This window comes from Cognataquiflexum nitidum (genome assembly GCF_022538055.1).
GTDB lineage: Bacteria > Bacteroidota > Bacteroidia > Cytophagales > Cyclobacteriaceae > Cognataquiflexum > Cognataquiflexum nitidum.
The window spans coordinates 115,344-173,014 of sequence record NZ_JAKZAM010000005.1 but is presented as its reverse complement, the minus strand read 5'-3'; the positions used below and the strand labels follow the sequence as shown (position 1 = coordinate 173,014).

34 protein-coding genes and 2 tRNA genes (2 of these 36 cut by a window edge) are annotated in these 57,671 nt (G+C 41.4%); 13 read left to right on the top strand and 23 right to left on the bottom strand.

All coding sequences use genetic code 11. From position 1 onward, the window contains the following. Positions 1 to 362 carry the 3' portion of a 3'-5' exonuclease gene (locus tag MMU07_RS05135; RefSeq protein ID WP_241124765.1) on the top strand. It extends 445 nt beyond the left edge of the window, so 362 of the gene's 807 nt are visible here — the last part of the coding sequence; its start codon lies off the left edge, out of view; its stop codon occupies positions 360 to 362. Positions 363 to 440: 78 nt separating this feature from the next. On the opposite strand, the gene MMU07_RS05130 is transcribed toward MMU07_RS05135, so the two are convergent. Beyond that, on the bottom strand, positions 441 to 1,244 hold the full coding sequence (locus MMU07_RS05130) for a M48 family metallopeptidase (protein ID WP_241124764.1): 804 nt from the start codon (positions 1,242 to 1,244) through the stop codon (positions 441 to 443). 98 nt (positions 1,245 to 1,342) lie between these two features. Between MMU07_RS05130 and MMU07_RS05125 the strand changes: the two genes are divergently transcribed. Then, positions 1,343 to 1,822: a DUF4442 domain-containing protein gene (locus tag MMU07_RS05125; RefSeq protein WP_241124763.1), complete on the top strand. Its 480-nt coding sequence runs from the start codon at positions 1,343 to 1,345 to the stop codon at positions 1,820 to 1,822. A 290-nt stretch (positions 1,823 to 2,112) separates the two neighbouring features. Here MMU07_RS05125 and MMU07_RS05120 read toward each other — a convergent pair whose 3' ends face one another. Together MMU07_RS05120 and MMU07_RS05115 are read right to left on the bottom strand one after the other, a co-directional pair. After that, a complete protein-coding gene (locus MMU07_RS05120; protein ID WP_241124762.1) occupies positions 2,113 to 2,859 on the bottom strand; it encodes a hypothetical protein in 747 nt (248 codons plus the stop codon). A gap of 55 nt (positions 2,860 to 2,914) precedes the next feature. After that, positions 2,915 to 3,610 (bottom strand): DUF6503 family protein, encoded by a 696-nt coding sequence (locus MMU07_RS05115; protein ID WP_241124761.1) that lies wholly within the window; start codon positions 3,608 to 3,610, stop codon positions 2,915 to 2,917. Between the two features lie 79 nt (positions 3,611 to 3,689). On the opposite strand from MMU07_RS05115, the gene MMU07_RS05110 reads away from it, so the two are divergent. Beyond that, on the top strand, positions 3,690 to 4,595 hold the full coding sequence (locus MMU07_RS05110) for a glutamate--tRNA ligase family protein (protein ID WP_241124760.1): 906 nt from the start codon (positions 3,690 to 3,692) through the stop codon (positions 4,593 to 4,595). A gap of 722 nt (positions 4,596 to 5,317) precedes the next feature. On the opposite strand, the gene MMU07_RS05105 is transcribed toward MMU07_RS05110, so the two are convergent. Continuing rightward, positions 5,318 to 20,506 (bottom strand): YDG domain-containing protein, encoded by a 15,189-nt coding sequence (locus MMU07_RS05105; protein ID WP_241124759.1) that lies wholly within the window; start codon positions 20,504 to 20,506, stop codon positions 5,318 to 5,320. A 21-nt stretch (positions 20,507 to 20,527) separates the two neighbouring features. After that, positions 20,528 to 20,707, bottom strand: a complete 180-nt coding sequence (locus MMU07_RS05100) for a hypothetical protein (RefSeq protein WP_241124758.1) — start codon at positions 20,705 to 20,707, stop codon at positions 20,528 to 20,530. A gap of 943 nt (positions 20,708 to 21,650) precedes the next feature. Between MMU07_RS05100 and MMU07_RS05095 the strand changes: the two genes are divergently transcribed. Continuing rightward, the gene (locus tag MMU07_RS05095) at positions 21,651 to 23,384 is read left to right on the top strand and encodes a helix-turn-helix domain-containing protein (RefSeq protein WP_241124757.1); all 1,734 of its coding nucleotides are present in this window, start codon (positions 21,651 to 21,653) and stop codon (positions 23,382 to 23,384) included. Between the two features lie 318 nt (positions 23,385 to 23,702). Here MMU07_RS05095 and MMU07_RS05090 read toward each other — a convergent pair whose 3' ends face one another. Beyond that, a complete protein-coding gene (locus MMU07_RS05090) occupies positions 23,703 to 25,184 on the bottom strand; it encodes a S10 family peptidase (RefSeq protein ID WP_241124756.1) in 1,482 nt (493 codons plus the stop codon). A 163-nt stretch (positions 25,185 to 25,347) separates the two neighbouring features. Here MMU07_RS05090 and MMU07_RS05085 point away from each other — a divergent pair, with 163 nt between their 5' ends. Beyond that, a complete protein-coding gene (locus MMU07_RS05085; RefSeq protein WP_241124755.1) occupies positions 25,348 to 26,076 on the top strand; it encodes a pseudouridine synthase in 729 nt (242 codons plus the stop codon). Positions 26,077 to 26,092: 16 nt separating this feature from the next. Here MMU07_RS05085 and MMU07_RS05080 read toward each other — a convergent pair whose 3' ends face one another. Continuing rightward, positions 26,093 to 26,950: a bile acid:sodium symporter family protein gene (locus MMU07_RS05080; protein WP_241124754.1), complete on the bottom strand. Its 858-nt coding sequence runs from the start codon at positions 26,948 to 26,950 to the stop codon at positions 26,093 to 26,095. 530 nt (positions 26,951 to 27,480) lie between these two features. Between MMU07_RS05080 and MMU07_RS05075 the strand changes: the two genes are divergently transcribed. Further along, positions 27,481 to 28,068 carry a hypothetical protein gene (locus tag MMU07_RS05075; protein ID WP_241124753.1) on the top strand — a complete coding sequence of 196 codons (588 nt, stop codon included), beginning with the start codon at positions 27,481 to 27,483 and terminating at the stop codon, positions 28,066 to 28,068. On the opposite strand, the gene MMU07_RS05070 is transcribed toward MMU07_RS05075, so the two are convergent. From MMU07_RS05070 to MMU07_RS05055, 4 genes are all read right to left on the bottom strand, one after another. Continuing rightward, positions 28,069 to 28,629, bottom strand: coding sequence for a 1-acyl-sn-glycerol-3-phosphate acyltransferase (locus MMU07_RS05070; RefSeq protein ID WP_241124752.1), 561 nt, complete (start codon positions 28,627 to 28,629; stop codon positions 28,069 to 28,071). Beyond that, positions 28,626 to 29,429, bottom strand: coding sequence for a patatin-like phospholipase family protein (locus MMU07_RS05065; protein ID WP_241124751.1), 804 nt, complete (start codon positions 29,427 to 29,429; stop codon positions 28,626 to 28,628). Before MMU07_RS05065 ends, MMU07_RS05070 begins: the two co-directional genes overlap by 4 nt. Further along, on the bottom strand, positions 29,419 to 30,264 hold the full coding sequence (locus tag MMU07_RS05060) for an MBL fold metallo-hydrolase (protein WP_241124750.1): 846 nt from the start codon (positions 30,262 to 30,264) through the stop codon (positions 29,419 to 29,421). The genes MMU07_RS05065 and MMU07_RS05060 overlap by 11 nt, the downstream gene beginning before the upstream one ends. A 92-nt stretch (positions 30,265 to 30,356) precedes the next feature. Beyond that, a complete protein-coding gene (locus MMU07_RS05055) occupies positions 30,357 to 31,304 on the bottom strand; it encodes an acetyl-CoA carboxylase carboxyltransferase subunit alpha (RefSeq protein WP_241124749.1) in 948 nt (315 codons plus the stop codon). Between the two features lie 251 nt (positions 31,305 to 31,555). Here MMU07_RS05055 and MMU07_RS05050 point away from each other — a divergent pair. Both MMU07_RS05050 and MMU07_RS05045 read left to right on the top strand, forming a co-directional pair. Beyond that, a tRNA-Asp gene (locus tag MMU07_RS05050) sits at positions 31,556 to 31,629 on the top strand. 303 nt (positions 31,630 to 31,932) lie between these two features. Further along, a tRNA-Asp gene (locus tag MMU07_RS05045) sits at positions 31,933 to 32,006 on the top strand. A gap of 73 nt (positions 32,007 to 32,079) precedes the next feature. Here the strand turns inward: MMU07_RS05045 and MMU07_RS05040 are convergent. The 4 genes from MMU07_RS05040 to MMU07_RS05025 all read right to left on the bottom strand — a co-directional run bounded on the left by MMU07_RS05040 (position 32,080) and on the right by MMU07_RS05025 (position 40,311). Further along, positions 32,080 to 32,607, bottom strand: coding sequence for a hypothetical protein (locus MMU07_RS05040; RefSeq protein WP_241124748.1), 528 nt, complete (start codon positions 32,605 to 32,607; stop codon positions 32,080 to 32,082). 51 nt (positions 32,608 to 32,658) lie between these two features. Further along, positions 32,659 to 33,675, bottom strand: coding sequence for a UDP-glucose 4-epimerase GalE (gene galE / locus MMU07_RS05035; RefSeq protein ID WP_241124747.1), 1,017 nt, complete (start codon positions 33,673 to 33,675; stop codon positions 32,659 to 32,661). A 96-nt stretch (positions 33,676 to 33,771) separates the two neighbouring features. Next, positions 33,772 to 36,909, bottom strand: coding sequence for a PKD domain-containing protein (locus tag MMU07_RS05030; RefSeq protein WP_241124746.1), 3,138 nt, complete (start codon positions 36,907 to 36,909; stop codon positions 33,772 to 33,774). A 273-nt stretch (positions 36,910 to 37,182) separates the two neighbouring features. Next, entirely contained in the window at positions 37,183 to 40,311 is a 3,129-nt protein-coding gene (locus MMU07_RS05025) for a PKD domain-containing protein (protein WP_241124745.1), read from the bottom strand. A 323-nt stretch (positions 40,312 to 40,634) separates the two neighbouring features. On the opposite strand from MMU07_RS05025, the gene MMU07_RS05020 reads away from it, so the two are divergent. From MMU07_RS05020 to dprA, 5 genes are all read left to right on the top strand, one after another. Continuing rightward, the gene (locus MMU07_RS05020; protein ID WP_241124744.1) at positions 40,635 to 41,201 is read left to right on the top strand and encodes a serine protease; all 567 of its coding nucleotides are present in this window, start codon (positions 40,635 to 40,637) and stop codon (positions 41,199 to 41,201) included. Between the two features lie 14 nt (positions 41,202 to 41,215). Next, complete coding sequence (locus MMU07_RS05015; protein WP_241124743.1) at positions 41,216 to 42,715, top strand: flotillin family protein; 1,500 nt, start codon at positions 41,216 to 41,218, stop codon at positions 42,713 to 42,715. A gap of 65 nt (positions 42,716 to 42,780) precedes the next feature. Continuing rightward, positions 42,781 to 43,113 carry an L-rhamnose mutarotase gene (locus MMU07_RS05010; RefSeq protein WP_241124742.1) on the top strand — a complete coding sequence of 111 codons (333 nt, stop codon included), beginning with the start codon at positions 42,781 to 42,783 and terminating at the stop codon, positions 43,111 to 43,113. Positions 43,114 to 43,160: 47 nt separating this feature from the next. Continuing rightward, positions 43,161 to 43,511, top strand: a complete 351-nt coding sequence (locus MMU07_RS05005; protein WP_241124741.1) for a MerR family transcriptional regulator — start codon at positions 43,161 to 43,163, stop codon at positions 43,509 to 43,511. Next, on the top strand, positions 43,495 to 44,622 hold the full coding sequence (dprA, locus tag MMU07_RS05000; RefSeq protein ID WP_241124740.1) for a DNA-processing protein DprA: 1,128 nt from the start codon (positions 43,495 to 43,497) through the stop codon (positions 44,620 to 44,622). The genes MMU07_RS05005 and dprA overlap by 17 nt, the downstream gene beginning before the upstream one ends. Before the next feature lie 35 nt (positions 44,623 to 44,657). Here dprA and MMU07_RS04995 read toward each other — a convergent pair whose 3' ends face one another. From MMU07_RS04995 to MMU07_RS04960, 8 genes are all read right to left on the bottom strand, one after another. Beyond that, a complete protein-coding gene (locus tag MMU07_RS04995; RefSeq protein ID WP_241124739.1) occupies positions 44,658 to 46,022 on the bottom strand; it encodes a glycoside hydrolase family 88/105 protein in 1,365 nt (454 codons plus the stop codon). Positions 46,023 to 46,240: 218 nt separating this feature from the next. Then, positions 46,241 to 47,512, bottom strand: a complete 1,272-nt coding sequence (locus tag MMU07_RS04990) for a DUF4861 domain-containing protein (RefSeq protein WP_241124738.1) — start codon at positions 47,510 to 47,512, stop codon at positions 46,241 to 46,243. Positions 47,513 to 47,555: 43 nt separating this feature from the next. Beyond that, positions 47,556 to 49,340 carry a hypothetical protein gene (locus tag MMU07_RS04985; RefSeq protein ID WP_241124737.1) on the bottom strand — a complete coding sequence of 595 codons (1,785 nt, stop codon included), beginning with the start codon at positions 49,338 to 49,340 and terminating at the stop codon, positions 47,556 to 47,558. Continuing rightward, positions 49,337 to 50,308, bottom strand: a complete 972-nt coding sequence (locus tag MMU07_RS04980) for a metallophosphoesterase (protein ID WP_241124736.1) — start codon at positions 50,306 to 50,308, stop codon at positions 49,337 to 49,339. The genes MMU07_RS04985 and MMU07_RS04980 overlap by 4 nt, the downstream gene beginning before the upstream one ends. A gap of 281 nt (positions 50,309 to 50,589) precedes the next feature. After that, a complete protein-coding gene (locus tag MMU07_RS04975; RefSeq protein ID WP_241124735.1) occupies positions 50,590 to 52,200 on the bottom strand; it encodes a RagB/SusD family nutrient uptake outer membrane protein in 1,611 nt (536 codons plus the stop codon). A 12-nt stretch (positions 52,201 to 52,212) separates the two neighbouring features. Continuing rightward, positions 52,213 to 55,335: a SusC/RagA family TonB-linked outer membrane protein gene (locus MMU07_RS04970; protein WP_241124734.1), complete on the bottom strand. Its 3,123-nt coding sequence runs from the start codon at positions 55,333 to 55,335 to the stop codon at positions 52,213 to 52,215. A 455-nt stretch (positions 55,336 to 55,790) separates the two neighbouring features. Beyond that, entirely contained in the window at positions 55,791 to 56,798 is a 1,008-nt protein-coding gene (gene iolG / locus MMU07_RS04965; protein ID WP_241124733.1) for an inositol 2-dehydrogenase, read from the bottom strand. A gap of 69 nt (positions 56,799 to 56,867) precedes the next feature. Continuing rightward, positions 56,868 to 57,671, bottom strand: the 3' portion of a protein-coding gene (locus MMU07_RS04960) for a sugar phosphate isomerase/epimerase family protein (protein WP_241124732.1). The gene runs 102 nt beyond the window's last position; the window shows 804 of its 906 coding nt (coding positions 103-906); its start codon lies beyond the right edge, outside the window — the gene reads right to left on this strand; its stop codon occupies positions 56,868 to 56,870.

Here is a 57,671-nt window from a genome sequence, read left to right as displayed (position 1 = left end):
AAAATGCCCATAGTGCTGAGGCTGACACAATTGCTTCCTACGAAGTTTTCAAAGCCCAAATGGAAAAATATGAAGGGGACGAAGCCGAAGATTTGCAAGGCAATAAATTGGGGGTCTTCCAAAACGACATGAGGAAAATCCATAACCTGCTCAACGAAAAAATGGTTGACCTTGCAGGCAGATTTATTTTCAATGAAAACGGAGAGGAATGTTTCAATTTTGGTAAACACAAAGGGAAAACCATAGAAAATGTTCTCAAAGAAGAACCTTCCTATTATGATTGGATGATGAAAGGCGATTTTCCTTTGGATACAAAAAGAAAATTTACCCAAGTCAAATTGAGAAGTTTCAATCAGAGGTAATTATTGGTTAATTGGTTAACAAAAAATGCAGCCTGAAATTCATCAGGCTGCATTTTTTGTTTTATAGGAAAGTACCAATTATTTTTTACTTTTTTCATAATATTCCAAAGCAATTGGCATCTGTTTATTCAACTCATCAATTCTTCTCTTCGGTCCCGGGTGTGTGGAAAGAAACTCGGGAGGAGCTTCACCTGAACCTGCTTTCTCCATTCTTTCCCAAAATGCCGGAGCCACCCTTGGGTCATATCCTGCCAAAGCCATGAAATTCAAGCCCAATTGGTCGGCTTCTAATTCATGTTTTCTACTGAAACTTAGCATTTTCAATTCGCCACCTACACCAAACGCCTGAAGCATGAGGTTCTGGGTCAATGTTGGATTTTGTCCCATAGCAGCCTGTGCTGTCCCAAGAAGTCCATTCATCAGCATTCCATTTGACATCCTTTCCCTTCCGTGGCTTGCAATGGCATGGGCAACCTCATGGCCCATTACAACGGCAATTCCTGCTTCATCTTGGCAGACCGGAATGATTCCTGTATAAAAAGCTACTTTTCCTCCGGGCATACACCAAGCATTGACGATTGCCTCTTGGATTAAGTTAAATTCCCATTGGAATCCCTGAAGTTCTTTTTCAAAACCATTGGCCTTCATATATACCTCTACGGCAGAAGCGATACGCTTACCTACTTTAACTACCATTTGACCATCTGCGGTGTTGGTAATTACCTTTGCCTCTTTCAAAACTTTATCGTATTCTACGAAAGCCATTGGAAGTAATTCAGCATTGTCAACCAAGACAAGCTGACTCCTTCCACTCATCGGAACCTGGGCACAGGAATAAACAAATATCCCTAACACAATAAAAAACGCTATCTTCTTAAACATACATTCTGATTTTAATTCAAAATTGACCAAAAAAGATGCCACATCAAAAACGGTATCTCAATTTTTTGCTTAATTTGAATCTAATTAATTCTAAAACCATGACCCCTGAAGCAAAAAAACATATTGACAGAATGAGCAATCCATTTATTTTCTGGTGGGCAATGTTGTTCAAATTACCTTCAGCGGTCTTTTGGAGATTAAAAATCAAGGATTTGTCCCTGGAAAAATGTACAGTAACCATCCCCTATTTTTGGAGAAGCCAAAACCCATTTAAATCTATTTATTTTGCAGCAATGGCCGGTGCTGCAGAATTGAGTACAGGCGCACTGTGTCAGGTGGGTATGGCCGGCAAAGGTAGCTTCAGCATGCTAGTAGTGGATTTTAGAGCAGAATACCACAAAAAGGCAAACCAAAAAGTGTCTTTTACCTGTAATCAAGGTCGTGAATTGGAAAGTTTGGTAGATGCTTTGAAAACCGGGGAAAGCAATACAATAACCATGATATCAACGGGAACCAATCCCCATGGAGAAATGGTGGCCAGATTTTATGTCAAATGGTCTATTAAAAAGAGATTATAAAAAAAACTTTGGCCAAGTATTAAGAAATTCAATATTTCAAAATATTGAAGGATGCAACTGATTTTTTATATTTATAGTATAAATGATTAAAAAAGCCTATCGATTCAACTTTTACAAATAAGTCCTGGTTCAGAGAAAACAAATATCTTTCATAAGCTAAAATTCTTGTTTTGTTATCGGGAATCCAGGCACCAATTGAAAAGTCGGTTTATTTCCAAATAGGAAGATAAGATAATTGCCTAAATGCTAGTTTAAGTTCATAAAGACCGCTTCCATCGGGAGTGGTTTTTTTATTCTTCTTTTCTTTTGTGCAGGGCACGGCTATCCAAAAATTCAATCAGTAATTTTTCCACTCTTTCCCATTCCATCCCCACAAATTGATGGTCGATGTTTTGAAGGTTAAACTCAATAATCAAGCCATCAAGGTCTTTGTCCGTCAGGTTATATTCGTATTTCAAGGCTGCCATTACGGAATCAGACTGTATGAGTTTTAGGTAATCCTCCTGACTTGCCAAAAATGCCAACTTTCTGGCATATTGCCTTTTTTGTCTTTCACTTTTCATAAAATAAGATATAGGACCATCCAAAGTCAGTCCTGGTTGAAGTGAAGGATTATTAGCCAATCCGGCATAAATCTTTCCGGGTCCTGCAGGCCTGTCTGAGAGGCCTCTCATTGTGGATTGATTGCCAGCTTTAAATGGGATAATATAGCTATCCCCATACAAGTCAAATCTTGGTAAAGTCCTGGCATCCAAATAAATGTCTGTCAGAATGTGTTTCTCTTTCCCTGCGATCAGAATTTTGGGAATATAGTATGCTTTTGGAATTAAAATGGTGTCTCCTTCTTTGGCTTTTACCCTAAAATATCCCCTTTCATTGGTCAGGCTACTGTCCTTGTTATGAAGGTTAATGACCCATACTTTATCCAAAAAACCTTTGTCCAATCCATCAAGCACATTCCCTGTAAGAACTTGGGAAAAAACTTTGATCTGGGCAGAGGCAATGAAAATAAAGAGAGCGAGCAGGTATTTTTTCACAGTCCGAATTTAATTCCAGACTGGCAGTTTGAAAAATCCAAATGGTTAAAAGATATTAATCCTGCATATTTCTTAATGGGTCCTCTGTTTTTAAAAGAAAATCCGTTCCTAAAAACTCATTATTTTCTGTTCTGAACCAAGAACGTTCTGAAGGAATATTCATTTCCCCCACAATAACTTGCTCTTTGAGGTAAATGATTTCTCCTATCTTTTTTTCTTCGTCTTTATAAAATTTGTAAGCCATTAGCGCGTAAGTATTGGGATGAAAGTAAAAATACCAAACGTCCTTTTCATAGGGTACACGGACCACAAAGAATTCTATTCCATTCAAATCTTCCACTTTGTATTCGTTGTCAATCTCTGTTCCTTTGTCTTTTAATTTCATTGGCAATCCCCAAAGGTACCCATAATAATTGCGGAGCATCAAGGCCCTTTCACAGTCTTTACTTCCCTGTTCCGAGCCGATGCAGTTCTCACCATCTACCTCAAAAACAAGGTTTTCGTTGCTGTTGATATACTTAAAATAATTCGCCGGAAGATCTATCTTTACGGTATACTGTCTTGATGGCTTACCGGGACGGGAATCTGCAAAATAAAAAACCCTGTTCAATTCTTGCCATTGTCCCTTTGGATCATGGTATTCGATGGATTTTTGAATTAACTTAATTCCCGTTAGCTTTGAGTCACAAGATCCAAAGCAAAATACGAGGATAAATACTAATGATAAGGAGAGATGGTGAAAGTTCTTCATTTTCTTTTAGGCTGTCAGCAAAATCCCAAACTAGTTACAAAAAAGATTTCAAAGTACCTTATTTCATCAATACCAACCCATGCTTGAATTCAAATTGACAAGATTTGCTCCCACACCAAGTGGGTTTCTCCATATCGGAAATATCTATTCATTTATCATCACCCATCATTTGGCTAAAAAACACGGAGCGAAGGTTTTACTGAGAATTGATGACCTTGACCGTGAAAGGTATAAGCCCAGGTTTGTTCAGGATATTTTTGATTCACTTGATTTTTTGGAAATCCCATACGACCTAGGCCCGAGAGATCTGACGGATTTTGAACAGCACCATGCCCAAATCCACCGCTTGCCTTTGTACAACCAAGCACTTGAGGAATTGAGGAATAAAAAGGTCCTGTTTGCCTGTGACTGCAGCCGCAAGAAAATCGAAAAAATGAACCCAAAGGGATATTATACAGGGTTTTGCTTGAGAAGAAACCTGCCTTTTGATCAAACTGAGATCACTTGGAGAATCAAAGCAAAAATGCACATGGATGTCCCATTCAAAGAGCTTAATCTTGGAATCGTAAATGGAAAACTTCCCGGCATCCTGACGGATTTTGTTGTCAGAAAGAAAGATACCATGCCTTCCTATCAATTGACATCTCTCGTAGATGACATCCATTATGGCGTGGATCTCATCGTCCGGGGCAAGGACCTGTGGGGTTCCACGATTGCACAAGTATATCTGTCCAAATTTCTACCAGAGAATAACTTTGCCGGAAACACCTTTTATCATCACCCCCTTATCCAAGGTCCAAACAGCCAAAAGCTTTCAAAATCTTCAGATGTGACTTCCATCCAATTGCTTAGAAAAACAGGCAAGAAAAAAGAAGAAATTTTCGGGATGATAGCTGAAGCTATCGGGCTAGAACAAAGACCAAAAAATCTGGAGGAATTTGGTGGTTTGCTTATTCCAAGTCCGTCAATAGATAAACTCTTTTAGGACGGTCATCAGAAATTCTTCTTCACTACGACCTGGATATCTGTGATTTGGTGTGGTTTTTTTTGAATTTCTTGAAACTAAAATAATCGAAAATCTTAATAAAAGGAATCATCTTTCACCGCTATTTGTTATTGAAAGATGATTCTTGACTACTTTATAAGCGAGAAAATCAAATTCATCGATACTGTCATTCATTGGTAGCAGCTGATATTCCGATTTTGCCGATTAGGCTTAAAATCTACCAGAATTAGAAATCTAAGGTTTCCATATTGTCTTTTCCCAAGGCACAGGAAATGACAAATGCCAAATTAGGTTCCAAGGGTCAGGTTTCAGATTTCGAAGCCAGTTTAATCATAAATAATGTTATTGTATAGGCTTAATCTTCATTGGCTAAAAATCTAAGTTTAAAAAAGCCAGCTTATTTAATTATTTAAAGCAGATTTTTAGTATATGAATTTGAACTTATTGAAAGAGAGAATATCAATATTTACAATCTTTTTCCAAAATTGAACATAAGTTAATTCTTAGGAATTAACTGCCTCTATCCAATAAAGATGTGAAAATCATCTCACAATAATTCGCATTTGATTTTTAATACCAATGCATTCAAATTATCCAAAAAAAACCTGAGCAAACCTGACCACCAATTTGGAGGCCGGGTTTACCCAGGTTTTTGTTTAACCTATTTTCCCAATGTTCGGGTTTTTACCGAGTGTTAACCATCATTCAAAGATCAGGTGAACACGCTGTGGAGCAAGGTATTTATCATAGTCCAAAATCAGGATGTACATCCCGGCCTGGGTCACAGGTCCGGAGAAATCCAGAAGGATGGTTTTACCTTCACCGATCTCAGCCTGCCCATCGGTAAGTTTCACTCCATTGATGCTGTATAGGACATACTTCACCATTCCCTCATTAAACCTACTATCTACAATGCTCACTCTGCCATCCTGAATAGGATTAGGGAAGGCTTTCAGTGTATGGGGAGCTTGAACTTCTTTTGTATTCGGGCTTTCTTTCTCCATCACCTCACCTGCAGGTTCATCTGTGTTGCCTTCTTCATTTGCTGTCCTAAATGCATTTTTAACAATAGAGAAGGTAATCGTACTGAGCGGTCCTGCTGTCCCTCTCCTCTTGGATCTAGAATAGGCCATTGCTGTCAGGGTATAATTACCGGCAGGGAGTGTACGGCCATTGTAATTGCCGTTATTGTCTCCGAATAGCGCATACGGTACGACATTTTCAGTTACAGTACGGTTTACAGGACCCGAGATCGTGAAGTAAACACTTCCGACAACCGATGGATTGGTGTTTGCCCTGATATTGAGGAGCAGCCCCTGTACCTGATCTTGGCTGATCTGAAGACCATTTGTCAGTGTTAGGATATCCTTATTCGTCCTTGCATTGACCAAAGTAAAGCTTTCGATGCTTAAAGATGGGTTACTTTGGGAGACTGTCACCAAAGTTGTGGAAGAGAAATTACCATCCAGTGTCGTGGCAGTGACCGTGGTAACTCCCGGACTGAGAGCTGTCACTAAACCCCTTTCACTTACTGAAGCCACAGCCGGGTCGGAAGTAGCCCATACCACAGCCTTGTTGGTCGCATTTGAAGGCAAGACCGTTGCTGTCACCTGCAGGGTTTTTCCTACAATAAGTGAAGAGGTCGAAGGTGTAGTGGTTATACCCGTCACTGAAACAGGTGTAGGTACAATGGAGAACTGTATAGAAGAAACCTTACCCGCTGTCCCTCTCCTCCTGGATATCGAATAAGCCATTGCTGTCAGGGTATAATTACCGACAGGGAGTGTACGGCCATTGTAATTGCCGTTGTTGTCTCCGAATAGTGCATACGGTACGACATTTTCAGTTACAGTACGGTTTACAGGACCCGAGATCGTGAAGTAAACACTTCCGACTACCGATGGATTGGTGTTTGCCCTGATATTGAGGAGCAGTCCCTGTACCTGATCTTGGCTGATCTGAAGACCGTTTGTCAGTGTTAGAATATCCTTATTCGTCCTTGCATTGACCAAAGTAAAACTTGTGATGGCCAACGTAGCTTCACTTTGAATCACAGTTAGCGTTCCGTTAACTAGCTCGATATCGTAATTGTCGTCTGAGCCGCCGGTTAGCGTGATTGGATAAGTACCCACATTCGAAGTCTGAGTCGCAGTCGTGTTGATGCTTGGTTCAGTAGCCACTTTCGTATCGCCGTTTAGCAAACCTGCATAGCTGAAGGTCAGCGTTGGATTGGCTTCTCCGAATGCCCTCTGCTTGTCATCGGCGGTAATGGTCACCTTCGCTTTGCCTACGGTCAGTGTACCGGCTTTCAGCTCGATGTCATAATTGTCGTCTGATCCGCCGGTTAGCGTGATTGGATAAGTACCCACATTCGAAGTCTGAGTCGCAGTCGTATTGATGCTTGGTTCAGTAGCCACTTTCGTATCGCCGTTTACCAAACCTGCATAGCTGAAGGTCAGCGTTGGATTGGCTTCTCCGAATGCCCTCTGCTTGTCATCGGCGGTAATGGTCACCTTCGCTTTGCCTACGGTCAGTGTACCGGCTTTCAGCTCGATGTCATAATTGTCGTCTGATCCGCCGGTTAGCGTGATTGGATAAGTACCCACATTCGAAGTCTGAGTCGCAGTCGTATTGATGCTTGGTTCAGTAGCCACTTTCGTATCGCCGTTTACCAAACCTGCATAGCTGAAGGTCAGCGTTGGATTCTCCTCACCATAGATCTTCTGCTTGTCATCGGCAGTAATGGTAAGGGCTTTGGCTGTAATAATACCAGTAAACTGATCGTCTGTCGGAGCCAAATACTTTTCTGCATCCCTGCCAGATAGCGTATAAGTAACTGTGATGGTTTTATCCGTTCCCGCATTTGCATCTGCATAGGTCGCAGTGGCAGTTACGGTTACCTCATCACCAGGAATCAGTCCCGAAAGCAAACCTGCTGTTGACAGGGCGGTATTGGTTCGGTCGTATTCCTTGCTCAGCGTCACCTCCGGTGCACTGATGCTCAACTGAATCTTTCCTTTCGGAATTACCGGCCCTACTTTCTCACTGTAACTCCATTCTCCAAAGGCTTTGCCATCATTTGGCCTTACTCCAAATCGGATGTATTGATTCACCTCTGACAGTGTCAACGTAAATTCTGTGCCGATTGCGCCTGAAATCTGAGTCCAACTATCCTCCAATCCGGTAGCGGACTGGAACCAAGCCAACTCGGTACCCGATTCGGAATCTCCGTCCACATCCTGATAAGTATAAGTTCCCGTCAGCTTTTCTTCAACAATCGCTGTTCCTGTGGTCGCCACCTCTTTCGCCTCGGGCAGATCTTCTGTGCCCTCCACAATTATATTGACCTCAATGGCATTAACGCCGACAGAAGAGTTGATAGCATCCTCGTTGAGATCGGTATAATACTTCTTCTCAGTGTCGAAGGTCCAAGCTGTGCCTCCGGCTGAATTGATCTCCGGAGCTACTGTGGCTCCCGACCCGTCCACCGGATGGACTTTCAGGCCTATTGGACTGCCAAAGTAGTTAGGTACAGGAACAAACCTGATAAAGGCCTCCAAATCCAACAGCAATGCATTATCCCTTGACACCGCTCCGATCGGATACCAAACTTGTGCATCCAGATCCGTGGAGTACTCCCAAACCCCTTCCGTATCGGCATCAGCGATGTTTTCACTGATGGCAATTCCGGTCATGGAGTTTCCTCCAACCTGATCCTGGTCTTCAAACAGGCTCAACAAATCAAGGGTATTTTCACCGTTGAACCCTACTCCAAGCATGTCATCTCCCGGATTCTCATCCGTGGACGAAGCAGATGCTTCATCCTCAAATTCTACCAATCCCCTCAGATAGGCTATCCCTCCCTCAGGAGATATGAATGAAGGGGAATCATTGTCATCTTCAACTGTGATAAATAACTGCTGTCTATCGATGGTGCCATTGCTGGCAAAGGCATTCACAATGAGTTCATACACATTGTCCTGATCTGCATCCGAAGGATTCTCAAAATCAGGGGCAGTTTTGAACCTTAGCTCACCTGTGTTCTCATCGATTTCAAAAAGCAACTCATCTGCGCCCATTTCAATCCCAAAGGTGAAGGTGCTAGACTCCTCGTCGGAAGCTTCTACGGTAGTAACGACAAGCTGATTTTCTTTGATAGAAATTTCCGCTTCTTCTTCTCCACCGTTACTCGAAATCATCGGATAAGTGGTGATCAGACCCGGGTCTTTCAACACACCATTGGAGGGATCCAGATCATATATCCCATTGTCAGAGATGCTGAATGATAAGGACCTCTTGTTGGCCAAAGTGGAAATACCTCCACTCATTAAGTTGGTCCAGACTGTCTGTCCGGTCGCTTGCTTGAAATATCCCGTCAAAGCAGAAGTTTTATCCACAAAGACAGACAGCGTGATAGCTTGCCCGGATTGCAAACCGCTTAGGGTAAATTTGGTCACCCCAAAAGGCAATCGGGAAGATACACTTCGTGCCAAGCCCGCAGGTCTCTTTTCAGAGGTTACTTCACTGAAGATATAGGGTCCAACAGGTGTAGCCAAGGTCACAAACTGTTCTGTATTGCGAATGCCCAGCTCGGCACTCTTGAAAGAGACCACATGGGCCTGCAGGTAATCCGGAATTCCGTCACCATTTCCATCACCCAATCCGGTACCTGTCGCACTGGGCACCTGTTGCTCGGTGATATTGTCTATCCCGTCTCCATCTGTATCCGGATCATCTTCATCAGGAATGCCATCACCGTCAAGGTCGTTAATTGCTTCCTTGATTTCTCCTGTAGTGATGATATCGGATTCTGGAGCCAAATAATTGGCTATAGCTGCTCCATCAAGAGTATAGCTCACCGTGATCGTCTTGTCCATACCTACCTGACTGTCTTCATAGGCAGCATTGCCCTTGACGGTCACATCTTCCCCTACAAGTACTCCTGTCACCGTACCCAAGGATACGATCGCGGCGGTGGTATTTCCATCAAACACCTTGCTCGTAATCACGGTCGGTTCCGTGATAGTAAGCTGAATCTTCTTTATTTCTCCGTTTGTAACTACATAGACAGGAGGAGCGATATAGTCTGCCGCGTCCGTACCGGTCAGTTCGTAGCTTACCGTGATCTTTTTACCTGTGCCGGACTGTGCATTTTCATATACTGCCGCAGCTGTCACTTTCACGTCTGCACCATCAGCCAACCCAATTAGGTTTCCGGCCTGAACTGCGGCACTTGCTGTACCGTCATAGTCCTTAGACAAGGTCAGTTGTGGTTCAGTGATCAGCAACTGTATAGGACCTGTAGCAAAGATCTCCCCTTGATTGGTCACAAATTCCTGTAGCGTAGTCTGATAATTCAGCGTATCCGAACCGGAAAGCGAGTAATTCACCGTAATCGTCTTGCCCGTGCCTACTGAAGCATTGTCATAAAGGGCACTTGCTGTAACTGTTACATTGTCTCCTTCAACCAAACCGAGCAAGCTTCCTGCTTCGACAGCTGCATTTCGGGTTCCGTCATAGGCCTTTCTCAAGACTAGGGTAGGATCGGTTACGGTTAAAGCCTTCCGGGTAATTTCCCCGTCAGTAAAGGTCTCTCCATCAGGAGCCGAATAATTGCCTGAAGCAGGGCCTTCCAGTGCATAGCTCAGGTTGATAGTTTTGTTCTTTCCGGCAAACTTGTCTACGTATTGCGCACTTGGTTTCACATTCACCACATCCTGATTCGCTATGCCCGATACCCAACCCACGCTGACTGCTGCTGCTGTGGTACCATCGTAAGCCTTTACCTTTGTCACCGTAGTACCATTAAATGTCAGTGCTTTGGCAGAAATCTGACCCTGTCCGGTAAGCTGGGCATCAATCGTATAGTTGGCTGCATCCGCTCCGCTCAGCGTGATTCCATCCACCCTATAATTCTGTGATCCTGCGGAAGCACCAGAATAAAGCGCTGATCCGAAGGAAAGTGTCACCACATCATCGGTGAGTACTCCAGATGGCTCGACTCTTACACCGACCATATCACGGGTACCATCGTATTCCTTCGAATCTCCGGCAGCAAGCGGCGCCTGAAGCGCACTCGGAGTCACCTCCAGCGTTCCAAGCACTTTCAGCGAGGTCACATTCGATGAAAGCTGTTCATCTTTAAACCCTATTGTATAGCTACCTGCCTTGAGTGTACCTGAAGTGCTACTTTGTGGATTGAGGACTTCCAAGGTAAAGGAAGAAGATTCAAAACTATCCAATACCCCTACGGAAATGCCGGTGATCGTCGCAGAGGAGATCAGATCCACCAGTTGCTCATTGGTGGAGCTAAAGTACCCCGCACTGCTGATGGTATAAACAGGATCCTCTGAGTAAGTAGTCTTGGCAGATTCCAACTTTACCAATAAGGCATCTGCCGGAAGGATAGAAAAATCTCCGTCTACATACGTAATTTCATAATTATCAGAGGTAAAGCCTGAGCCTCTGAGCACGGCAATAAATTCCCCAACTGCATTTTCGGCAGGATTACACCTTGCGATTGTCAAACTTCCTCCCAAGTCTTCCTCAGACTCGCCATTTACAAAACCTGTCAGGGTTGCTCCATTAAATGCTGTTGGATCTGTTTGTCCTATAAATTTAGCGTCCGCCTTCACCTTGACGAGCAGTGGTGCTTTGGTAATTTCTCCAAGTACTTCCTCATCCACCGGCGGAAGGTAATTCCCGGCATCCGGACCATTCAAAGAGTAGCTTACCGTAATGGTTTTGCTGGTACCTGCCGTGTCATTGTCATAAGCCGCAGTGGCAATCAAACTCACCGTTTCTCCGTCTAATACACCGGACAGTGTGCCTGCGGTTACAGAAGCCTTAGTCAATCCATCATATACCTTGCCGGTCATCACTGTAGCCGCAGTAGCCGTCAACTGGACTTTGGTAATCTCCCCATCAGTATATTCTTCATCTATAGGTTTGAGGTATTTGCCTGCATCTGCACCGCCCAGGGTATAGACTACCCGGATGGTTTTGCCTGTACCTGCCAGTGCGTTGTCATACGTGGCCACAGCCGATACGGTCACCACATCGCCATTAGCGACACCGGAGAGTGTCCCTGCAGTGATTGCCGCAGTAGTAGTGCCATCATAAACCTTGGTTTTGGTCAGAGTAGGTGTACTGATCGTCAGCTGCGTCTCTGTCGGCAGCTCATCATAGATCGCAAATGGCGACAGACTGCCGATATAAGCTTTGTAGATCAAAATTCTACTGCTCAGATCCACCGTGGTTTTTGAAGCATCCAGCTTCGTCCAGGCTCCATTTTCGTAGTGGTAGAGTGCAGGACTTTTTACGCCTGTATCCTCAGCCGCCGTCCAGCTAAACTCCAGATCAATCCCTGAACCGCCTACAGAGTTGGCTTCATTACTGATATCCCAGGTACGTTTGATTCTTGCATTTGGAATTGCATTCCCTGTGGTGCCCTGATCCAGCACTTCGGTAGCCAAGCCTACGCTAAACTCAAAAGATTGACCTGCTTTATTCGTAATAGACACCGGAGTGTAGTTTTGATTACCTATAGGATATAGTGCCTTCACACTTGTTTTGATCAAGATCTTCAATCTACCCTGACCCGTTATCTGTACAAAATTGGAAGCAGAACGGCCTGCAAAGCCAGAAGCCGTCAAAGAGTTATTGGCTAAGACTACTTTTTTATCACTTCCATTGAAATCGATGGTACCCGCAATCAAGTCATCATCCACTTCGAGGTCGTTTGCCGCTGTAGGGCTGAATTTCACGTCTGCTCCTGAGGCAGGACGGCTGTTGCCTTTCCAGTTACCATCAGAAGTCCAGTTTCTGCTGCCAGTTCCTTCCCAGAGGATCTCATTGGTAGGCGGTGCCAAAGCACGGGTAACTACGACCGTGTAGGTCTTTATTGTTTGGTTCGTCTCGGTGACGACCCAAGTGAAAGTATTCGGTCCAAAATTGAGCGGATAGGCTCCTGACTGAGCAGCGTTGTTGACAGCTGCACTGTTGAGTGTGAGTACAGCGGTGGTATTGACAGCGGTCGGGGTAAACCGGATGCTCTCCACCGTAGCAGGTACTTGCACCTGATAGTTGAAAATCGAACCCGAAAAGGTAGGGCTTAGACTTCCCTCAGATAGCTGCAGATTTTGAAGGCCATCCGTAGGTCCCGAGGTGACCTGAATACGGATAGTGTAGCTGGATGATCCGCCGGCATTTTTGCCGGTCACCACGTAATCAGTAGCTGAGGACAGCGCAGTCGGGGTACCTGAAATACTACCGTCTGCATTCAGGATCAAGCCAGCAGGGAGTGCAGGAGAAACAGACCAGGTTGGCATCTCTATCTTTCGAATCCTATGATTTGATTGATCCGCCACATAAATATTCCCGATAAAATCCAAGGCAATATCTCTTGGCGATGAAAATCGTGCTGCAGAGCCAAATCCGTCTGCAAATCCCGTTGTAGATCCTGCCAGTGTACTGACCCCTCCCGCAGGAGTTATTTTGCGGATCCGATGATTTCCCACATCTGCTACATACACATTGCCCAAAGCATCCAAGGCAACTCCAGTAGGACTACTAAATTGCGCTGCTGTACCCTGACCGTCTGAAAATCCCCGTGTAGATCCTGCCAGCGTACTGACCAGTCCCTCAGGGGTTATTTTCCGGATCCGATTATTTAAAAAATCTGCTACATACACATTACCCAAGGTATCCAATGAAACTCCGAAAGGTGTATTAAATTGCGCTGCTGTACCCTGACCGTCTGAAAATCCCGCTGTAGACCCTGCCAGCGTACTGACCACTCCCGCAGGGGTTATTTTCCGGATCCTATGATTGTTCTGATCTGCTACATACACATTACCCGAAGCATCCAAGGCAACTCCAACGGGTCTACGAAATTGCGCTGCCGTACCCTGACCGTCTTGAGCTCCCCCCCGAGCAGAAGATCCTGCCAGTGTACTGACCTGGCCCGCAGGGGTTATTTTCCGGATACGGCTATTACCCGCATCTGCTACATACACATTACCCAAAATATCCAATGAAACTCCACCGGGCTGATTAAATTGCGCTGCTGTACCCTGACCGTCTGCAAATCCATCAGAAGATCCTGCCAGTGTACTGACCCCTCCCTCAGGAGTTATTTTGCGGATCCGATGATTTTCCACATCTGCTACATACACATTTCCTGAAGCATCCACCGCTAAACTAATAGGACCTTGAAATTGAGCAGCAGAGCCAATTCCGTTTGCAAATCCAGAAGTAGATCCTGCTAGTGTGCTGACAATTATCTGGTTACCCGGTGGAACAGCTCCGCCCGTATTGTTTGGACTCAGGGGAGTCATGACCTGATTCAATGGCAGGATTAGGCTTGGGGTGTAGCTGATCGCAGGCGGAGTCACGGGCTTTAGCACGTTCAAGGTGTACGTCTTGCTGCTACGCTGATCTGCACTTGTCACTTTGATGCTAATCAGATTAGCCCCTTCTACTAATGTGATCGAAGGAGAAGCCGTACCTGAAGCGAGGGTACTAAACGAGCCCTCTCCTGATTTCCACTCGATGGTAGATCCTGTTAAAAATTCGGTGGCTGTAAACGCAATCTCGCTCAAAGCCGCATCAGCCCTGACGGAATAGCTTAGCACATCCGGATTAAAAGCCGGAGTAAGCGTACCGGCCGAGACTGTCAGATCAGAAAGACCGATTTCAAAAACTCCCAGTTTAAAGGTAAATGAACCCGATCCTGCACTATTCACTGCGGTGAGGGTATATTCTATTTCCGGACTTAGTGCAGTAGGTGTTCCTATGATAATGCCGTCCGGACCGAGCGTCAATCCTGCCGGAAGTGAAGGCGAGATAGACCAGCCCAATGAGATTTTCCGGATACGGTGATTAGCCCAATCTGCTACATACACATTACCCAAAGCATCCAAGGCAATCCCTCTGGGTGTATTAAATCGCGCTGCTGTAACCTGACCGTTTGCAATTCCCTGTGTAGATCCTGCCAGTGTACTGACCAGTCCCTCAGGAGTTATTTTCCGGATCCGATGATTTAAATTATCTCCTACATACACATTACCCAAGGCATCCAAGGCAACTCCGTGAGGTTGAGTAAATTGCGCTGCTGGACCCTGACCGTCTGCAAATCCCACTGTAGATCCTGCCAGTGTACTGACCAGTCCCTCTGGGGTTATTTTTCGGATCCGATGATTGATTTGATCACTTACATACACATTACCTAAAGCATCCAAGGCAACTCCTTGAGGACTACGAAATTGCGCTGCTGTACCCTGACCGTCTGCAAATCCCGATGTAGATCCTGCCAGTGTACTGACAAATCCCTCAGGGGTTATTTTTCGGATCCGATGGATGGTTCGATCAGCCACATACAGATTTCCTAATGCATCTGAAACCACACTCGCAGGATTCTGCAATCGAGCTGCAGAGCCAGGTCCGTCTGTATCTCCAAAAAAAATTCCTCCTGCCACCGTACTGACCCCTCCCGCAGGGGTTATTTTCCGGATCCGATTATTTAAAAAATCTGCTACGTACACATTACCAAAAGCATCCAAGGCAACTCCAGTAGGACTACTAAATTGCGCTGCTGCACCCTGACCGTCTGCAAATCCCGCTGCAGATCCTGCCAGTGTACTGACCAGTCCCTGAGGAGTTATTTTCCGGATCCTATTATTGTTCTGATCTGCTACATACACATTACCCAAAGCATCCAAGGCAACTCCAACGGGTGCATTAAATTGCGCTGCTGTACCCTGACCGTCTGCAAATCCCATTGTAGATCCTGCCAGCGTGGTCACTCCTAGAAAACCCTCAGGAACTCTACCTCCCGAGTTGGTGACGGAAAGATTTACCGCTTGGTCTTTTCCAACCGTATAGCTGGACTTGGCATATCGGATAATTGGTGGCGATAAAAGCGTGGTGAAGACGAATTCTTCCCCATAGCCTACACCAAGTGAGTTCTCTGCATAGGCACGGACATAGTAGGTGGTCAAATCCTCGAGTCCCGTGATCGCCGACACCAACGTATTCTGAGAAATATCTTGTTCGGTTTTACCCAAGGCATTTTCCAAGGTCAGCCCCGCACTTGTTCCCCAGATCAGCCCCTGCTTGGTCACAGGGAAATTCCCGTCAAAGCTTCGGATCAAACCTGATTCGGCGGAGTTGGAGGTGATCTTTTCGACTTTTTGTGTGGTCAGTTCGGGTACACTTCCTACCCGCAGTTTTGTATCGGTCAAATAGCTGCCCTTATCATTCTGCGCTCTTACCTGCAGCTGCGTTTCACCATAGCCATGACCTATCGCAAGTCCGTCGATTGCATGGATGTCATTGAATCCCCCTGTTCTAGACCTGAACGCATGCTTCCAAGTGGATTTGTCAGCATCTGAGTAGGCTTTCGGCAAGGGAATCTTGTTGAATACCAAGACATCTCCCACATAAACGGAGGCTGAATCCTTGAATACTCTCAAGCTGACCTCGACGGACTTTCCTCTCCAGGAATTATCCGCACTGTAGGCAATCAATCCGGTTTGACCTACCGTGTTGGTCTGTGCTTTACCTGCACCATAGTACAGGCGGATTCCCCCCGAGAAGGTATTGAAAGAAAGGGAAAGACCCGAACCGGTACCGATTTCGGCATTTGGACTTGTAGCTGCCGCATTTGCATCAGCCGCAAAACTATAACTCAAGCCATCAGCGCCTCCTGTGGTCTTGCCGGTGATCATCTGGAAATCCACTCCGAGCTCTCCGGCATTTTTGCCTGATGCAGGTATAGTAATCCCTCCTTTTTGGTTGTTGACAGGTGGGGTAAAACGGAGTACTCCCCCGGCAATAGCCGCATTATCCACCAAGGTGGGGGTGATGGTTCCGTTTTCTCCGACAAACGCTACTCCCGATTCAAAATCAGAGCGGTAATGCGTGGACAAGGAGATTTCTGTCGGCGTTCCTGAAAATCCTCCAGTTACCGGATCAAAAAGTATCCCTTTGGGAAGATTTCCGGTCAGTTCGTAGCCATTCAGGTTGATCTTTCGGATACGATGCGCTCCAAACTCGGCCACGTATAGGTTGCCAAGATCATCCAAGGCCAAGCCTCCAGGGTTATTGAAACGGGCACTATTTCCGATTCCATCCTCATTGCCTGAAGCAGAAATCATCGAACCAGCTAGGGAACTTACCTCTCCCGTCGGAGTGATTCTACGGATTCGGTGATTGTTGGCATCTGCTACAAAGAGATTGCCCGCCCTGTCTATTTCCAGGTGATAGGGATCGTTGAAGTTGGCGCTGCTGCCTAAGCCATCAATTCCGTTGGCACCTCCACCGGCTACAGTGGATATGACGCCGTCTGTTAGTTTGCGGACACGGTCCTCTTCCTTGGAAGAGAAGTAAATTTCTCCGTTTGGACCAACAGCAATACCGGTAGGCTGATTCATCCTTGCGGTAGTTAAAGCGGGACCATCCACCAATCCGGCAGTTCCATTACCTGCAAGTGTCTCTACTCTCCAGGTGGCCAAAGTCCTTCCGGGTACCCAGTTGGATGTGGTACTGGACAGTCCAAAGTTTTTCAATTCGCCGTTTAGTCCACTGGTAGCTGTCTTATTGGTCAGGGAGGTGATTACTGTATTTGACCCATCGGCTACTCCCTGGTTGAAGTCATAAGCTGCGATAAGGCCAGATTCGTTCCCGTTTACAGGAGCGAGCATCGATTGACGGATGGCGTTTTCGCCAAGTGCCTGATTCCAAATGCGGACTTCGTCTATTGACCCATGCCACAGTCGGTTGGTCTGCTGTAGGTTTTGACCGATCGACACATTAAAATCAGAATTGCTGATGGTGGTACTTGCAAAAGAGGTCGTGTTTTCCAAAACTCCATCCACAAAAAGCCGGATATTGGTCCCATCAAAAGTTGCAGCCACGTGATGCCATTTGCCGTCATTCACGTTCAGGTTGCCCGTCACTACACGGACACCGCCAGCAGTACTCACCGCAAATTCCAGGCGGTTACCGTTATTTTCTCTGGAGAGTCTCCAGGAATTGTCTCCCTTGGCCACGATGGTCTGCCAAGCCCTAGTAAAGGAAGAAACCCGCACCCAAGCCTCTACCGTCATGGCTGTGGTAAAGTCAAATCTGCTTTCGTTTGAAATTTCTACCAGATCATTTACCCCATCGAAGTTCAAGGCATTTCCTCCAGCTGGTAAAGCGGAATTGTTCAAAACCTTTCTGATCCGGTGGTTAAATTGATCGGTCACGACCAAGTTGCCTTGAGGATCTACTGCAAGGGCAGATGGCTGATTGAAAGAAGCCAGACTTCCATCGGCCAAGTTGTCCCGGAAGGCATCAGTACCGGTACCGGCAAGGGTGGTCACCGCACCGGTGGTCAGATCCAGCATCCGTATCCGATGATTGAGACGATCGGCGATGTATAAAAATTTGTCTGTGGGATCCAGGGCCAGGGCTGTTGGATTACGGAAACGTGCCGCTGCACCGATCCCATCCGTAAAGTTAGCCTGACCGGCAGTACCTGCCAAGGTGGTCACTTCACCCGCCGGAGTCATTTTTCGGATGGTATGATTATCCATATCGGCGATATAGACATTGCCCTGCTGATCGGCCACCATTCCAAAGGGACGGTTAAACCTTGCAGCTGCTCCTGTGCCGTTTACATTGCCTGTGGTGCCGTTGCCTGCTAGGGTTTCTGTTTTTCTGTATGGACCAGCCGGGACGGTACTACCAATAGACTGCGGTATCAATGCAGATAACTCAGTCCCGATTTTAAATACAGGGATAGCAGGATAGGAAATCACCGGACCTGAAGTCGCTGCATCGCCGGTGGTTAAGCTGCCTGGCAAAGTATATACTATTCCCTCTGCATTTCGTGCAAATGCCCTGACTGCATAAACAGTCTTACTTTCGAGTTCAGAGACTATTTGAGAAAATTCACCTATTGAAACTCCCGAATTAAGGATCGTGACTCCTAAACCCTCCAACTGAGAGTCTGGATTAACCGACATGGGACTCAGCACAAATCCTAAAGCAGTGACCGCTCCACCACCTCCGTTGTGGATGATTGTTGCGGTGAGCTTGGCGCCACTTACACCAAGATCCGGGAAGGATAAATTTTGAATCAGCGGCTTTTCAGCTTCATTGGTAACTGTTACCCTCAGAGCTAATTGACTTGTTTTTGGTGAATCAGAATTGTCGGTAGCCTTCAGCACCAATTCGTAACTGTTGTCCTTATTTTGATCTTTTGGATCTTCAAAGTCCGGTGCGGTCTTGAAGCTCAACTTCTTTGTTGTTGGATTGAACTCAAAAAGTCCTGCATCGGGGCCCTGAAGGATAAAACTTAAGGTCTGTCCCTGATCAGGATCAGATACCAGAATATCCAAAACAGCCGAAGTATTTTCAACCACCGAAAGATTCAGTATTCCATCGGTTAATTGATGGGTAAATGAAGGAGCTGTATTCGTGGAAAAGAAGGTCGGTTTACTATAGAATACCTGACCATCGGAAGTTTTGGCATAGCCTTTTACGACATAGACCTTATTTGGTGAAAGGCCACTCAGCGAGCCCTCAAAATTTCCTGTAGCTGTGGAGGCATCCACGATTTTTTCAATTCCACTCGTCTCCAGAAGTGGATTTTGTGAAATGAGCGTATCGATGAAAATCAAGCCTTTCTCACTCACCACCAAATCTCCCGGATCACCCAAACTAGCGGATACTTTTGCGGTGGTATTGGTAAGTATAGCTATGGGATCGACAGCTAAAGGAGGGCCTGGATAAACCCCAGTCATCGCTTGATACGAAATATCACTTAGATTCAATGGTTGCTCAGCAACTGCAACGAAGCTACCCCGACTAGCAGACCCTCCCCAAGCAACTGAACTCCAAGATAGGTCGGCAGAGGCACCAGACGTCCAAGTGATCCCATCCGGTGAAGTCATCACACGGTTACCAGTGCCTGACTTGGCAACTGCAACGAACAACTCCCGACCTGCAGGGCCTCCCCAAGTCACTGAAGACCAATTATTATCACTGGCAGAGGTTCGGGTGGTCCAAGTAATCCCATCCGGTGAAGTCATCACTCGGTTACCACTGCCAATATTGGATACTGCAACAAACAACTCCTGACCAGCAGGGCCTCCCCAGGTCACAGAAGGCCAATTAAAACCTCTAGGAGATAACCGGAGATTCCAAGTGATGCCATCCGGTGAGGTCATCACATCACTCGTAGCAAAATCCGAAACCGCGACAAACAATTTCTGACCAGCAGGTCCTCCCCAAGTCACAGAGGACCAATAATTTTCGGGAGTGTTTCGGGTTGTCCAGTTAATACCATCCGGTGAGGTCATCGCTTGTTTAAGGAAACCATTCCTACCAACCGCAACAAAGACCTCATTACCCGCAGGGCCTCCCCAAGTCACAGAAGACCAAGTAGCAGCGTCTGGAGAGTCCTGGGGGATCCAAGTAATGCCATCCGGTGAGGTAATCACCACCGTCGAACTAAATGAATTGGACACTGCGACAAACAACTCAGCACCAACAGGGCCTCCCCAAGTCACGGAAGTCCAATTATTGTTAACGCCAGCGTTTCGGGGAGTCCAGATGATTCCATCTGGTGAAGTCAATACCATATTTTGACCAACAGCAACGAACAGCTCCTGACCAGCAGGCCCTCCCCAAGTAATTGATCGGAGAATAGTTCCTGTACTCTGACTAATTTCACGAGCTGTCCATTCCAAAGGAGATTCATCCTGAGCTTGGGTAGGAGTCGCAAACAAACTGATCCATAAGGATAAGAAAACCAACAGGTAGGAACCGGGCTTTCTAAAAAATGAATGGGGTGGTTTTGCTCCAAAGAACTTGAAATTTTGGGTGTCGGGCTTTTTCATACTTTTATACATATTATTTTATCAGCAATTGGATTCTCTAACTTTGGTAAAATGGTCTAAGATCATCTTTGTTGGCACGGTGATACGAAAACTCTGGAACCAGCTCACTATTTCATCGTGTAGTGCTTTTTCACTTTCTGTTAAATCATCTAGTGTTAATTCTCTTTTTTTAGATGTGGTTTTTCTTTCAATTTCTGACATGAGTCCTTTATTTCGGTCTAATACTAATTTGACTGTCATTCCATTCTACCCCCCGCCTGAACAAGATGTGAGATTGAAATTCCTTCTATTAGGGATTGTAAAACTGTAAAAAGAAGTAGAAATCCTAATTTCAAAATCACAAAACATTATTTCAAAATCACAATACCTTATTTCAAAATCACAATAATTTCACAAATAATTAATTACCAATTATTTACAATTTTAAATTTTTTTCTATTTTGAATAAAAATCAGGCCTGTTAAGCTGCAAAACGGTTGAGAAAATGGAGTAAAAAAAATAAACAGCCCAGTTTGGTCAAAAGTATCGCTTCTGAACAGGGTGTTTTGTACCAAAAACAACCTTCAAAAAAGTTAGATGAAAATATTTTCAAGTAAACAAATATGATAATCCGCAATGTTGTAGGCCGGGCTATAGGAGGTTGTATCGGATGCGGATACTTGTCCACAGACGGCAGTCAAGTGTCCACCGGGCGTTTAATGGCTCCTCCAACAAATTATTATTTGGCTACATGCAAAGAAGCGGATATCCATTTAAAAAGTATGTGTAGAAAGAATACAGCACAAAGCCGATCAAGAATGATTTGGAAACTATGGACAGTATTGTAAACAGTAAACAGACATCAGAGATCAAGCACCCCTATCTCGTAAAATGTGGCATTGCCACTTGAAACGTCATGAATACACATTAAAACTATATTTATTCTTTTTATATTCAAAACAAGTCATTTTATATACTTTAAGCTCAAAAAATATGCTGTAAACTTGGAAAATCAGCTTCCAATTTTTTGTAAATAATTTAAAACAGCTGTTAGGTAGCTCGCTAATCAAGCAGTAATATAGCGGCATTAAATACCAATAAAGTTAATAAGAGCACTTCCTCAACCCAAGTACAGCCTATTCAAACCCACCTCCCATAAAAAAAAATGGAACCCAAATTATTTGACTTAAGACACTTCCTTTTGACCTTCCTGCTGATTGGAAATACCTGCCATTTTACTTTTGGACAATCAGGTCAGCCATTCAAAGACCAACAGCTTGAAGAAAACCTTCAAAAAAACCAATTAAGCGAAGCCGAAAAACTGATCGAAGTCCAACTGGCACAGGAGGATCAATTAAGTTTGGAACAACGCGTCTATTTCTTAAACCGTCTCAGTCAGTTGAGTCTTACAAAGGGTGACTTTAAACAGGCATTAACTGAAGCAAAAAAAGCATCGGAAGCGTTGATGGAAATCCCTGAGTCTAGCTTATGGGGGGAAACAAATAGGGTACTTTGCTTTGCCTATATCCGAAATGGAAAGCTTGACAGTGCATTGATTTTTGCAGAGAAACTTTATGATTTCACCAAAACAAACGGTGACCAAGCTTTGAAAAGGGCCGCACTGCTTGCAATGGGGAATATTTCTCTTCAGAACAAATCCTACCAGAAATCCCTGGAATTCTACACGGATGCACTACAAATAACCGAAAATATCCAAGACAGCATCAATTTGAAGGTAGACTATTACAATGTGGGTTTGGCGCTCTCTCAGCTAAACGAACATCAAAAAAGCAATACCTATCTATTAAAGGCAGCCGAACTGGCCGAAAAAGAGAATTTCTGGGATTTAGCAGCACGGTCATATGGAACAATGGCGGATAATTTCCTTGACCTAAACAACACTGAGTCCCAAGAAACCTATCTCAAAAAAGCCAATGAGATTGCGGCAAAAATCGGGAATACACAATTACTGTCTATGGGCTACTCCAATCTTACAGAAACGGCTTTGAGAAAAGGGGATTTTAAACAAGCGGTTGTGTATGGAAATCAGAGTTTGGAATTCATGGCCAATCGACCCATTATACAGCTACAGGCCAAAGTGGACAGTATGCTATACGTCGCACACAAAAATTTGGGGAATTTCAAAGAAGCCCTTAACAAGCTGGAAGATTATGACCAAAAGCGGCTAAGCATCAGAAACGAAGAACAAAAGGGGCAACTTGATAAACTTACCATTGAGTTTGAAGTAGAAAAAAAGGATCTGCTGATTGCCAATCAGGAAGCTTTGATAGGAGAAGAACGCGCTAAAAACCAAGCCTTCTTGATCGGAATCGCGCTTTTGGGAAGTCTTGCCTTTTTTTCTGTGTATATCAACCTCAAAAATTCAAAAACACGAAAACTTCTCTTCAGAAAAGAAAAAGAACTGGATCAGGTAGTCAAACTAAAAAGCCCCGTCCAAGTTCCTTTGCCAAAGTTTGAAGTAACTGAAGAAGAGGAAACAGGAAAAGGAAGTGAAAATGATTACACCCTCCTTTTCAACGAAATACTGGAATACATCCAAGTCAATAAACTTTATTTGGATCCCAAACTTAACCAACAGACACTTGTCAGCGAATTTGGAACAAATAGAAAATATCTTTACGAAGCCATCAGCCAAAACGGCGATGATAACTTTAGAGGCGTAATCAACCGCTTCAGAATCAATGAAGCCAAAGCGCAAATGGAACAGCAAATCAAAAATGGGGAAACAGTCGATTTTGCTATTTTAGCAGAAAAAGTGGGGTTCAATTCCTACACAACATTTTATCGTGCTTTCAAAAGTTTCACAGGCTTGACACCAGGAGAATTTAGCAAGGAACTGATTCAGGATATTCGGGAAAACAATAGGAAAAACGAATAAAGACTATTGCTTTATTATCAACAAATCACCATATATCCAATCCACATCTTGTCAAAAAGAAAGTCAATACGGAGCTTGTCCGCATAGCATATCCTATGGCCTCTTCTCTTCCAAACCAAACTTCTCTTCCTGACTGCATGGATAAAAGTCAAGAAAGGCATTGGGACCGCAAACCTGTTACAGAAGAGCAATACTGTTGAATTGTCCCTAGGCAATAGGGATCTAATGGCGGATTTGGGCTTAAAAAATCTTCTGATTTATTTGTAAAACAATAAGCCATTTCACATGAAGTGGCTTATTGCTTCTTTTTGACAGTAATCAATATTTCGCCGGCACTCCTTTTCCAGGCAATGATTTTTGAATAAACTGTCTGATGTCTTCATTAGAAGTCGCAAGATCCTCTGCTCTCAGGTACATCATGTGTCCGCTTCTGTATCCTTTGAAGATCAGTCTTTCCTGCATTTTTCCTGCAGGATCCATTTGCCACATGTTGTATTTGGCATTGAAATAATCCGTACCACCATCATAATATCCTGATTGGGTCATGACATGCAAATAAGGATTTTGCAACATCGCCTGCGCCAATTGGTTTCCGGTATTTTCATTGCTTCTGTCCCAAGGATGAACCGGCCCAAAGAGATTGTAAGTCAGGTCTGTATTGTATTTCAAGACATTCTTGGCATAATAATTCATGGCAGGAGAAAAAGCATGGTTCCATGCAGTCAGCGCAGGATCATAATCAAATCTCTCTCCGGCATCTGTTTGATCTATACCTCTGTAACGGCTGTCAAGCCTGCCCACGGTCAATCCTTTGTCTCTCAACAGTTCCTTCCAAAAATAACTTGTAGGTACTGCCAAGGCATGTTGAAGTATGACCTGCTCGCTTAATCCTGAGTAATAAGCCATTTTCTTGGCTACATCTGCCCTCACGGCCGGATCCAATGAACCTCCTTTTGAAATCGCGGGAATCACCACATCCAAGGTGTATTTTTCAACTTCTGCCAGGATACTGTCTAAGTCCCTGTTTTGAAGATCAGCAGAAAGTGCTTTGTGATACCAGGCCGTTGCAGCAAAGTAAGGAAGGTAGTTTGCTTTGGCTACCGGTCCACTCCTATCCAATCCCATGGGAGTTGGTGATACCAAAACAACCCCATTGAAATACATCCAATGCGCATTCTGCAACTCATGGACCAATCCTGCTACCCTGGTAGTTCCATAACTTTCGCCGATCAGGTATTTTGGTGATTGCCAACGGTTTTGTCTTGTCACAAAGGTTTTGACCCAATCAGCAAGGTATTTGATGTCTGAATTGATTCCGAAGAAGGTGGAACGGGGAACTTCCTTGTCCAAAATTCTCGAATAGCCGGTATTTACCGGATCGATATATACAATGTCGGCTACATCGAGGATGGAATGTGGGTTTTGGGTGACACCATACGGTTGAAGCGGATATCCCTCATCGTCAATATTCAGTTTGTAGGGACCTGTATAGGCAAGGTGCATCCATAGTGATCCTGAACCGGGACCTCCGTTAAAAGAAAAAACCAAAGGGCGGGTTGCTTTGTCAGTAATATCCGTTCTTTCATAATAGGTATAAAAAAGAGTGGCAATAGGTTTGCCATCCTCATTCCAAACAGGCATGGTACCTGCTGTAGTTTTGTAAGGAACGCGCTTTCCTTTGATAGTGACCTCACCATTGGTGACCGAAGAGGATTCTATTTTTACTTCTCTGTTTTCTTGTGCAAATACCCAAGAAAAGGTTATTAGCATAAGTGCTGCTGTGATTAAATGTTTTTTCATGATGGTTTTAGGCTATATTCCTTCCCAATATAAGTGAAATCAAAAAACCTTTCTCGGTATTTATATCAAGGGATTTTTGGACAGGATAAGTGGGAATGAGAAGGAAACAAATGTTTGGGGAAAATTTTGAATCCCTTACCTTCGCAGGCAAATAATTTAGCTTTTGGAAAATTTAAATTTGGAAATCCTTTATCAGGATGAATACTTTGTTGCTGTCAACAAACCGGCGGGAATGTTGGTACATCGTACCAATATTGCTTTTGAGGAAAATGTATTGATTGCGGAAAAGCTACTTAGGGAACAAATCGGTCAAAAGGTTTTTCCCCTTCACAGGATTGACCGGCCTACCTCAGGAGTTTTGGTATTTGGATTGTCTTCAGAAGCTGCCTCTCTTGTTCAGCCTTTGTTTCCTACAGACGATGTAAAAAAATATTACCTCACCGTTGTCAGAGGATACATGACTGAAAATCATGGCATTATTGAACATCCCTTGAAAAAAAAGCTTATTGGTGATTTGCAGGAAGCGAAATCTGAGTTTTGGTCCCTTTCCCAAAACGAAATCCCCATTGCCTCTACTTCAAGATATCCTACCAGCCGCTATTCCCTGTTGAAGGTGTACCCCCATACCGGCCGGATGCATCAGATCAGGAGACATTTGGCCCATGACAGGCACTACGTAATCGGCGACAGCACACACGGGGACAATAGACAGAATCATTTTTTTAGAGACACATTTGGTATGACAAACCTTCTTCTCCATGCCTGGCAATTTGAATTCGTCCATCCAATAAGCAAAGAGACGATCAAGCTAGAAGCTGATTTGCCGGGCTATTTCACTGATATCTGCAATATATTGGGGCTCGCAGTTCCTCCAAATAAAGCTCATTACTGACAGGGAGAATAAGACCTCAGGCTGATTTCCTGTTGGTCATCAGAATGATCACCGTAGCAGTCATAAACATAATCAAGCTGTAAATGGCTACAGGAATGGTCATTTCAGAATTTTTGAGCAAAGTTGCTGCTATCATGATTCCCAATGTCCCATTTTGAATACCGGATTCAATGGCGATGGTAATGGCTTGCCTTTTTGACAAAAGAAAAACCCTAGCCAAAAAGAAACCAACTGCCAAGGTCAGCAGGTTCAGCATCAACGTAATTGGCCCGGACTGAATAAAAAATTCCACTAGGTTATCCCTCTCTTTCAATATAGCTGCAATAAGGATCAGGGCAAAAAAAACTGCTGAGGCAATGCGGACAGGTCTGTCAGCTTTTTGGGAAAGTTTGGGGAATTTTTTGTGGAGAAGCATCCCGATAGAAACCGGTACAACTGTCACTCCTGCGATCTGTATGATGGTCTCCATTACAGGCAAGGCAATACTTCCCTCCTCCCCAAAATGGGAAATCGCAAAGTTCACAATAAGCGGAATACTCACAATCGTGACCAACGAACTCACCGCTGTCAGACTGATGGAAAGTGCTGTATCTCCTTTGGACAGGTGGCTTATCAAATTGGAGGTGGCACCTCCCGGACATGCTGCAAGTATCATTACTCCTACCGCCAAAGCGCCCGTGAGACCAAATAGCTGAATCAAGGCATAGCCAAAAATAGGTAAAAGGATCAGTTGGTTAGTCAATCCCAAAATCATCGCTTTTGGGTAAATAAAAATGTTTTTAAAATCTTTTACAGTAAGGGACAATCCCATCCCAAGCATGATAAAGGCCAAAGCCAAAGGTAAAAATACGGCGGTGATGACACTGTCTTGCATGTTATTATAGATTTAAGTTGGTTTTTTGGGTTGACGGGAAAAATATATGCATTTTATACGGATTTTGAGAAAAGGTTTGTCGAAAATGATTTTCGTGGCGTAGAAGTTGAACTCAGTTTTGTCTTATCAGGGTATGTAAAAGAAATTAAAAATGATCGGTGAGGGAAATCTATACCTATGGGTAAACAGATTTTTCGAAAGTTATCAAACAAAAAAGATACTTATCAGGGCACAATACCGGTGTTTCAAATGGGATTTTTTAATTTTTAATGAGAACTTTGAATTCATATTCTTGAAAAAAATTGAAAGATCTATATCTGCCTTTTTACCGATATGTGATTTCTTTCAGCATGGCTTCGTCCGCTATAATTATCGGGATGGACTTCCGGGATTCACAGATGTTAAACGGGGGAAGATAGAAATGATATTTGGCTAATATTGAAAAAGCGGCTAACCATAGATTCAAATTATTACTGTTCAAAACAATCGGGTTGAATGTCCGTTTCGTTAATTGGAAATCAAAAATCCCAATGAAAAAAAGTTATCTCTTTATTTTGATGTTGGGTTTATTCATCAGTTGTACGGAAGATGAAGGATTACCTGTCGGAACCCAACTACTGAGAAACTCTGATCTTGAATCTCCCGATGGGTCTATATCTCCATGGGTTCAGGTTTCCGAACCGGGATTTACGCTTGGTTCTAGCACTCAGGTATACAGATCTTCCAACAAATCCTTATTTATCGCAAACAGTGATAGCCTCAATACAAACTCAGCGACTTGGAGACAATCTTACAGAGGACCTATGCCCGCTAAAGGGAAAAAGTTGGTTTTAAGAGCGCATTTAAAAGGTGAAAATATCGAATTAAAAGGCCCTGAAAGCAATGTTTTCATTTCTATAAGGGCATTTCCTGTAGAAGACAGTCAAGGAAGCACTTTTGGAAGATATGTGACAACACAAAACCAAATAAGGGTTTCAGGGACATTTGATTGGGCTCAATTAAGACTCACCTTACCAAATACCCCTGAAGAAGTGGACAATATTGTGGTTTACCTTGTAATGGGTTCAAGGACTACCGGGAAAATATATTTTGATGACATTACCCTGACAGTAGAATAACTATCGGATACCTTTTTCAGGATATTTTGGGGTCACAGTTCTTCCAAACCCCTTCATTTCTTCAATCTGTTCATCCATATTCCCATTTGGGTAAATTACCGGCCCGATCCCTGCTTCTTTCTTTTTGTAATCAAGATAACCGATCACAATCGGAACATTGGCTCCCAAGGCAATATGGTAAAAACCTGATTTCCACTTTGGCGCATAGCTTCTTGTACCCTCGGGAGTCACCATGATGACAAGTTCTTCAGACTCTTTGAGCATCGTGGTCATCGCCTCTGTGTAAGTCTGCTTTCTTCCTCCCGGAACCCGCTTCCTATCGATGGCTATTCCTCCCAGGGCTTTTATCAACCAGCCCAAAGGTCCAACCATCACTTCTTTTTTGATGGTAAACATCACAGGAATATCCATAAGAAAAAAGGCGGCACGCGCGTATAACAGATCCCAGTTACTGGTATGTGGTATTGCTATCAACACTGCCTTTTTGAGATCTTTGGGCCATCCGATATTCAGTTTCCAGCCACTTACCCAAAAAACTATTCTTGACAAAAACTTCATCATGCTTTTACAGATTTTTTCTTTTTTTGACTCAACTCCAAAATAGTTTCATTCTCATTTATAAATTCAATGGCAGTCTGATAGCCTGCATCGAAGATTTCTTTAGCTTTTTTGATATCAAAAACCCCATATCGGGCAAGCCCAGGTGGTTCAATGAAGTAATCACATTTATTTTTACGGCTGTAGACATTGTAATTCATTGACATGATGACAGATCTTTCTATCAGGCTCTTGATATTTTTGACATTATGATCTACTTGAAGACAGTTACAGTTGACACCAATAATCGCATCGCAAATACCGTCTAATGGCTCAACAGGAAGGTTATTTAAAACACCCCCGTCAACATAATGGTTTTTGCCAATTTCAATGGGATCAAACATCCCCGGTATGCAGGAAGATGCCATCAGCGGTTTGATAAGTTGACCTTCTGAAAAGTATACAACCCTTGCCCTTTTGATGTCTGTAGCCGCCACGGTCAGGGGTATTTTTAGCTTCGCAAAATCATTGTCAGGAAGGTATTTGAGATACAATTCTTCCACAGAATCCATTTTCAAAATCCCCGTCCAGCTGATCGCGGGTCTTAGAAATTTGAAATAATTCGTTTTGACAATGATTTCAAAAATTTCATCAGGAGAATTTCCTGCACAGTACAAAGCGCCTGCAATAGCACCTGCGCTGGTACCGCTAACCCTATTGGGGAAAATATTGTGTTCGTTGAGTCCCTTCAAAACACCCAAATGCGCAACCCCACGGACTCCCCCACCCGACAGGGCAATTCCTATTTTTTTATCAGAGTTCATCGAGAGCGAATGTTTGGTCTAATTTTACGCCTTTTTCAGTCATTTTCACAGTACAACATTCATGAACGGGGTCATGCTCGAGGAAAAGGACATATTCGTTTTTGGCAGCCTCCTCCAAAAAAACTCTTTTCTCTTCCAAAGTCAACAAAGGCCTTGTATCATATCCCATGACATAGGGCAAAGGAATATGGCCCACAGAAGGAAGCAAGTCCGCCACAAAGACAACAGTCCTGCCTTTGTATTGGATTTTGGGAAGCATCTGCTTGTCAGTATGGCCATCTGCGGTCATAAAAGAAAATCCTTCAAACAATTCCTTTTTTTCCAAATCAAGAAATCCCAATTGTCCGCTTTCCTGCATGGGAAGCAGGTTTTCTTTCAGAAAAGAAGCCTTTTCCCTCGCATTGGGGTGGATTGCCCAATTCCAATGAGATTCATTGGTCCAATAGGTCGCTTTGGGAAAAGTCATTTCAATACGATTTGGATCAGCTGGATGGTACCTCGCCCCGCCGCCACAATGGTCAAAATGCAAATGGGTCAGGAAATTATCGGTAATGTCCGCAAAGTCAAAACCTTTAGAACGGATAGATTTCTCCAAGCTGTCAGTACCATGGAGGTAATAATGGGAGAAAAATTTAGCGTCCTGCTTCTCTCCTATGCCATTATCTATCAATACAAGCCTGTTTCCCGCCTCTACCAAAAGACAACGCATGGCCCAAGGACAAAGGTTATTTTCATCTGCCGGATTGGTTTTGGACCAAAGGGTTTTTGGGACCACGCCAAACATAGCTCCTCCGTCAAGTTTGAAAAATCCGGTATTGATGACATGTAATTTCATAACTTCCAGGATATAAAAAATCCCACAAAAAACAGAAAACCATCATCCTTAGGAAGAGAAGTTCAGCTTTATTGTGGGACTCAAATTAGGTATTATTCTTCAACAACTCCCATGGCACAGAATTTTTCAATTCTTTGGTCAATGCGCTTTTCGGGTTTAATTTTATCCAATTCCTTTAAGGCTTCGATAATCGTCGATTTGATGGTTTTGGCCATGGTCTTCATGTCCTTATGGGCACCGCCAAGTGGTTCGGCAATGATACCATCGATCAGGCCATTGTTTTTCATGTCCGGCGCTGTCAGCTTCAATGCTTCCGCGGCTTGTTCCTTGTAATCCCAACTTCTCCACAAAATCGAAGAACAGGATTCCGGAGAAATCACCGAATACCAGGTGTTTTCCAGCATATATACTTTGTCTCCAATCGCAATACCCAATGCACCACCTGAGGCACCTTCACCGATAATGATACAGATGACGGGCACTTTGAGCATAAACATCTCTTTGAGGTTTCTTGCGATAGCTTCTCCCTGACCTCTTTCTTCTGCTTCAAGGCCAGGAAACGCTCCCGGAGTGTCAATCAAGGTGACGATAGGCTTTCCAAATTTTTCGGCCATTTTCATCAGCCTAAGGGCTTTCCTGTATCCTTCCGGATTGGCCATACCAAAATTACGTTCTTGACGCTGCTTGGTATTGCGGCCTTTTTGCTGACCGATAAACATCACCGTCCTACCATCAATATCTCCCAAACCTCCGATCATAGCTTTGTCGTCCTTCACAGTCCGGTCGCCGTGCAATTCTATAAAATCGTTGGTAATCTCATAGATATAATCCAACGAATATGGACGGTCAGCATGACGGGAGAGCTGAACCCGCTGCCACCTGGTCAGGTTTTGGAAAGTTTCTTTTTTCAAAGTCTGAATTTTATCTTCCAATGACTGTATATCAGGAGTCAAATTTATATTCCTTCCTTTGGCCAAATCCTTCATTTCCTGAAGTTTGGACTCCAAATCAGCAATCGGTTTTTCGAATTCTAATAGCATAATTGGTTTTTTTGACTGTGGCAAAGATAAAAAGATTATTGCGAAGAAAAATTATTTGTATTTGAAGATCATTGTTTGTGGGATGATTGAATCATCATGTCAAAAATTTGCTCAGTTTAGAAGAACAAATAAAAAATTATAACTCTGAAATTGAGGTCAGTAAATGAATACTTTAGATTTTTATTGCAGCTTTTTTGCAAAAAACCTCCAAATAACTACCTTTACACCACTCCAAATGAGGAGTGCAAAAAGGAGTGGTAGTTCAGCTGGTTAGAATGCCTGCCTGTCACGCAGGAGGTCGCGGGTTCGAGTCCCGTCCATTCCGCATATTTTATTTGACGAAGACCTTATTGGAGTGGTAGTTCAGCTGGTTAGAATGCTTGTCCCGATACATCGGGAAGGCCTCAGGTTTAATTATCACGTTTAAAAAATTAAAAGTATCACGGAGTGGTAGTTCAGCTGGTTAGAATGCTTGTCCCGATACATCGGGAAGGCCTCAGGTTTAATTATCACGTTTAAAAAATTAAAAGTATCACGGAGTGGTAGTTCAGCTGGTTAGAATGCTTGTCCCGATACATCGGGAAGGCCTCAGGTTTAATTATCACGTTTAAAAAATTAAAAGTATCACGGAGTGGTAGTTCAGCTGGTTAGAATGCCTGCCTGTCACGCAGGAGGTCGCGGGTTCGAGTCCCGTCCATTCCGCAAAAGCCTCAGATTTTATCTGGGGCTTTTTTATTGGATATGTAGCTGTTTAAGGACATTGTTTTATTTCGATTCACAGAAATTTTGTGATGAGGAATAAGATTACAGAAATGAATAATAAAAGTGGGATTACGATTTTGAGAAAATTTAAATTTGGTAAGGAATAATTATTTTCCTTTAAATTTCGTAACCCTGATTTAAAGATTTGGCCTTTAATCAATTTGTAATTTCCATATGCTTTCGAATGGATACCAATCTTTTTCCCATTTTTTAATCGGAAATATATTGTTTCCTCCTCACCTAAAGCACCAATGGTTTTATAAGTCCAAAAACCGACTATTTCGTCAAATTTAAATTTTCGTTTTGAACTGAAAATTGGCTTGATAAAAATTTCACTGTTACCTATTTCTAATGATTTAAATAAATTATTTGAAAGAAATAAAGACAATAAGATTACTGATGTTACAAATAAAAGCACTATAATATACTCTAAATTATAGTCTTCTGAAATAAGTTTAAATATTGCCCCAAGAAAAAGAAATAATTGAAACCCAAATAAAAAGACCAATTCAGGTATTATTTTAAATTTTGATCGAATCATTTAGATTTCACTTAAATACTTCCTAAGCTAGTATAAGGTTGTTTAAGAATCCTATTTCTTCCCCAACTTCACCTGCCAATTCCATGAGTCTCTCATCGAATCTTCGAGGGAATACCTGGCTTCCCAACCCAATACTTTGTTGATTTTGTCAGTGTTGGCCCATACTTTTTCGATATCACCGGTTCGTCTTGGGCCAATCTCATAATTCAATTTTTGACCGCTTACTTTTTCAAAAGTCTGAATGACTTCCAATACGGTATTGCCGTTACCGGTTCCGACATTGAAGATGTCATAAAAATTATCTTTTTGCTCGGACAGGTATTTCAAAGCTTTGACATGCGCATCCGCCAAGTCCATTACATGGATATAATCTCTGACACAGGTACCGTCAGGAGTGTCATAATCATTACCGAAGACGGTGATTTTCTCCCTGATGCCTGCGGCCGTTTGGGTGACAAATGGAATCAGGTTGGCAGGAACTCCGATAGGCAACTCCCCTATCGCCGAACTTGGATGCGCGCCTACCGGATTGAAATACCGCAAGGCCACAATCCTGGACTCCGCACCACTCAATATCAAATCCCTCAGGATATCTTCGCAAATCTTCTTGGTATTGCCATAGGGACTTTCTGCGTCCTGTCTTGGCGTGGCTTCTGTGACCGGCAATTCTTTTGGTTGGCCGTAAACGGTGCAGGACGAGGAGAAAACGAGGTCTTTGACCTTGTATTTTGACATCAATTCCAAAAGAATGATCAGCGAATCGATGTTGTTGGTATAATATTTCAAAGGCAATCTTGTACTCTCCCCCACTGCTTTGGAAGCGGCAAAATGAATCACTCCGGAAAATTCATTTTCCTGAAAGACTTTTTCCATGCCGTTATTATCAAGGCAATCGACTTCATAATATTTTATTTCTCTGCCAAGTATCGATTTGATTCCTTCCAAAGCCGACTTTTCTGAGTTCGAAAAATTGTCAACAATGACAGGTTCATAACCTGAATTGACAAGTGCAACAGCAGTATGCGAACCGATGTATCCGGCCCCTCCGGTGATTAAAATGTTTTTCATGATTGAATTAAAAAGGTGTATAAAAATCTTTTGAAGCGATAAAATTAACTAATCTCCTGAAACTGCCAATCAAAAATTTCGAAAGCCTTCTTCAATCTACTTCAACAAAGTGAAAGAACCTCGCTGCTGCAGGGTTTGTTTTTCGCCTTCAATATTGAAAAAATACGCTATCATATAGGTATAAGTACCGATTGCAGCATCCTGATCTCCGATTTTCCCATCCCATCCTTTTTCTCCTGCATATACTAAACTTCCCCATTTGTCGTATACCCATAGGTTAAACTGGAGGTCACAATTGCTGACACCCTGAAAAAGTCCATCTTTTGGAATGAAACCTGTAGGCATCCTCAGAATGGGAACACCTTCCTCCATTTTTCCAAAAACCTTCTTTTGGCAGCCGTTGGCATCTTCTACAGTTAAACCATATTCTCCTGAAGGAATATCAATGATATTTGGAGCGGTACTGTTTTCCCAATCCCAGAGAAACAAAAACGGTGCAACTCCACCTTGGGGAATAGCCAAAAGGGAACCGTTTGCCAATCCTGAACAAGCAAACTTCTGAATCTGAAAGTCAACGGAAATAGCCTGAGGAGAATCGATGGTCACCTCTAAAAAAAATTCACAACCAATAACATCTTTAACCACCAAGCGGTGTTCCCCTCTTGGAAGTCCAAAAACCTCCAATTGATTTTCATTGGCTACAAAATCAAATCCTTCTACCCTGTATGGCTTTGTTCCGCCTCGAAGCTGAAAATCGACTTTTCCATCTGCCAAGTCAAAACAACTTGCATTTGTGATAGTAGGAGCTCCAATCAATTCAAATGCTTCGGAAGATGAAATTTCAAGGTTCTCAAAGAAAATTTCGCAACCACCCGAGTCTTTTACCAAAACAGAATATGTTCCTATTCCCAATCCTTCTGCCAAATTTCCTTTGAGTAAAGGATCATGTGACCATTCATATGTAAAATCCCCAGTTCCCCCAATTGCCAGGATTTCAATTCTACCCAAATTGGAACCTACACAAATTTCTTCGGTAAAAGCAATCAAACTGGCTTCCATTGGTGGATTGACTTTGACTTTGAGTCTTTTGGATTCCCCGCCGCAGGAAGTATTGATTTCGCTGTATTCTTCAAACCAGATCTCTCCCTGCGAGCCAACTCCCTGCCATTTCACGGTAACTTCGGTAGTATTTTGACCTGAAATGATGGTCCCGCCGGTGACAAACCATTGGTATTTTCGATCAGGAATCAGGTTTTTTACTTTGTACTTGAAATTCTCGCTTTCACCAAAACAAACCTGACTTCTTCCCTCAGGAAGCTCCGGTTCAATAGCAGGATTGATTAATATCCCCATTTCCACAGGTTTGCCAAGACATCCCTGATCTGTCACCGGAATGGCAATAACCTTTGCCTCCGGATCAAAATCACCCCATCGGATTTTTGCGGAATAATTATCCGAGTCAATGATTTCACCACCTGTGACTTCCCAAATTACCTTTCCTGTATTTTGGAAATTCACAAATTCATAAACCGCTTCATCGATCAATGGACAGACATTGTCGGCACCGGTTATTTCTCCGGATGATTCGACCACTTCTACATCAAAAAAAGCCTCTTCAATCTGATCACAGGCACGGTCACCGGTAAAGGCTAATATTTTGATTTGATAAATACCCGGTTCTTCAAACAAATGACCGACTTCCTGCCCTTCCTGCATGTCTGTACCATCTCCAAAGGTCCATTCAAAAATCTCGAATTTTGGGTTTGTAGGAATGATTTTCCATACACCTGTTTCACCCAAACAGGCAACCTTATCCCCTTCTACCTCAAAATCATATTTCACCTCAGTTTCAAAATTCAGGTTGGAAAGGCTTGCGCCTGCTGAATAGCCATAAGATTCTATAAATCCCGAACCGTAGACATAAGCGATTACACCATCAGGATTGGTCATTGTATGTACACCTTCCGATATTTCTACTTGGGCATAGACATATCCTGCATTTCCCGGTACGGGAGAAAATTGATTTCCGACATTGACTCCATCCAAAACTGTCCCACCTTGGGTACCGGCTTTTGCAATGATATTTACATAATGATTGATGATACCTACCACCTTCACGGCAGAAAATGCCACGCTTTTGATCAACTGTGGATTAGGGCTAAGGGTAATCATCGTGGGGTCGCCGTTGCTGGCAAGAGGTCCGTTTTGAATATTGCACCATTGACTTTTGGAAAAAACGGTGACCGCAATGGGTTTTGTAGCAGTAATATTTGCCAATTCTTCTGGACCAAAAACAAAAGTCGAAAACTTTCCGGAATTCAGATTGCCTTGAGAAACTCCGTTAACAAAAATCTGGGTGTTGTTTTCTGATGCCAATACCTTGACCATTTCGCCTGAGGTTCTCCCCTTCAAGGGAACATGTATATATTCCTTTCCCCAAGAAAAAAGCGGATAAGCTTGCTGAAATAGGTGGTCTCCTGTAGTCCCTGCGCAATCGGTACCCACAGAAGTCATTTTATTTCCTCCAAAGACCGCGATGTTTTTACAATCATCCTCCTGACTTCCAATGACCCTTACTCTGGTACCTGTCAAATCCCCTATGGCTTTGATTTGGTAGCTCTCCCCTTTTTTCAAAGTTACATTGATGGGAGCTCCTGCCGGAATAGTATTTACAGTACCTGTTGTGGTGGTGATTTCCACATTGGTTTCATCTTCCACAGCGACAACCAATAGGGTGCTCTCATAATTGATATTGCTTCCTCCCGATACTCCGGGGGCAAATTTTTCGGCATGGGCCGTTACCAAATAGTCTTTTCCCAAGGAAGAAAGAGGCAACACCACGGTTCCGTCAGCACTTCTTTGCCTAAAATTGAAAGCATGGACGGCGACATTACCGTCAGCACTGATGTACACACCAAGGTTTTCTACTTTTCCCGAGGTCCGGTGGATGATGTCCAAACCCTCCTGAGGAAAATCATAAACAAACTGTTCCCCTGATTTTATTGAAAAGGGAATAGAATTATTGACATATTGGATGATACCGTTAGCATCTTCGCTAGCAGAAATAATGATGGAAGCCTGGTCCATCCTATTGGGAACAATTCTGTTGTTCTCCATAAAACCGAGAAAAAACTCCCTCCCTATGGTGGATAGCTGTCCATATACAGGATTGAAGCAGCCAAAAAACAGCATCAAACCCAAAACATAAGAGAATATTTTACCTTGGAACCGCATTCTCAAATAGAATACATTTTATGAGATGTAATTTATCAATAAAATTTTGTGAAAAGGTAGTAGACCCCACTATGGAAGTTCTTTTTGACCAATTTTGTTATAAATGGAATGAAAAAAGTTTTTATGAATAAAAGAATTGGTTCAGAATTTACAATAATATTATTCACCCTGTTATTTATTCTTTGTATGTGTCCATAAATGGTCAAAAAGTAGTTTAGTTTAATTTGATTGAGGGATATTTTATCTTAAGGAAAAAGGTAAGATAAATTAAAATCACCTTAGTAATGTAAAAACACCTTTACTTTCATTTACCGTCAATTTACCATTTACACTTACTTCATACAAAATAAAGTAAGTGTAGGAACCGATCTGTGCGTCTTCTCCGTTAACTTTTCCATCCCATCCAGTATCCCCGGAGTAAACCATATTTCCCCATCTATTAAATATTTTCAACAGAAACGGGGTTTCACAAGTTGAAACCGGGCCATAAAGTCCATCCCTTGGAATGAAACCGGTAGGCATCCTGGAAATTGGCATTTCCTCGACTACTATACCTTTCCCTTCACTGATACATCCCCTGCTGTCTTGAATACTCACATTATACTCTCCTCTTGGCAATCCTGTGAGGGAAGGAGCTTGGGTATTATTATATTCCCATAGATATTTGAAAGGACCTAAACCTCTTGTTTCTCCCACGACCAACTCCCCGGTGGATTGGCCCGGACAGCTTGCCTTTTGTAGCCTCAAGTCCGCGACGGCAGGCATAGGAGATTCCACCACAAATGTCACCGGAATGGTACAGCTATTGGCGTCAGTGACCAAGTAGGAATGCGACCTACCTTCGAGGCCTTCCAGTATTATTTCCCCCATCCTGATATTGGCTGAGGGAAGGTCTATGGTGTAAGGCCCCACGCCTCCTTTGACAAGGATATTGGCAATACCGTCAGGCCTGCCAAAACATGATGTTGCTTCTGTATTTAAACTTACCAATTCGAGCAACTCAGGCTGCGAAATTTCTATATTTTCGATTAGGACAAAACAACCAAAGGAGTCTGTAATTTTTACTGAATAATTTCCAATTGGCAAGTTTCCGGCTTCGGGGGCATTTATTGAAGAAGAATGCGACCAAGAATATGTATAGGGCGCTTTACCTCCATTTATGAGAAGTTGTATTTTTCCATTTGATTCCCCAAAGCAAAGCACATCTTCTGCCAAAGAAACCGAGGCTTCAAGTAGAGGATTGACCACCACTTCGATTATTGGAGAAGTTCCCTCACAAAAATCATCAAAAAGACTAAACTCTCGATACCAAATTTTTCCTGTGATTCCCGGATTTATCCATCTGACTTGAACGATACCACCTTTATTTCCATTTTCAAATTCCCCACCTTCTATAAACCATTCATAACCTCTGTTGGGGTACTCTGATTCGACCTTGTATTCATCTATCCGCCCGGGGTCAAAACAAATTTCTTTCAGCCCTTCAGGAGGACCTGCTTCTATCAAGGGATTGATGATGACCCCGAATACAATTTCTTCACCGGGACAACCTTCGGAAGTATAAGGCAAAGCAATGATTTTGGCATTCGGATTGGCTGCACCCCACCTGACAGTAGCGAGTTGCATTTGTTCATTGATATCGATTATCTCACCACCTTCGGCACGCCATTCTATTTTGGAAAAATCCATATTGGAGACCAACCCATAAGTGATTTCTTCTACGTTTGGACAGGCTTTGGCCAGACCTTTTATCTCTCCTTCAGTTTTGATTACAGTGACATTAAATTTGACTTCCTGTTGTTCATCGCAGGAATTTTCACTGATTGCAGCTATTACTTTTATTTCATATTCCCCTATTTCGGTGTAAGTATGTGGGACTACTTTTCCAACGACGGGGTCAGAACCATCTCCAAAATCCCAAACAAAATAAGTGAACAGTTCATTTTCAGGATTTATTTCCCAAAATCCTTCTTTGTTGAAACAGGCAACCTTATCTCCGAGTACCTCAATGTCATAATTACTTTTCGTCTCAAAATTAAGGTTGTCGAGATTGGCCCCTACAGCAAATCCATAAGATTCTATATATCCAAAGCCATACACATAACCGATCAGCCCTTCAGGATTGGTCAGGTTATGCGCTCCTTGAAAAATTGAAATTCTAGCATAGGAATAATCCGCACTTCCTGGAATCGGTGCAAATTGATTTCCTATATTATTTCCATCTAGTCTTGTTTGGTCCTTTGAAGCTGTTTTGACAATTATATTGACATAATGACTTGTAATGGAAGGGAGTTGTAGGGCATTAAAAGTAATCGTTTTGAGCAATTGCTGATTGGGACTATAGGTAATCATAAAAGGGTCTCCGTCATTGAAAAGCGCTTTGGCCGGATCATTGCACGCTTGGCTTTTGGCAAAAACAGTCACCGAGGCAGGTTTGTCGGTACGGATGCTCGCAAGCTGATCAGCAGCAAAATTGAGGGAAAGAAACTTACCTGCGTTGATATTGCCTCTAAATAAACCATCGATAAAAACAGCGGTATTGTCTTCAGAAGCGAGTACTTTGACCAACTCTCCTGAAGATCTTCCTGCGAGGGGAACATGAAAAAATTCAGTCCCCCAAGTATTTACGGGGTAAGCTTGTTGGAAAAGGTTGTCGTTTGCCTGACCACAATCACCGACACTTGTCCATTTATTTCCTCCAAAAACAGCCAGATTTTTACATTCTTCTACATTTTCTCCTACCACCCGGATTCTAGTGCCTGTCAAATCTCCTCTAGCTTTGATTTGGTAGCTTTGTCCTCTATTGAGCGTTATTAAAAAAGGGATTAAAGGAGCATTGCCAGTCAAGGTCCATACTGAGGGTGTGATTTCTATCCTAGTATCATTCTCTACACCTACAACCAATAATGTACTTTCATTATTCTGATTAGCTTCATAATTGACCGTGGTAGTCATTACTTCAAAATGTGAAGTGATATAATAATCTTTTCCCAACGTGGTAATAGGTAAAATCACCGTACCATCGGCGGATCGGAATCTTTCATTGAAAGCGTAAACCGATACATTCCCAGTCGAAATTATGTAAACACCTTTGGACTCTACCATCCCTGATGTCCTGTGCAGGATATCAAAATCATTTATTCGGTGGAAAAACTGCTGACCGGTAGCCAATGAAAATGAATATGATCTACCCGCATACTCTAAAACACCTTCCGCGGGTTCACTGGCTGTAATCACCACAATGCCCATATCGGGAGCATCAGGAGGAATTCCGTTGTTTTCCATAAACCCAAACCAAAATTCTTTACCTAGGGTAGTCACTTGTGAGTAGGCATCAAAAGTTCCGATATGTAGCACCACTGCTAACATTAAAAAGAAGACTGGATGTTTTGTTACTCGCATGACTCGGAATTTCAGGTCAAAATATAAAATAATCTTTTGGGTAATAAAATTATTTTTTGAACGAAATGCAATTTTCTTTTTATAACATGTCAAAATTCTTTAATCAAACTGATATGCACTCATTTTAAAATAATTTTTTTTATAAAAAATATTGGTTGAAGCCAAACGGCATGTTTGGGCAGAAAGAAAAATTAATGGAAATAAAATATTCATTAAATGCTTGCTTGAAGTTTTGAAAAGAAAAAAAATTCAGACAACTTTTGTCCCTGTGTTTGTACCAATTAATAAATTAATTATTTTGGTAAAATAAACCTGACACAACTATGGAAAATTTTAATGAAATGGACACTTTATTGAAAGTCTTTTGGTATTTGGCTATCCCCTCTTCTTTGATTTTTTTGATCCAGACCATCATGACATTTATCGGTGCTGATGCCACAGACGGCCTTGAGGCCGATTTTGACAGCAACCTAGAGGGTGCTGAGGGCCCTTTCCAGTTTTTCTCATTCCGGAACCTCATCCACTTTCTCCTTGGATTTGGATGGACAGGGATTTCGTTTTATGGAATTATAGAAAATAAAACCTTACTGATCGGGGTTTCTTTGATCGTAGGGATTGGATTCGTAGCAATGTTTTTCTTCATTATTTCCCAAATCAGAAAACTTGCGGAAGACAACACATTTAAAATCAAAGAGACCCTTGGAAAAACCGGAGAGGTTTATCTGACAATTCCTGAAAGAAAATCCGGTATCGGAAAAGTCCAAATCAGTATCAAGGGTTCATTTAGGGAATTGAGGGCCATCACAGAATTTGAAAGCCTCAAATCGGGGACATTGGTAAAAATTAAATCAATCGATTCTGATAATATTCTTATTGTAGAAAAACTTTAACATTCAACTTATACATGGAAACAATATATATTTTAATTGCAGCAGTCGCAGTAATTTTTGTCTCGATCACAGCCTTGGTATCAAGGTATAAAAGATGTCCTTCAGACAAAATATTAGTAGTATATGGCCGGACAGGAGGCACCTCAGCCAAATGTATTCATGGTGGCGGTGCATTTATTTGGCCTGTTATCCAGGATTATGCATATCTCGACCTTAAACCTATTTCTATCGAAGCCAACCTTACCAATGCGCTGAGCCGTCAAAATATCCGCGTAGACGTTCCCTGCCGGTTTACCATTGCCATATCCACTGATACCGACAGCATGGGAAATGCCGCCGAGAGATTGTTGGGTTTATCTCCGGATCAGATTCAGGAATTGTCAAAAGACATTTTATTCGGTCAGTTAAGATTGGTAATTGCAACGATGACTATTGAGGAAATCAATTCAGATCGGGATAAATTCTTGGACAACATTTCTAAAAATGTCGATACTGAATTAAAAAAAATAGGCCTCAAGCTGATCAACGTCAACGTGACCGATATAAAAGATGAGTCAGGTTACATTGAGGCTTTGGGCAAGGAAGCTGCCGCAAAAGCAATCAATGAAGCTAAAATTTCTGTTGCTGAGCAAGAAAAAATCGGTGAAACAGGAAAAGCAATGGCCGACCGTGAGCGGGATGTACAGATTGCTGAAACCCACCGTGACAGAGATGTGAAAATTGCCATCACCAATAAATCAAGAGAAGTAAGTATAGCGGAAGCATTCAAAGATGAATCCATCGGAAAAGCAGAAGCAGAGAGAGATACCCGGGTCAAAACCTCTGAGGCCAATGCCTTGGCTGTCAAAGGAGAAAACGAGGCAAGAATATCTATAGCCCAGTCAGATGCTATCAGGAGAGAACGGGAAGCAGAAGCCTCAAGGACTGCCCTTGCCGCAGAAAAAGTCCAACAAGCCCGAGCATTGGAGGAATCCTATCTTGCTGAGCAAAAAGCTGAGACAGCAAGGTCTGAAAGGGAAAGATCCACACAGATTGCCAACGTGGTGATACCATCGGAAATAGCAAAACAAAAAGCCATCATCGAAGCCCAGGCTGAGGCGGAGAGAATAAGAGAACAGGCAAAAGGTGAGGCAGATGCTATTTTTGCCAAAATGGATGCTGAAGCGAGGGGTCTGTATGAAATCTTAACCAAGCAGGCAGAAGGGTATAAACAAGTGGTGGAAGCCGCAGGTGGTGACCCAAATAAGGCATTCCAACTCTTATTGATCGAGAAATTACCTGAACTTGTCAAAACCCAAGTTGATGCAGTCAAAAATATCAAAATCGATAAAATCACTGTTTGGGATTCAGGGGCAAATGGGGATGGTGGAAATGGTTCTACTGCCAATTTTGTCTCAGGTTTGATGAAAAGTGTCCCACCATTAAACGATTTGTTCAATATGGCAGGTTTAAATCTTCCCACTTACCTTAAAGGTCCTGAGGAAACCCAAGAAAATTCTGAAACCAAGGATTAATTAAAACCAAAGCTTTCGGAAGTTTGAAAAAATATCTTCCGAAAGTTCTCTTTTCGCAAATGTATATGAATCGAAGATTTTGTTTAACTCTTGATTTAAACAACGACCCACAACTCATTGAGCAATATGAGCTTTATCATCAATCTGTAAACCCAGAAATCCTCCAAAGTTTTACGGATGCAGGCATCATTTCTATGGAATTATACCGATGGGAAAATAGGTTATTTATGATAATGGAGGTAGATTCAAGTTTTTCATTTGAAAGAAAGGCTGAGCTTGATGCCAATAATCCAAAAGTGCAGGAATGGGAGAATTTGATGTCAAAATACCAACAAAAACTCCCCGGAAGTATGGATGGAGAGAAATGGCAATTGATGAAAAAAATATTTGAGAGTTGAAAATTAATTATTTTCCCTATTTTTGGTTAAAGTAATGCTTTAAACCCGTGCCATACAAAGAAAAAGAAATCGAAAAAAAATACTACTCCATAGGAGAAGTTGCGAGCATGTTTAAGGTTGCCCCTTCGCTGATCCGCTATTGGGAAGGAGAGTTTGACATCATCAAACCCAAAAAAGACAAAAAAGGCAACCGTCGGTTTACCAAGGATGATATAGAGAAAATCAGGTATATCTATCAATTGGTAAAAATAAAGGGATACACCCTTCAAGGTGCCCAAGAAGTAATCAGAGGTGATCATCAAAAGGTTTTTGACAAAGCAGCCATGGTGGATAGACTCCATCAGATCAAAAGTTTTTTAGTAGAAATACGGGATACTATGCATGTCGAATCCAAATAATGAAGAGTTAATTTTTGAGTTAGCACTTAACCTCATCCCTAAAATCGGTCCTTCTTTATATAGAAATATCCTAGCCTATACAGGTTCGGCGAAGGATTTTTTTGACCTTCCTCAAGGAAGAATTTCTAAAATCCCCCGTATCAGCAAAAAACTTGCTGAAATACGAAAGGATAAAGACCAATACTTTAGAGAAGCATCTGAAATCATTTCGAATTGCGAAAAGAAGGGTATCCGTATTTTGACTTTTTCTGACAATGATTTTCCAACAAGGTTGAAAATGATGGATGATTGCCCGATGGTACTCTATACCAAAGGGCAGGTGAATCTCAATCCAAACCGGTCAGTTGCAATCGTAGGGACAAGAAATGCGACTGAATATGGTAAAAACATCACCAAAAAAATTATTGAAGACATCGGCCCTTACCATGCTAGCATTATCAGTGGGTTAGCGTATGGCGTAGATATAGAGGCACACAAAACTTCACTCGCAAATAATCTTTCGACTATAGGCGTTTTGGGTTCCTCCGTTGATCAGATATATCCTGCCATTCACAAAAACACCGCAGTACAAATGATGGAAAACCAAGGAGGATTGATAAGCGAATACCCTCCGGGGACAGTCATGCACCCGAGTAACTTTCCAAAGAGAAACAGAATCATCTCAGGGTTAGCCGATGCAGTGATTGTAGTCGAAGCCGCACAAAAAGGCGGAGCATTGATCACTGCAGAAATAGCATTCAGCTACAATAAGGAAGTCTTTGCAGTACCCGGCAACCTACTTTCTACATATAGTGAAGGCTGCAACAACCTCATCAGGTCGATGAAAGCTACAATTTATACAGGACCCAAGGATTTGGAGGAGGCATTGTCTTGGTCAAAAGAAAATCTGACCTCAACAAATACCAAGAACAAAGTCCTAGACCTTACAAAATACAACGAGGAGGAAAGGAGTATTTTAAATATATTGATGGAGAAAAAAGAATTGGAAATTGATCAGATTGCCATATTCTTAAACGTTTCTATTTCCAGTTTAGCTTACAATCTTTTAAACCTTGAATTTGAAGGACTTATAAAGTCTATGCCGGGGAAGAGGTATAGATTGACACAGTAACAAACCGACATAAAAATCATGCTTCCTTGATTACCTTACTTTTCCAAAAATTGCACAGCTTTTTCGTTTAATTCAAAATTAAAGTTTATCAACAACGCCGAAATTTCAGCTCCTGCTAACAAAACCGGTCCATAGCCATGCGCCGCAAAAACATTTACAGGCCTGTAATAATAAAATGCCGGATCAAATCCCATTCCGGTACCTACACATGTACCCTCCACTTGACCGATTTCATTTACTTTACTTGCAACTGCCTCCCAAGCCAATAAAGTACTAGGACCAAAAACACGGTAATCAATCCAGCCCTCATTGATGCCTTTGGCAAATCCATAAGTAAAAATCGCTGTAGCAGAGGTTTCTAGATATGAGTCATTTCTATCCAGCAATTGATGCCAAAAACCTGTAGAAGATTGATAATTGGATAAACCTACCGCATGCGCTTTGTAATAATACAAGACTTTTTCGCGAAGAGGGTGAGAATTTTCCATAACACTTAAAAGCTCTACAATTGCCATAAAAGCCCAACCGTTGGCTCTTGCCCAATGAAAGCTAGGGGAGTTTACTTGACCTTCAACTAATCCATGGCGATATATTCCTTTTTTATCATCAAACATCTTTTCAGAAAACTGGAGAACCTGTTTGATGGCATCATCTAGATGCGCCGGAGAATCCTTATAAAGAGAATACCAAGCCAATGCCGGTACACTCATAAACAAATCATCCAGCCAAAGCGTATTTTTAATCGGCCTATTTCTTGCAAAAGTACCATCATTCAGTCTGAACTCCTTGTTTGAAATAAAGTCAATAAAGTTCTCAATCATTGGATCAAGGTTTTTATCAAAGTTGGCGTATTTAGCTTTTATCATAGAAACGCCAATCGCCCCTGCATCGTCCAAGGCATGGGGGGTAACAACCGATCTCATCGGCGAATCATTTAATCGTTCTAGCGAAACCGTTTGGAAAACAGGATATAAGTCTGCCAAAAAACCCAATCTTGAAAAAACATAATCCTGATATTGTTTATCTTTAGTTACTTCTGCTACCCTTAACATTCCTGCATAGGTTACACCCCATTCATAGCTAGTCAATCTGAATAGACTTTTTTCAAATTCAGCATTTTCCATCGATCCCGAATATTTGTTTAATTGCAATCCTGATTGTTTATCTTTCAATCTTGCGGGAGTAGATTTTTCAAGAAAATAAAAGACCCTGTCAAGCACTTTCTTGATCTCTTCAGTATTTGATTTTCCATAAGGCAATGGATAATTTGGTTGCAATAAATGCAATGGCGTGTTGGAATCATTAATTCCCTGTTGGGCATTTATTGAATTACCAAAAATCGAAATGCAGAAAAAAAGAAGAATTGCTTTCAGTTTTTTATATCTATTAATTGTTAGCATGAGTTTTTATATTTTAATTTTTAAATTATTCTTAACTCGATCCGTGGAAGTTTTCCCGAGACTGACAAATAGGATTTTTTAATTGGACAAGTACTTTAAATAAACAACCATACTATTTTAAGTATAGAATGGTATCATTTAGTGTTTACTAAATTTTTGACTTCATTAAACTTTTATCCTTTTATGATTAAAAATTCAAGGACTAAAATTTTACTAAATCATTTTTGAGATACACTTACAATAGGCTTAGCAGTAAGCATTCGTGCCAAACTTATCATATAATTCTCGAAATGATTTTCATCTCTAAATGATTCATCAGACAATTCCCAAGCAGCCACCGCATAATAATCCAATATTTTTTCCGGTTTAATATTCATTCTTGCCAGAAAAGTACCTGATAAAGATCCGGTTTGGGGGGCCAAAAAGAATCCTTCATAATCCTCTTTCGGTAAAATTAGCCCCAAACCCAAATACCATTCTTTCTCGTATGTTTGCAAATCATGGGTAAAAAGCACCACAAAATCCCCCACTTCACGAAGATTTAATTGTTTTTCGGTTCTGGAATTTACTAGACCTATCACCAACTGTTCATCACCTACTAGGTCAGGAAAAGAAAGCCTTACTTTGTAATAATGGTCTCCCGGCCATATGAAATTTTTTTCGTAAACATTATAACTTCTTTCTAATAATTGAGGGTGCCAGTTTTCATAAAAGTATTGAGTTATTGCCCTTATTGGACCATCAGAAATAATGTTAAAATGAGTTTTTTCCACGTTGTTGATTGTATCTTGTTGAGTAACACCTATCCTGTGTAGCTGGTCATTTACTTTTAACCCAAAGCCACCAATACCTACAGAGTTTCCAACTGAAAGAATATCTCTTCCCCACTCCTCCATCACATGGTAATTATCTTCTGTCACTCCCTTATCATTAATTCCTACATTATCAGGAGTTAGATGTCTCACTTTTTTACCAAAAACATCTTTAGAATTTCTTCCATCCAGATAATGTCTAAAACCTACCATGTCATTTTCCCAAGAGGGTCCATCAGTCTGATAAGGCTGGTAGCCCGTCATACCCGGTAATTGATTGGGATAAAATATATCAGCTTTTGATTTTCTGACTATATCTTCCTCTGAAGCCCTTACACCAAAACGCACAGCTACTTTTGGATCAAAAAATATTTTATTTTTTGACCATTTCAATTCAAGTACTTCTTTTGACATCGCTTTGATATCAAATACAAAAAACAACTCATCCCAGCTCCCATCTCCATCCAAATCATCAACTTGGACAGGTATAGTGTCATTATTTGGAGATAGCAGTAGTGGGAATAATTCGGGATCCAAACCCTGAAATTCAGATCGGCTGATCAAAACCGGTTTATTTTTTAAATCAAAATCCTCAGTGTTTTCAATATTTACTACATAATTATTTTCCAAAGGTGCTTGAAAACAAGAGATCAAAAGCAGCAGAGGTGCTATAATCATTACGGGCAGTTTGATTGGCTTTTTAAAATTCATTTAATGATTTCTATTTGAATGTTAGCGTATGAGAAAATGGGGTATATCCGGTTAGGTAAACATGCTGACCTGTCCCCCGAAGAGTTCCAAAATGTACTGAATACATTTCACCATCTAGCCGATAAATATTTTGATGCTTTTTCAGACCGGGACCAAAGGTTATTCTGTCTTTTCCAGAGGAAAATGTGCCAAAATCATACGGTAGATATGAATTATTCTGATTGTCACCGACACTTTCTACACCTGATAAAATTCCATTTTCATGAAAACATAGCTCAATCGTGACAGGTACTCCTTCCAAACCGATGACTTCAACTTCCATTGAAACTTCCCCATTTGATTCTTTAATTTTTACTTTAGTTTCTAATGTTTTCACATTACTGACAGGTCTTTTTTCAAATGACATTTTGCTCCAAAATCTCCCGTCAACACTGGGAGTAAGATCATAGTCACCATCGGGTCTCCTTAAATTCTCAGGAAGGGGTTGGTAGTAAGGTGCCTCTAGTTTTTTATATAGCGTATATACCCCGTCATCCACTTCAAGTCCATTACTCCTAAAGTGTCCCATATTAAAGAAAGAAGAAGAAATTCTCATGTGTTTTAAAATCGCTGCTCCTTTTCTAAAAGAAAAGAAATTAGGACTTATTGATCTACCTGAAGCAATAATCAAAGGCCAGTCCACCCCTCCAAAAATGGTCATACTCATTTCATTTCTTCTGATTCTGGCTAAAGAGCTTGTACTGAATACTGTTTCGTAATTCAATGGTAGCTTTTCCTGAATAGGAAGTTCATTTTGAAGGAATGGTTCTTCAATAAAATAATAGAGCCCTTTATCGATAATTTCATTTTCAAAGCCTTCAAGTTTCTCAATTAATCCACAAATGGCAGCAAAAAATGGATCCTTGTCTTTTATTGCGATGAACCTGTAGTTTAAATATTGATTAATTATACTTTTTTCAGAATATTGATCTTGACGCCTCGAATCAAATGTGACCAAATCACCATTTGGTTCCATATAGTAATAAGTCATTCGAAGGTTTATTCTTACGGGCTCGAGAAGTTCATCTCTATTCAGCAAACGCGCCATAGTGATAAAAGCTTCATTTTCTACAGCTGAATAATTCATACTTCGTTCGGGATAATGTCCATCCTTATCGATAAATATCCCTTCCGAAAGCCATTCATCAATCCTTGCCACGTACCTTTTGTCTGGATAAACTCTGTTTATTTTGGCCAAAGCCGAACTGAGAACCCAACGGTGATTTGGAGTGTGAATTCCTCCTGTCAGTAGACCTTCTCCTGCCTTGACAATAAATAGCTGTAATAAGGATTTTATCTCCTCAAGATTCTTGTCTTTTTGATCTAGAAGAATTTTGGCTGCAGCGCATAGCGGCTCCATGACAAAGGCCGTATCTGGTGGTGATTCAAGATTACCTGAATCCATTGTTCCATCGGCATTTTGCATAGAAAGCAAAAACTCAATTAACGTTTTTAGTCTTTCGATAACTTCCCTTTTCTGAAAATAACTAGAACTTCGGTATGAATATGCAGCACAGAGTATTGCAAAATCATACCCTTGCTGCCTAGTATATGTGGTAAGCCTTGCATTTTCGGGTTTAAGCAAGTTTGAAACATTTTTATTACTTCCTTTTACAAGCTTTTCCATTAGCTGGGATATACCATCAGCAGAATCATTTCCAAATGCAAATAGACCGGTATTTAAAGGAATTAAAGAAGATGAAATCCCAATACCGATAGTTTGTTTTATGAAGGCTTTTCTGGAAATATTTTTCATTTTTTATCTATGGTTGTTTGATATAAAATCTCACCGGTATGCGAGATGGCAAATACCCTTATCTCTTGGGCAGTAGCAGAAAAAACGAAAAAACCATATTCGTCCTTAGCAAACTTACTCATTGGAAGCATATCCACGTCCGTTGCTTCTGAAGCAGACCCCGAAACAAAGTGGTGAATACCCGTTTCTGAAATCAAATGTTGCAGACTATGGTCATGCCCTGCGATATACATATCAACTTTATTTTTTTCGAATTTTGTTTTCAAACTCGATCTGATTGATCTTGTATCATAACCCTCTCTTCTAGCTTTACTACCCGTAAACATGGGATGGTGGCCTATAACAATTTTCCACTGAACATCTTCTCTTGCAAGGGATTGGTCTATCCAAATCTGTTGTAGAGTTGTATCTTGGGTCATTACATTTGGCCCATATTCTTTATTCTTGTAAAATTCGGGAATAAGTGGATTTGTGTCTATAAACAATAATTGCATGACTGATTTATTCCGGTCTTTTAATAGAATGTCCTTTTCAAAATACCTTCCAGGCATTACCCACCTCCTACTTATTTTAGTATACTCCACTTGAGCATCGGGATTTCCCATATAATCATGATTTCCTAGAATACTATACCATTCTCTATGCAGAGAAAAATCTTTGTATATATCCTCAAATGAATATCTCCATTGCGGATCAAGTGTAGACGCTACTCCTTTGGGATAAAAATTATCCCCTACACTGATAAAGAACTGAGCATGAATTTCTTTGGCTGTTTTTGCCATTTGCGCTGCTACAGGGATCTGAAAATCATCGCCCATCCTTCCCCAATCTCCAAGAACGATAAAATTCACAGCGTCAAGAGAAAGTTTTTCTTTTAAATTTGAGTCTTGTCCAATGACTAAAAATCTACCTAAGCCGAAATAAACAAACAATAAGATTACGTATAGTTTGGGGATTTTATTTTTCATTGTTTGAAATTTTAGGAAATAAACAGAACTCGCGAAAATGGTTTTCCGCTTCTTTACCAGTAAACCAATATTTTACGACAAGCAGAACAGAACCCGAGCTATCGGGACGAAGTCAGAAATAGAAATACCGGATATTTTAGTGTCTTGGCATGAATTAAATCGAATTATCAAATGACTGTCATCAATACGTACAGACATTCTCGCGAATGATTAAAAAGAAACCTCTTATGAAGAGGTTTCTTTTTAATAGATAAAATCAATCTGAGTTTGTGGGAAATACTTTAATTGTATCCAGGATTTTGGGTCAGTATTCCCCCTGAAATATCTACTTCTGTTTGAGGAATAGGTCTCAAAAGGTGAAATTGTCTTAAAGCGGCATTTAGTGCGGCATGTGGATTATTTGCCAAAACCCTTTCAATTAATTTACCTGTTCTTTTTAGTTCCATCCATCTGCTTATCTCTCCCCCCAATTCTCTGGCACTTTCATCCAAGATTAAATCTAAAGTTACCTCGCTGGAAGAAATCTGCGTTGTCAATCCTGATCGTGTCCTTAAAGCATTAATGTGCTGTGCGGCCAGTTCAAGATTTCCAATATTTAAATAAGCCTCTGCGGCAATTAATCTAGTTTCGGCAGATCTCATTATCACGGCATCTCTTTCACCATCAGGGTTAATTCCGGGATTTGTATAAGGAACTCCGGGATCATCAAACTTTCTAAACATTGGGTATTGGACTTGAGTAATCCCGTTTGGGATAAAATATTGATCCGGATTAATTACTTGATATTTTTTGGAATTAATTAATTCTTGCGACCAAGCTTCTTTTGGAAAGAAAATAGAAGTATCGCCTCTCAATATTGAATTATCAGAACTGTTAACTTCAGCCAAGAATATTCTTCTAATAGTAACATCTTCCCTTTGGTCACCTTCCTTAAACAAACTATAATAGTAAGGGGTAGGGGCTGATCCTAAGCCTCTATGAAGTAAATTAGATCTGGTCTGTCCGGGGTAGATATCATAAACAAATTTAAAAAGAAGATGCCTGTTGTTTCCCACTCCCCTAGAAACCTGATTGGAACCATAGAGAAGAGAAAAAATCACTTCCGAATTCCTCTGTGTAGACCTGCTGTGCAAGGTTGCAAAATTTGCTGTCAAAGGATGAGCCTGGATTACAGCTTCAGCCAATTGAGCAGCTTCTTGAAAGTCATTATTTGATCTAAAAGTCTTATACCCCCTGGTCAAAACAACTTTAGCTTTCAGGTTTCTAACCGCATTTTTTGTTATTTGGCCAAATAGAACCGGGCTATCTAGAGTCCCTGCAAGCGCCTCATCCAAATCAATAATGATTTGATTATAAATCTCTTCCTCTGAGGACCTTGCAAACAAAACCTGTGAATCCCTGATTTCATTTAATATTAGAGGTACACCTCCAAATTGCTCCACAAGCCGGAAATAGGAATATGCCCTAAAAAATTTCACCTCTGCCAAACCTCTTACCTTAACATTCTCATTCAACCCTGCTATAGCATCAGCTCTTCCCAAAGCCGTGTTGGCTGCGGCAATGACTCGATAATAATTTCTCCAATAGGTGAGCAGTGAGCCATTGATTGGGTTCAAATTCACATAATCGTTTAACTCACTAATTCCTGCAATGATATCACCACGGGTAAAGATATCTGTACCCTGATGGTCCAAATCATAGAATGTTTCTGAGAATCTCATTCGTTCATAAACACTTGCAACTAATTGGTCAAAAGATTCAGGTTCACTGAACAAAACCGCATCCGTTAAGGATTCTCTGTTTTCTTCATCTAAAAACCCACCACAAGACCAAGTCAATACTATGATTAGCAGTACATTTATTTTATATATTGATTTCTGTATGGTTTTCATTTTGAATTTCATTTAAAATTTAACGTTAAGACCACCCATTAGAATCCTAGACATGTGAGCTGATCCCCAGCTGTTTCTTCCGGCACTTTCTGGATCCCATCCTTCAAATGATGTGAAAATAAAAGGATCTTGGGCTGTAAAATAAAGCCTTAGGCTTTTGACACCGATGGAGTTTAAAAGTGTGCTTCCAAAATTATATCCCAAAGTAATATAACCGACCTGAACATAAGAAACATCCTGGTATCTCAACACTTCTGAAAATGGTCCTTGATTGCTTGGTTGAAACCATTCATTAGAAGGGTTTTCAGGAGTCCAATAATTTGTTTTCAAACTATTGAATCTAGCAGGCGTCGCATCAAAACCTCCCGAGTGGGATATATGAAAATAACTATTTGACATTGCCCCAATAGAAGCAAACAAGAAAATTGATAAGTCAAAGTTCTTATAGTTGAGGTTGTTTCCCATACCTCCCATCCATTTGGGCATGTTGTTACCTATGACATTTCGATCTGCTGCATTGATCACCCCATCTCCATTGAGGTCTTTTACTCTTACCTGACCGGGAAGCTGACCAAATGCCCTGGCTTCATCCAATTGATCAAGTTGCCAAATGCCGTCAAACTCCCATGTAAAAATAGACCCTACTGGCTGACCTACTCTGTGGATATAGCTTCCTGCCTGTACACCAAACAAAATCTCTTCAAGGTCTCCATACAGCTTGGTTATTTGATTTCTGTTTGAGGAAAAATTCAAAGATGTTGTCCATTTCAAATCGCCTTTGTCAATATTTACAGAATTCAAAGTCAGTTCTATCCCTTTATTTGAAGCTTCACCTACATTTTCAAAAACCCCTGAAAACCCGGTGTAATTAGGAGTTGGCCGGAAGAAAATAATTCCCTCGTTATTCCTCTGATAGACATCTACCGATCCATAAATTCTGCTTTTAAATAATCCGAAATCCAAGCCAAAATTGATTTCTTTGGTTCTTTCCCATTCAAGATTTCTATTGGCAAGGTTATTTACAAATGCCGTCTGGATCACCCTATCGCCAAGATTAGTAAATGATGTCCCAATAAGTGACTGAGAACCAAGTGGTCTAAGTCCTGCTCCTCCACCATTGTTTCCAGTTTGTCCATAACTTACTCTTAATTTCAAATCATCAATCAAACTCTGGCTTTTCATAAAGTTCTCATCTGATATTCTCCATGCCAAAGCCGCTGAAGGGAAAAATGCCCATTTATTTCCTGCTGCGAGAATGGAAGCTCCGTCATATCTTCCTGTCAATGTCAAAAGATATTTATCTTTGAAAATATAGTTTATTCTGGCAGTATAAGATTCCAATGATTGTTTGGTCAGACCACTTGTAACATCTCTGACATCAGGACCTGCAGCCATGTTATAAAACAAAAATTGATCTGTTGAAAATCCTCTTCTTTGCTGTCGGAAATTCTCTGACCTTTCCAAAAACTGTGAGTAGACAAAAGTTCCATTAATCACATGGTCATTCCCTATTTTCCCATTGTAGCTGAAGATATTATCCCAAACGTAGGACAATCGATTTGAGTTAGTTACATCAGCCCTTGTATTCTGAATAATTCCATTTGTTGATTTATTGAATCTTCCTCTATATTCACCAAATCTGGAGAATTGGATATTTGGCGAAAAATTGGAAGTAATCGTAATGTTTTTAGTCGGAGTGACTGCCAATGAAAGATTACTAAGATAATTCAAAGTCTTGGTTTCCATTGTCATATTTGTAGGCTCAAAAAGAGGACTGGTGATAAAAGTCTCCCCTTCTAGTGGAAAAAACTTGGGCTCACCGTTTTCTTCATAAGGGGTACCTGTGGGCCGAAGCCTATAAGCATTTCTGAGACCTTCCCTACTTCCTTCATTTCTAACATCGAATGAAGCATAGTTATTAAAACCTACCTTGATATACTTAGATAGCGTTCCATTTACATTTGCCCTCAATGTTACCCTTTCAAAGTCTTCACCCGGGAATGTACCTTCATCTTTTGTATAGCCGAGCCCGAATCCATAAATTGTACTTTCTGTCCCACCTGTGAGATTTAGAGTATGGTTTTGTTGGGTTCCATTTTGCAACATCATATCAATCCAATTCACATACCTGCCCGCATTAACATTTTCAATTTCATTTGGGCGCAAAAAATCACTTAGATTAACATCAGTCGGCCCAAAGTTTAAGTTACCTGAAGCCCATTGATTACCTACTACTGCATCTCTAAAATAGGTAAGAAATTCCTCTCCCTGAAGCATATCAGGAATATTGTATGCCTGTCTCACTCCAATGTAATTATCATATTGAACTGTTACCTTTCCTTTAGAACCTTTCTTTGTTTCTATGATTACTACTCCATTACTACCTCTCGAACCATATATTGCAGTTGCCGAGGCATCTTTTAGGACATCCATCCTTTCGATATCCGAAGGATTCAAAAATGAGATGTCATCAACAAAGATACCGTCAACGATGAATAAGGGGTTTAAGCCGGCTGTAAAACCTCCTTGTTCGGTAGTTTCATTGGAATTGATCGTATTTGATCCTCTAATTCTGACATTAAATCCCCCTCCCGGCTTATTGTCGGTAGATTGGATCATAACACCCGCGACTTGCCCCTGTAGTGCTTGAAAGGCATTGACTTTGTTTGTTTCCTTTATTAACTCCGAATTCATTGATCCTACCGATCCAGTCAAATCACGGCGCTTGGTTTCTCCATATCCAACAATAACTACTTCATCAAGCTGAGAAATATCCGGCTTAATGATTATTTCAAGGCTGGTTCGGTTACCTAAAACCACTTCTTGCGTCAAAAACCCGAGAAAAGAAAAGACCAGAACATCGGTATTGGGATTATTTGCATAAATACTGAACTTTCCATTCAGGTCACTAACTGTGCCTATGTTTGTTCCCTTAAGAAGAATTGAAACACCGGGCATAGGTTGGTTATCCTCCTCTGAGGTAACAACACCAGAAATCAATGTGTTTTGTGCTATCGAAGCACTTGCTCCTATGTACAAAAAGAATATGAGGAATAACCATATTGTCTTTGTTTTTTGACACCAAGCTATCCGTCTAGAAAAACTCGGAATTGGAATTGTAATGATTTTTTTCATGTTAAATTGTTATGGTTTTAGGTTTTATGTAATTGATATTTTTTGGTGTAGAATTTTTATTTCATTTTTTAACTTTTAATTAAAACCCTAGTGTTTCAGCTAATACACCTACAAATAAGACATAGGTATCCCACCTGAGATCTCAAAAGATTTCAACTTAATTTTTAATCAATTATTTATAAGATTTTTTGGTCTCTTTACAGAGATAAAAAAACAGAAAGCGATTTACCTTTTTTTACTCTTTTATTGAATAGTTTCAAAGATCATGACCTTACCTATTGTATGGAGTTTTTGAAATACTTCACAATTAATAATCAATCACCTACTTTTAATTCAATACTATATTACTAACAAAATCAACCTAAATCAACTTTGTGGAATGCAAACGTTTGCGTAGTTTACAGTACAAAAGGCATCAAGATTTCAAAGCAATTGAGAACACTTTTACCCTCAAATCACAAAATTGATTGTAATTGATTGATTTCATTAATTTTTACAGGTCTATTTTCTCTTATTGAAATACCAGCTGCAATGCCGATTTTTAAGGCTTGAAAACCATCCTCACCTGTGACACTTACATTTGTTCCCAATACAATAGAATTAATAAAACTCTTTATTTCGTTAAGGTATGATGAGGTATATCTATCCATAAAGAAGTCAAGAGGAAGAGAAGAATGGGCTCCAATCTCATTGTAAAGTGTGTGGGTGTCATGATTATTATTTTCGGCTTTGGCCATTCCACCAGAACCAAATACCTCTAACCTTTGGTCGTATCCATATACCGCCTTTCTGCTATTGTCAATTAAAGCCATAGTATTATCCTCAAATTTTAATGTAACTGTGGCAATATCAATATCATTAGCACTAATTACATCTTCAGAAACAAATGCACCTCCAACAGCATATACCTCAGTGACCTCCTTTCCCATAATATACCTTGCCATATCAAAATCATGAATGGTCATATCCAAAAACATACCTCCCGAGCTCTTCAAATAGGAAAGTGATGGTGGCGCAGGATCCCTGCTCGTAATTTTGATCAAAAAAGGCTCCCCGATTTTGCCATCCATCACTAATTTTTTTATTTTAAGAAAGTTTGGATCAAACCTCCTATTAAACCCCAACATTAATTTGATGCCAGCTGCTTTTACCTCCTGAAGGGATTCAATAACTCTTGGTAAGGAAAGATCATGTGGTTTTTCGCAGAAAACGTCTTTTTTGTGCTTTGCGCACAGTGAAATATAATCTGCATGTGTATTGGTAGGTGAACAAATAATCACTGCATCTACTTCCTTACAGCTAACCAAAGCTTCAACTTCTAAATTAGGTATTTCAAGGCTTTCCTTAAAAAAAGGATCCGAAAAAGAAACAACCTCTGTATTTTCAACCTTGTTTTTTAAATTATCGTAGTGAATTTTCCCTATTCTACCCATTCCGATTATGCCAATTCTAACTTTCTTCATTATATCAAAATTTTAAATATTTTATTTTTGAAACTAAAATTTATTATCATTCTTATGAATCAGCTCTACTTATAAACCAAGGCTTGAAATATACTTTCTATTTAAATCAGCACATTTTTTTGGGCTACCCATTCCCGGAAGAACATCCTGTTCCACTACTATCCATCCACAGTAATTACTACCTTTTAGTATTCTGACTATTTCCGGAAAGTCAACGGATCCGTGTCCTAGTTTGCAAAAAACTCCTTGTTTGACAGAAGTGAAATAATCCCATTGATTTGATTTACTCAATGCCCCTATTTCTGGATCAAAATCTTTAAAATGTATATGCCAAATTCTTTCAATATGCTTATTTAAAAATGAAACAGGATTCCCACCTCCAAAAGCTAAATGTCCCATATCTAAGCAGAGCCCCAATAAATCCGGATCCGTCAACTGCAACAGTCTTTCAGTCTCTTGTTCTGTTTCAACGTAACCTGCACAGTGATGATGGAACACAGTTCTTAAACCGAACTTATCCATAACTGCTTTTGCAATTTTATTGGCCCCTTTTGCGAAAATCTTCCATTTATCTTCACTTAATCCATTTTCAGGCGATATTCTTCCTGCATTTTTGGTCCTTTCTTCAACAGTTCCATTTTCGTCGGCTAGAATAATAAATGAATCATCAAACCCCGCAGCCACCAGTAAACCTGCAACTTTAAGGGCTTTTTCAATCCCCTTATCATGATTGATTTCATCAGCTAAATAAACAGGGACAAAGGCTCCCGGAATCCAAAATTTCTTCTTGAAAATCACATTTCTCAACTCTTCGGGATTGGTAGGTAAAAAACCCCAATCTCCAAGTTCTGTACCTTCATATCCAGTCTGTTC

Coding starts and splice junctions, on each gene's coding strand:
- MMU07_RS05070 (WP_241124752.1), bottom strand. CDS start 28,629: ATGATGAAGTTTTTGTCAAGAATAGTTTTTTGGGTAAGTGGCTGGAAA.
- MMU07_RS05010 (WP_241124742.1), top strand. CDS start 42,781: ATGAATCGAAGATTTTGTTTAACTCTTGATTTAAACAACGACCCACAA.
- MMU07_RS05130 (WP_241124764.1), bottom strand. CDS start 1,244: ATGTTTAAGAAGATAGCGTTTTTTATTGTGTTAGGGATATTTGTTTAT.
- MMU07_RS05125 (WP_241124763.1), top strand. CDS start 1,343: ATGACCCCTGAAGCAAAAAAACATATTGACAGAATGAGCAATCCATTT.
- MMU07_RS05015 (WP_241124743.1), top strand. CDS start 41,216: ATGGAAACAATATATATTTTAATTGCAGCAGTCGCAGTAATTTTTGTC.
- MMU07_RS04975 (WP_241124735.1), bottom strand. CDS start 52,200: ATGAAAACCATACAGAAATCAATATATAAAATAAATGTACTGCTAATC.
- MMU07_RS05040 (WP_241124748.1), bottom strand. CDS start 32,607: ATGATTCGATCAAAATTTAAAATAATACCTGAATTGGTCTTTTTATTT.
- MMU07_RS05080 (WP_241124754.1), bottom strand. CDS start 26,950: ATGCAAGACAGTGTCATCACCGCCGTATTTTTACCTTTGGCTTTGGCC.
- MMU07_RS05115 (WP_241124761.1), bottom strand. CDS start 3,610: ATGAAGAACTTTCACCATCTCTCCTTATCATTAGTATTTATCCTCGTA.
- MMU07_RS05060 (WP_241124750.1), bottom strand. CDS start 30,264: ATGAAATTACATGTCATCAATACCGGATTTTTCAAACTTGACGGAGGA.
- MMU07_RS04995 (WP_241124739.1), bottom strand. CDS start 46,022: ATGCTAACAATTAATAGATATAAAAAACTGAAAGCAATTCTTCTTTTT.
- galE (WP_241124747.1), bottom strand. CDS start 33,675: ATGAAAAACATTTTAATCACCGGAGGGGCCGGATACATCGGTTCGCAT.
- MMU07_RS05025 (WP_241124745.1), bottom strand. CDS start 40,311: ATGCGAGTAACAAAACATCCAGTCTTCTTTTTAATGTTAGCAGTGGTG.
- MMU07_RS05105 (WP_241124759.1), bottom strand. CDS start 20,506: ATGAAAAAGCCCGACACCCAAAATTTCAAGTTCTTTGGAGCAAAACCA.
- MMU07_RS05020 (WP_241124744.1), top strand. CDS start 40,635: ATGGAAAATTTTAATGAAATGGACACTTTATTGAAAGTCTTTTGGTAT.
- dprA (WP_241124740.1), top strand. CDS start 43,495: ATGTCGAATCCAAATAATGAAGAGTTAATTTTTGAGTTAGCACTTAAC.
- MMU07_RS04985 (WP_241124737.1), bottom strand. CDS start 49,340: ATGAAAAATATTTCCAGAAAAGCCTTCATAAAACAAACTATCGGTATT.
- MMU07_RS05095 (WP_241124757.1), top strand. CDS start 21,651: ATGGAACCCAAATTATTTGACTTAAGACACTTCCTTTTGACCTTCCTG.
- MMU07_RS05075 (WP_241124753.1), top strand. CDS start 27,481: ATGAAAAAAAGTTATCTCTTTATTTTGATGTTGGGTTTATTCATCAGT.
- MMU07_RS05055 (WP_241124749.1), bottom strand. CDS start 31,304: ATGCTATTAGAATTCGAAAAACCGATTGCTGATTTGGAGTCCAAACTT.
- MMU07_RS05110 (WP_241124760.1), top strand. CDS start 3,690: ATGCTTGAATTCAAATTGACAAGATTTGCTCCCACACCAAGTGGGTTT.
- MMU07_RS05100 (WP_241124758.1), bottom strand. CDS start 20,707: ATGTCAGAAATTGAAAGAAAAACCACATCTAAAAAAAGAGAATTAACA.
- MMU07_RS05065 (WP_241124751.1), bottom strand. CDS start 29,429: ATGAACTCTGATAAAAAAATAGGAATTGCCCTGTCGGGTGGGGGAGTC.
- MMU07_RS04970 (WP_241124734.1), bottom strand. CDS start 55,335: ATGAAAAAAATCATTACAATTCCAATTCCGAGTTTTTCTAGACGGATA.
- MMU07_RS05090 (WP_241124756.1), bottom strand. CDS start 25,184: ATGAAAAAACATTTAATCACAGCAGCACTTATGCTAATAACCTTTTCT.
- iolG (WP_241124733.1), bottom strand. CDS start 56,798: ATGAAGAAAGTTAGAATTGGCATAATCGGAATGGGTAGAATAGGGAAA.
- MMU07_RS04990 (WP_241124738.1), bottom strand. CDS start 47,512: ATGATTATAGCACCTCTGCTGCTTTTGATCTCTTGTTTTCAAGCACCT.
- MMU07_RS05030 (WP_241124746.1), bottom strand. CDS start 36,909: ATGCGGTTCCAAGGTAAAATATTCTCTTATGTTTTGGGTTTGATGCTG.
- MMU07_RS04980 (WP_241124736.1), bottom strand. CDS start 50,308: ATGAAAAATAAAATCCCCAAACTATACGTAATCTTATTGTTTGTTTAT.